This window comes from Cryptosporangium aurantiacum (genome assembly GCF_900143005.1).
Classification (GTDB): domain Bacteria; phylum Actinomycetota; class Actinomycetes; order Mycobacteriales; family Cryptosporangiaceae; genus Cryptosporangium; species Cryptosporangium aurantiacum.
The window spans coordinates 113,024-169,359 of record NZ_FRCS01000003.1 but is presented as its reverse complement, the minus strand read 5'-3'; the positions used below and the strand labels follow the sequence as shown (position 1 = coordinate 169,359).

General features: G+C 69.7%; 53 protein-coding genes and 3 pseudogenes (1 of these 56 cut by a window edge). 31 read left to right on the top strand and 25 right to left on the bottom strand.

The window, feature by feature from the left end; all coding sequences use genetic code 11:
- Positions 1–634 precede the first annotated feature (634 nt).
- Positions 635–1,897, top strand: coding sequence for an FxsB family cyclophane-forming radical SAM/SPASM peptide maturase (locus tag BUB75_RS11640; RefSeq protein ID WP_218617439.1), 1,263 nt, complete (start codon positions 635–637; stop codon positions 1,895–1,897).
- 31 nt (positions 1,898–1,928) lie between these two features.
- Here the strand turns inward: BUB75_RS11640 and BUB75_RS11635 are convergent, their stop codons facing one another.
- The 3 genes from BUB75_RS11635 to BUB75_RS11625 form a co-directional block, all read right to left on the bottom strand.
- The gene (locus BUB75_RS11635; protein WP_143175155.1) at positions 1,929–3,770 is read right to left on the bottom strand and encodes a HEAT repeat domain-containing protein; all 1,842 of its coding nucleotides are present in this window, start codon (positions 3,768–3,770) and stop codon (positions 1,929–1,931) included.
- 134 nt (positions 3,771–3,904) lie between these two features.
- Entirely contained in the window at positions 3,905–4,990 is a 1,086-nt protein-coding gene (locus BUB75_RS11630) for a tartrate dehydrogenase (protein WP_073255719.1), read from the bottom strand.
- A 98-nt stretch (positions 4,991–5,088) separates the two neighbouring features.
- Entirely contained in the window at positions 5,089–5,988 is a 900-nt protein-coding gene (locus BUB75_RS11625) for a LysR family transcriptional regulator (protein WP_073255716.1), read from the bottom strand.
- A 141-nt stretch (positions 5,989–6,129) separates the two neighbouring features.
- Here BUB75_RS11625 and dctA point away from each other — a divergent pair, with 141 nt between their 5' ends.
- On the top strand, positions 6,130–7,599 hold the full coding sequence (gene dctA / locus BUB75_RS11620; protein WP_084740867.1) for a C4-dicarboxylate transporter DctA: 1,470 nt from the start codon (positions 6,130–6,132) through the stop codon (positions 7,597–7,599).
- Between the two features lie 18 nt (positions 7,600–7,617).
- Here the strand turns inward: dctA and BUB75_RS11615 are convergent, their stop codons facing one another.
- The 5 genes from BUB75_RS11615 to BUB75_RS11590 form a co-directional block, all read right to left on the bottom strand.
- Positions 7,618–8,013: a GntR family transcriptional regulator gene (locus BUB75_RS11615; RefSeq protein ID WP_073255713.1), complete on the bottom strand. Its 396-nt coding sequence runs from the start codon at positions 8,011–8,013 to the stop codon at positions 7,618–7,620.
- 4 nt (positions 8,014–8,017) lie between these two features.
- Positions 8,018–8,809 (bottom strand): hypothetical protein, encoded by a 792-nt coding sequence (locus BUB75_RS11610; protein ID WP_073255710.1) that lies wholly within the window; start codon positions 8,807–8,809, stop codon positions 8,018–8,020.
- An 87-nt stretch (positions 8,810–8,896) separates the two neighbouring features.
- Complete coding sequence (locus BUB75_RS11605) at positions 8,897–9,667, bottom strand: SAM-dependent methyltransferase (protein ID WP_218617438.1); 771 nt, start codon at positions 9,665–9,667, stop codon at positions 8,897–8,899.
- Positions 9,668–10,593: 926 nt separating this feature from the next.
- Complete coding sequence (locus BUB75_RS11595) at positions 10,594–11,436, bottom strand: uracil-DNA glycosylase (RefSeq protein WP_073255704.1); 843 nt, start codon at positions 11,434–11,436, stop codon at positions 10,594–10,596.
- Positions 11,436–11,789 carry a hypothetical protein gene (locus BUB75_RS11590; protein ID WP_073255702.1) on the bottom strand — a complete coding sequence of 118 codons (354 nt, stop codon included), beginning with the start codon at positions 11,787–11,789 and terminating at the stop codon, positions 11,436–11,438. Before BUB75_RS11590 ends, BUB75_RS11595 begins: the two co-directional genes overlap by 1 nt.
- A gap of 60 nt (positions 11,790–11,849) precedes the next feature.
- Between BUB75_RS11590 and BUB75_RS11585 the strand changes: the two genes are divergently transcribed.
- The 3 genes from BUB75_RS11585 to BUB75_RS11575 all read left to right on the top strand — a co-directional run bounded on the left by BUB75_RS11585 (position 11,850) and on the right by BUB75_RS11575 (position 13,442).
- Positions 11,850–12,086 (top strand): hypothetical protein, encoded by a 237-nt coding sequence (locus BUB75_RS11585; protein WP_073255698.1) that lies wholly within the window; start codon positions 11,850–11,852, stop codon positions 12,084–12,086.
- Positions 12,087–12,120: 34 nt separating this feature from the next.
- Positions 12,121–12,852, top strand: coding sequence for a class I SAM-dependent methyltransferase (locus tag BUB75_RS11580; protein ID WP_073255696.1), 732 nt, complete (start codon positions 12,121–12,123; stop codon positions 12,850–12,852).
- 116 nt (positions 12,853–12,968) lie between these two features.
- Complete coding sequence (locus BUB75_RS11575) at positions 12,969–13,442, top strand: limonene-1,2-epoxide hydrolase family protein (RefSeq protein WP_143175154.1); 474 nt, start codon at positions 12,969–12,971, stop codon at positions 13,440–13,442.
- Between the two features lie 45 nt (positions 13,443–13,487).
- Here the strand turns inward: BUB75_RS11575 and BUB75_RS11570 are convergent, their stop codons facing one another.
- A complete protein-coding gene (locus BUB75_RS11570) occupies positions 13,488–15,068 on the bottom strand; it encodes a diguanylate cyclase (protein ID WP_178379838.1) in 1,581 nt (526 codons plus the stop codon).
- A 588-nt stretch (positions 15,069–15,656) separates the two neighbouring features.
- Between BUB75_RS11570 and BUB75_RS11565 the strand changes: the two genes are divergently transcribed.
- The 7 genes and pseudogenes from BUB75_RS11565 (at position 15,657) to BUB75_RS11535 (ending at position 23,327) form a co-directional block, all read left to right on the top strand.
- Positions 15,657–16,016, top strand: coding sequence for a hypothetical protein (locus BUB75_RS11565; protein ID WP_143175153.1), 360 nt, complete (start codon positions 15,657–15,659; stop codon positions 16,014–16,016).
- 93 nt (positions 16,017–16,109) lie between these two features.
- Positions 16,110–19,814, top strand: coding sequence for a WD40 repeat domain-containing serine/threonine protein kinase (locus BUB75_RS11560; RefSeq protein WP_178379837.1), 3,705 nt, complete (start codon positions 16,110–16,112; stop codon positions 19,812–19,814).
- Between the two features lie 56 nt (positions 19,815–19,870).
- Positions 19,871–20,179: an antibiotic biosynthesis monooxygenase family protein gene (locus tag BUB75_RS11555; protein ID WP_073257099.1), complete on the top strand. Its 309-nt coding sequence runs from the start codon at positions 19,871–19,873 to the stop codon at positions 20,177–20,179.
- Positions 20,180–20,260: 81 nt separating this feature from the next.
- On the top strand, positions 20,261–20,545 hold the full coding sequence (locus BUB75_RS11550) for a putative quinol monooxygenase (protein WP_073255684.1): 285 nt from the start codon (positions 20,261–20,263) through the stop codon (positions 20,543–20,545).
- A 207-nt stretch (positions 20,546–20,752) separates the two neighbouring features.
- Positions 20,753–21,253, top strand: coding sequence for a DUF4279 domain-containing protein (locus tag BUB75_RS11545; RefSeq protein WP_073255681.1), 501 nt, complete (start codon positions 20,753–20,755; stop codon positions 21,251–21,253).
- 366 nt (positions 21,254–21,619) lie between these two features.
- Complete coding sequence (locus BUB75_RS11540; protein WP_178379836.1) at positions 21,620–22,414, top strand: class I SAM-dependent methyltransferase; 795 nt, start codon at positions 21,620–21,622, stop codon at positions 22,412–22,414.
- Positions 22,415–22,530: 116 nt separating this feature from the next.
- Positions 22,531–23,327: pseudogene (locus BUB75_RS11535) on the top strand (transposase family protein).
- A gap of 153 nt (positions 23,328–23,480) precedes the next feature.
- Here BUB75_RS11535 and BUB75_RS45045 read toward each other — a convergent pair.
- From BUB75_RS45045 to BUB75_RS11515, 5 genes are all read right to left on the bottom strand, one after another.
- Positions 23,481–23,972 carry a hypothetical protein gene (locus BUB75_RS45045; RefSeq protein WP_143175151.1) on the bottom strand — a complete coding sequence of 164 codons (492 nt, stop codon included), beginning with the start codon at positions 23,970–23,972 and terminating at the stop codon, positions 23,481–23,483.
- A 231-nt stretch (positions 23,973–24,203) separates the two neighbouring features.
- Complete coding sequence (locus BUB75_RS45040) at positions 24,204–24,341, bottom strand: hypothetical protein (RefSeq protein WP_178379835.1); 138 nt, start codon at positions 24,339–24,341, stop codon at positions 24,204–24,206.
- A gap of 562 nt (positions 24,342–24,903) precedes the next feature.
- Positions 24,904–25,179, bottom strand: coding sequence for a hypothetical protein (locus BUB75_RS11525; protein WP_073255672.1), 276 nt, complete (start codon positions 25,177–25,179; stop codon positions 24,904–24,906).
- Positions 25,180–25,321: 142 nt separating this feature from the next.
- The gene (locus BUB75_RS11520; RefSeq protein ID WP_073257096.1) at positions 25,322–26,644 is read right to left on the bottom strand and encodes an MDR family MFS transporter; all 1,323 of its coding nucleotides are present in this window, start codon (positions 26,642–26,644) and stop codon (positions 25,322–25,324) included.
- Positions 26,645–26,669: 25 nt separating this feature from the next.
- Positions 26,670–27,263 (bottom strand): TetR/AcrR family transcriptional regulator, encoded by a 594-nt coding sequence (locus BUB75_RS11515; RefSeq protein WP_073255669.1) that lies wholly within the window; start codon positions 27,261–27,263, stop codon positions 26,670–26,672.
- Between the two features lie 163 nt (positions 27,264–27,426).
- On the opposite strand from BUB75_RS11515, the gene BUB75_RS11510 reads away from it, so the two are divergent.
- Positions 27,427–28,746, top strand: a complete 1,320-nt coding sequence (locus tag BUB75_RS11510) for an MFS transporter (protein ID WP_342761132.1) — start codon at positions 27,427–27,429, stop codon at positions 28,744–28,746.
- Here BUB75_RS11510 and BUB75_RS11505 read toward each other — a convergent pair.
- From BUB75_RS11505 to BUB75_RS11495, 3 genes are read right to left on the bottom strand one after another with little or no spacing between them, the layout of a single operon-like run.
- Positions 28,721–29,074, bottom strand: coding sequence for a hypothetical protein (locus BUB75_RS11505; protein WP_073255663.1), 354 nt, complete (start codon positions 29,072–29,074; stop codon positions 28,721–28,723). The genes BUB75_RS11510 and BUB75_RS11505 overlap by 26 nt on opposite strands.
- Positions 29,071–29,508 (bottom strand): MerR family transcriptional regulator, encoded by a 438-nt coding sequence (locus tag BUB75_RS11500; protein ID WP_073255660.1) that lies wholly within the window; start codon positions 29,506–29,508, stop codon positions 29,071–29,073. The genes BUB75_RS11505 and BUB75_RS11500 overlap by 4 nt, the downstream gene beginning before the upstream one ends.
- Positions 29,505–29,852: a hypothetical protein gene (locus BUB75_RS11495; RefSeq protein WP_073255655.1), complete on the bottom strand. Its 348-nt coding sequence runs from the start codon at positions 29,850–29,852 to the stop codon at positions 29,505–29,507. The genes BUB75_RS11500 and BUB75_RS11495 overlap by 4 nt, the downstream gene beginning before the upstream one ends.
- Before the next feature lie 166 nt (positions 29,853–30,018).
- Here BUB75_RS11495 and BUB75_RS11490 point away from each other — a divergent pair, with 166 nt between their 5' ends.
- The 3 genes from BUB75_RS11490 to BUB75_RS11480 are packed head-to-tail and all read left to right on the top strand — an operon-like array spanning position 30,019 to position 31,834.
- On the top strand, positions 30,019–30,348 hold the full coding sequence (locus BUB75_RS11490) for an ArsR/SmtB family transcription factor (RefSeq protein WP_073255652.1): 330 nt from the start codon (positions 30,019–30,021) through the stop codon (positions 30,346–30,348).
- The gene (locus BUB75_RS11485; RefSeq protein ID WP_084740858.1) at positions 30,348–31,190 is read left to right on the top strand and encodes a cation efflux transmembrane domain-containing protein; all 843 of its coding nucleotides are present in this window, start codon (positions 30,348–30,350) and stop codon (positions 31,188–31,190) included. The genes BUB75_RS11490 and BUB75_RS11485 overlap by 1 nt, the downstream gene beginning before the upstream one ends.
- Positions 31,187–31,834: a class I SAM-dependent methyltransferase gene (locus tag BUB75_RS11480; protein WP_073255649.1), complete on the top strand. Its 648-nt coding sequence runs from the start codon at positions 31,187–31,189 to the stop codon at positions 31,832–31,834. The genes BUB75_RS11485 and BUB75_RS11480 overlap by 4 nt, the downstream gene beginning before the upstream one ends.
- Positions 31,835–31,937: 103 nt before the next feature.
- Here BUB75_RS11480 and BUB75_RS11475 read toward each other — a convergent pair whose 3' ends face one another.
- Both BUB75_RS11475 and BUB75_RS11470 read right to left on the bottom strand, forming a co-directional pair.
- A complete protein-coding gene (locus tag BUB75_RS11475; RefSeq protein ID WP_073255646.1) occupies positions 31,938–32,327 on the bottom strand; it encodes a DUF3618 domain-containing protein in 390 nt (129 codons plus the stop codon).
- A 125-nt stretch (positions 32,328–32,452) separates the two neighbouring features.
- Positions 32,453–33,649, bottom strand: a complete 1,197-nt coding sequence (locus tag BUB75_RS11470; RefSeq protein WP_178379834.1) for a PucR family transcriptional regulator — start codon at positions 33,647–33,649, stop codon at positions 32,453–32,455.
- Between the two features lie 188 nt (positions 33,650–33,837).
- Between BUB75_RS11470 and BUB75_RS11465 the strand changes: the two genes are divergently transcribed.
- The 5 genes from BUB75_RS11465 to BUB75_RS11445 are packed head-to-tail and all read left to right on the top strand — an operon-like array spanning position 33,838 to position 38,514.
- Positions 33,838–34,611 carry an ABC transporter ATP-binding protein gene (locus BUB75_RS11465; RefSeq protein WP_218617437.1) on the top strand — a complete coding sequence of 258 codons (774 nt, stop codon included), beginning with the start codon at positions 33,838–33,840 and terminating at the stop codon, positions 34,609–34,611.
- Positions 34,608–35,372 carry an ABC transporter ATP-binding protein gene (locus BUB75_RS11460; protein ID WP_073257090.1) on the top strand — a complete coding sequence of 255 codons (765 nt, stop codon included), beginning with the start codon at positions 34,608–34,610 and terminating at the stop codon, positions 35,370–35,372. Before BUB75_RS11465 ends, BUB75_RS11460 begins: the two co-directional genes overlap by 4 nt.
- Positions 35,369–36,259, top strand: a complete 891-nt coding sequence (locus BUB75_RS11455) for a branched-chain amino acid ABC transporter permease (protein WP_073255640.1) — start codon at positions 35,369–35,371, stop codon at positions 36,257–36,259. Before BUB75_RS11460 ends, BUB75_RS11455 begins: the two co-directional genes overlap by 4 nt.
- A complete protein-coding gene (locus BUB75_RS11450; protein WP_073255637.1) occupies positions 36,252–37,358 on the top strand; it encodes a branched-chain amino acid ABC transporter permease in 1,107 nt (368 codons plus the stop codon). The genes BUB75_RS11455 and BUB75_RS11450 overlap by 8 nt, the downstream gene beginning before the upstream one ends.
- Entirely contained in the window at positions 37,282–38,514 is a 1,233-nt protein-coding gene (locus tag BUB75_RS11445; protein ID WP_073255634.1) for an ABC transporter substrate-binding protein, read from the top strand. The genes BUB75_RS11450 and BUB75_RS11445 overlap by 77 nt, the downstream gene beginning before the upstream one ends.
- Positions 38,515–38,564: 50 nt before the next feature.
- On the opposite strand, the gene BUB75_RS11440 is transcribed toward BUB75_RS11445, so the two are convergent.
- On the bottom strand, positions 38,565–39,443 hold the full coding sequence (locus BUB75_RS11440; protein ID WP_073255631.1) for an aldo/keto reductase: 879 nt from the start codon (positions 39,441–39,443) through the stop codon (positions 38,565–38,567).
- Positions 39,443–40,318, bottom strand: coding sequence for a helix-turn-helix transcriptional regulator (locus BUB75_RS11435; RefSeq protein WP_073255628.1), 876 nt, complete (start codon positions 40,316–40,318; stop codon positions 39,443–39,445). The genes BUB75_RS11440 and BUB75_RS11435 overlap by 1 nt, the downstream gene beginning before the upstream one ends.
- 80 nt (positions 40,319–40,398) lie before the next feature.
- Between BUB75_RS11435 and BUB75_RS48465 the strand changes: the two are divergent.
- Positions 40,399–41,042: pseudogene (locus tag BUB75_RS48465) on the top strand (zinc-binding dehydrogenase); the annotation flags it as partial.
- Here BUB75_RS48465 and BUB75_RS11425 read toward each other — a convergent pair.
- Together BUB75_RS11425 and BUB75_RS11420 are read right to left on the bottom strand one after the other, a co-directional pair.
- Complete coding sequence (locus tag BUB75_RS11425) at positions 41,002–41,430, bottom strand: hypothetical protein (protein WP_143175149.1); 429 nt, start codon at positions 41,428–41,430, stop codon at positions 41,002–41,004. The pseudogene BUB75_RS48465 and the gene BUB75_RS11425 sit on opposite strands and share 41 nt — an antisense overlap.
- A 116-nt stretch (positions 41,431–41,546) precedes the next feature.
- Complete coding sequence (locus BUB75_RS11420; protein ID WP_218617436.1) at positions 41,547–43,631, bottom strand: MMPL family transporter; 2,085 nt, start codon at positions 43,629–43,631, stop codon at positions 41,547–41,549.
- 153 nt (positions 43,632–43,784) lie between these two features.
- Here BUB75_RS11420 and BUB75_RS11415 point away from each other — a divergent pair, with 153 nt between their 5' ends.
- The 4 genes from BUB75_RS11415 to BUB75_RS11400 are packed head-to-tail and all read left to right on the top strand — an operon-like array spanning position 43,785 to position 46,701.
- Complete coding sequence (locus tag BUB75_RS11415; protein ID WP_178379833.1) at positions 43,785–44,474, top strand: response regulator transcription factor; 690 nt, start codon at positions 43,785–43,787, stop codon at positions 44,472–44,474.
- Positions 44,474–45,889 carry a sensor histidine kinase gene (locus BUB75_RS11410; protein ID WP_073255618.1) on the top strand — a complete coding sequence of 472 codons (1,416 nt, stop codon included), beginning with the start codon at positions 44,474–44,476 and terminating at the stop codon, positions 45,887–45,889. The genes BUB75_RS11415 and BUB75_RS11410 overlap by 1 nt, the downstream gene beginning before the upstream one ends.
- Positions 45,890–45,943: 54 nt before the next feature.
- Positions 45,944–46,249 (top strand): ArsR/SmtB family transcription factor, encoded by a 306-nt coding sequence (locus BUB75_RS11405; RefSeq protein WP_073255615.1) that lies wholly within the window; start codon positions 45,944–45,946, stop codon positions 46,247–46,249.
- Entirely contained in the window at positions 46,246–46,701 is a 456-nt protein-coding gene (locus tag BUB75_RS11400; RefSeq protein ID WP_073255612.1) for an SRPBCC domain-containing protein, read from the top strand. The genes BUB75_RS11405 and BUB75_RS11400 overlap by 4 nt, the downstream gene beginning before the upstream one ends.
- A 26-nt stretch (positions 46,702–46,727) precedes the next feature.
- On the opposite strand, the gene BUB75_RS11395 is transcribed toward BUB75_RS11400, so the two are convergent.
- Positions 46,728–48,899 carry an Hsp70 family protein gene (locus BUB75_RS11395; RefSeq protein WP_178379832.1) on the bottom strand — a complete coding sequence of 724 codons (2,172 nt, stop codon included), beginning with the start codon at positions 48,897–48,899 and terminating at the stop codon, positions 46,728–46,730.
- Between the two features lie 56 nt (positions 48,900–48,955).
- Between BUB75_RS11395 and BUB75_RS11390 the strand changes: the two genes are divergently transcribed.
- Positions 48,956–49,846, top strand: coding sequence for an SDR family NAD(P)-dependent oxidoreductase (locus tag BUB75_RS11390; protein WP_218617435.1), 891 nt, complete (start codon positions 48,956–48,958; stop codon positions 49,844–49,846).
- 390 nt (positions 49,847–50,236) lie between these two features.
- On the opposite strand, the gene BUB75_RS11385 is transcribed toward BUB75_RS11390, so the two are convergent.
- A complete protein-coding gene (locus BUB75_RS11385; protein WP_143175148.1) occupies positions 50,237–53,197 on the bottom strand; it encodes a class I SAM-dependent methyltransferase in 2,961 nt (986 codons plus the stop codon).
- A gap of 158 nt (positions 53,198–53,355) precedes the next feature.
- Here BUB75_RS11385 and BUB75_RS11380 point away from each other — a divergent pair, with 158 nt between their 5' ends.
- The 4 genes and pseudogenes from BUB75_RS11380 to BUB75_RS11370 all read left to right on the top strand — a co-directional run.
- Positions 53,356–54,960 (top strand): phage tail sheath family protein, encoded by a 1,605-nt coding sequence (locus BUB75_RS11380; RefSeq protein WP_073255599.1) that lies wholly within the window; start codon positions 53,356–53,358, stop codon positions 54,958–54,960.
- Between the two features lie 10 nt (positions 54,961–54,970).
- Positions 54,971–55,468 carry a phage tail protein gene (locus BUB75_RS11375; protein WP_073255596.1) on the top strand — a complete coding sequence of 166 codons (498 nt, stop codon included), beginning with the start codon at positions 54,971–54,973 and terminating at the stop codon, positions 55,466–55,468.
- A gap of 4 nt (positions 55,469–55,472) precedes the next feature.
- Positions 55,473–56,141, top strand: a pseudogene (locus BUB75_RS48795) (hypothetical protein); the annotation flags it as partial.
- A 67-nt stretch (positions 56,142–56,208) separates the two neighbouring features.
- Positions 56,209–56,336, top strand: the 5' portion of a protein-coding gene (locus tag BUB75_RS11370; RefSeq protein WP_073255593.1) for a hypothetical protein. It continues 52 nt past the right edge of the window; 128 of the gene's 180 nt are visible here — the first part of the coding sequence; its start codon is at positions 56,209–56,211; its stop codon lies beyond the right edge, outside the window.

Sequence of the window (56,336 nt, the reverse complement as noted above, 5' to 3'; positions counted from 1 at the left end):
TGGTGCGCAGGTATATCGCTCGTCAGCCGACACACGGTGAGCGATTCTCGGGACAAGGTCAAATGCGGCATGACCCTTGACACGCCGGTTCCGATCTGGACTTGATGTGCACGGCATTGAGAGCGTCGGAGCGATTACCGGAACGTCGACGATGCGGCCAGGGCTAAGGCACGCAGAATCGGCCACGGCACGCAAGAGGCAAGCATTCGGCTGCGGTAGGCAACACCGCACTAGACCATCGCATTGCGGCAGCTACCTATCAGGTTCGACGTACGCACATCGCAAGCTCTCGACCTAACCCAATTCGGCGAGAAGGAGCATCCACGTGCGACAAAGCTCTAATCTGGACTCTCTGCGTCGGGCGGCAGCGCTTGCTGCCGCCACAGCCGCTGCGGCGGCCGCGCTTACCGCTGCGACTGGCACGGGCTCTAGCGCCCTCGATGCGATCGTGGGAAGCGTCAACAGTCACGATAGCGGCGTGACACTGGCGGGTTCGTTCGCAAACTGATCCGACGATTGAGTAGTCATCCGGCTTCAGAACAGAACTGGTTCTGGCTGCGTGGTGACTGGCCATTGACACCACGCAGCCATCCAACGCGAGCCAAGGTTCAGGGCAAACGAGGACTACGCAAAGGTGGCCGAAGTGAAAGAGCTTCCTCTGGTGAGGTTGGAGTCGATCACATCAGCAGGCGCCAAGTGTCCCGAGTGGCCGGCCAAGGACGTCGTCGATGCCGCGCTGGCCGATCCCCAGTGGCAGCCCCGGCCGTTTATCGAGTTCGTTCTCAAAGTTCACAGCAGGTGCAACCTGTCGTGCGATTACTGCTACGTCTACGAGATGGCGGACGACAGCTGGCAGGCAAACCCGGCAACCATGTCGAAGACCACAGTGGACCAGGCGGCCATCCGGTTCGGCGAACACCTGCGGATGCACGCCGACGATATTCGCGTCGCGAAGGTTGTGCTACACGGCGGGGAACCGCTCATGGCCGGCCCCGAACTGATCACCTACCTCACCGCCCGGTTCCGCGCCGAGACCCCGCCCGGCATCGAACTCGACGTTCGCATGACCACGAACGCGGTGCTGCTGAACTGCGACAACCTGCGGCTGATGCGGGACTGCGGGATTCGCGCCTACGTCAGCCTGGATGGAGACCAAGGGGCGCACGACCGGCACCGGAAGTACGCCAACGGACGCGGCAGCTACGATTCGGTCGTCCGTGGCCTCGACGCGCTGCGCACTCCGGAGTATCGCGACCTGTTTGCCGGCATGCTGTGCACGGTCGACGTGGCGAACGATCCAATCGAGGTCTATGACGCGCTGATCGCCCACCAGCCGCCCATGCTGGACTTCCTGCTGCCACACGGCAACTGGAGCCAGCCACCGCCGGCCTGGGGCGGCAATTCAGGTGCCACCCCATACGCCGACTGGCTGATTCCGATTTTTGATCGCTGGTACGACGCCCCAGCACAGCCAATAACGGTTCGCTTGTTCGACGCGATCATCCGTCTCGTGCTGGGTGGACAGCCTCTAGTGGAGTCAGTGGGGCTGGCTCCCTTTCAATCGCTCACGATCGATACCAACGGCTCCGTCGACTTCTGCCATCAACTCAAGTCGGCCTTCAACGGAGCCGCAAGCACCGGCCACCACGTCTCCCGCGATCCGCTCGACAGCCTGCTGCTACATCCCGGTGTCGTCGCCCGCCAGATCGGCGCAGCCGCGCTCTGCGAGACCTGCAATGCCTGTCCCCTCCGCGATATCTGCGGTGGTGGGCTCTACGCGCACCGGTACAAAACTGGAGTCGGATATCGCAATCCATCCGTTTACTGCGCGGATCTCACCGTCCTGATCACCCATATCATCCACCGCGTCGCCGAGAACGTCCTCGAACACACCTGACCGCACCTGCAGTCGGGAGCGCCTTCCCGGTTCATCCGGCGATTTGATTTCGGGCGGCGAGCGTCGCGGCGAGCAGCATCTCGTCCGCGCGCATCTGGGCATCGAGGTCGGCGATGTTAAATCGGATCCGATGCCGCGAGGACACGAGTTGATCCAGCTGGTCGAGTACAGGGCGCGCATGCGGCCTCATCGCAGCCAATACCCGCAGCGCCTTGGCCGCGTACCGGTCGTCGGACAGGTACTTCGGCAAAACCTCCAGTAGTTCGGGGGCTACCGCGGGCCCTTCGTGCAGCCAGAGCGCGCGGGCCGATTCCACCTCCTCGAATCCGGGAGCCCGGAACAGACTCCGCACCTGTTTGTGCTGGCGGACGGTGAGCCCGCCGTGCTCGGCGAGCCACGTCAGCAGCTCCGATTCGAAGCGGCCACGGTGAGGTTCGTCCGGGCGGCCGGCGAGATACCGCTCGGCCACCTCCCGGTCCGAGGTCACCCGGAGAAGAGCCAACGTCGCGCCTTGGGCCCGATATTGGCGTAGCTCGGGGACTGCGGCTGCGGCGGCTGGGCCGATCCGTCCCAAGACGTAGAACGCCCAGTCCGGAGTGTCGTTCTCGGCTCCCCGGAGCCTGGCGATCAGCTCCGGCAACGCGGTGGCCGCAGCCGGGCCGAACGCGGCAAGCACTTGCATCGGCAGGTCCGGAGCGCAGGAGTCCGGATGCGCGGCCAACATTTGCCGGGCGGCGGTCACCGGCGCACCCGGATCAGCATCTGCCCGCGCAACCGCCCTGAACGCCTCGGCCAAGCGGGGCTCGTCGCTGTCGGAGAGCATCAGCCGCACGAGAGACGGCACCGCCCGGTGGTCGCCGACGCTACCCAGCGCGGTGGCGGCCACCGCCCCGAGCTCAGGGTCGTCCATCACCGTCGCGAGGTCGTCGGCGGCCAGCCGGGACGCCGTCAACGATGCCGCCAACGCGTTCAGCGCCGCAGACCGCACCTCGGACGGCCCTTCCCCCAGCGTGCCGGTCAGTATCGGCGTCACCCGGCCGGGCGCAGCCCGCCACTCACGCATCGCCGCAACCGCCAGCCGTACGCCTTCGAGCCGGACCTGCGGACCTTCGCCCGGCTTCGCCAGCCGTCGCGCCCAGGAGCAGCAGTCGTCCTCCCGGTCGAGGCGGATCAACGCCCGGGCCCAGAGCCGGCCTGCCGTCTGAAGGCGGGATCCCGGCACGTCCAGGACAGCGGCGGAGGCGTCGAGATCGGCACGGATCGCCGCGTCCAGCGCCGGCCAGGCCGCCGGGTCGTCTTCGCTGAGCGTGGCGACGTTGGCCAGCAGCCGGATAGCCGGAACGGGATCTGACTGCAGGCGTTGCAGGATGGCTTGCCGCCCGGCGACCCTGTGCCAGGGCATCGCGTCCATGAGGGCGATCCGGACGACCGGATCGGTCGAGGCGCACAACGCCGCCATGGCCCGATCCGGTTCCGCGGTGTTCACCAGCAGTGTCGCCGCGGCGCGCCGCACCACCGCGTCCACGTCGCGCAGAGCCGGCTCGGCGGCGTCCGCGACCAGGGGCCAGCCGGAGTCCCGGCCCCACAACTGGTCCAGCAACTCGAAGATCGTCCGGCGCACCGATGCGCGACGGTCGGTGGTGAAGCTCAGCAGGCGACGGGTCATCAGCCCGTCCCGGTCGGCCCGAACAAAGTGGAGGATGTGTTCGCGTGCGTCGCTACCGACGACCAGAACGTCACCCGAGACGATGCCTGCTTCCAACCACTCCGGGCCGTTCACTCCACGAGGCGCGGAGCGCCCTTCCAGTAGGCCATGAATCAAATCCTCGCCCGGGAGCGCTCCCATGCGCAACGCGATCAGGTATCCGCCCATCGGCTACTTCGGACGCGGAACCAACGACGTCCTGCACCGACTGCGCCGCATCCGCCGGGGGCCCTCGCATGATTACCTCTGCGGTGATCGCCTCGACCGCCAGAAGCGTCTCGGGCCGGGCCTGGTCACGAGAGTCAGCCCGCGAGGTTGTCGATGATCGCCGCGGTGACCTCACGCGTCGTGGCGGTACCGCCGACGTCGCGGGTGCGGATGCCGCTACCGGTAGTGGCCTCGATCGCGCGGTGGACGCGCTTGGCCTCGTCGTGCAGGCCGAAGTGATCCAGCATGAGGGCCGCGCTACCGATCGCGCCGACCGGGTTGCAGACGCCCTGGCCGGCGATGTCCGGTGCGGACCCGTGCACCGGCTCGAACATCGACGGGAAGCGGCGCTCGGGGTTGAGGTTCGCGCTGGCCGCCAGGCCGAGGCTCCCGGCCAGGGCGCTGCCGAGGTCGGAGAGGATGTCGGCGTTGAGGTTGGACGCGACGACGACCGACAGGTCCTCCGGGCGCAGCACGAACTTCGCGGACATGGCGTCGACCAGGACGCTCTCGGTCTCCACGTCGGGATAGTCGGTGGCGACGCGGGCGAAGACGTCGTCCCAGAGCACCATGCCGTACTGCTGGGCGTTGCTCTTCGTGACGCTGGAGACCTTCTTGTGGGCCCGGCCCCGGGCCAAGTCGAATGCGAACCGGATGATCCGCTCGCAGCCGGCCTCGGTGAAGACCGCGGACTGCACCGCGACCTCACCGCCAGGGCCGCGTCCCGCGAAGTTACGGCCGCCGAATCCGGCGTACTCGCCCTCGGAGTTTTCCCGCACCACGACCCAGTTGAGGTCGGTGGTGTCGGCCTTGCGCAGCGGGCTCTGGATGCCGGGGAGGAACTCGACCGGGCGGATGTTCGCCCACTGGTCGAACGACTGGCAGATCTTCAGCCGCAGCCCCCACAGGCTGACGTGGTCGGGGACCGTCGGCCACCCCACCGCACCGAAGTAGATCGCATCGAAGTCCTTCAGCTGGTCCAGGCCGTCCTCGGCCATCATGCGGCCGTGGTTCGCGTAGTACTCGCTGCCCCACGGGAAGTCCTGCCACGCGAAGGCGAAGCGGCCAGAGGCGGCGCCGGCGATCGCTTCGAGGACGGCTCGTCCGGCCTCGACGACCTCGATACCGACTCCGTCGGCGGGAACGGCTGCGATCCGGAAGGTCTGGGGTTGCTCGGTCACGGTGGCCTCCGTCGTCGGTGCTGCGTCGTCGTCCCGAGTTAACGGCGGGTGACGCGTGGCGTCCAAGACCGAAGCCCGATGCCGCCAATAGGCGAGGCCTACTGATCTCCGGGCCGGGCCCGGTCGATGTAGGTGTGGACGCAGCCGACAAAGGCGCGGGCGGCCGGGGTCAGAGGACCCTTGCGTGAGACGAGGGAGATCCGGAGCAGGGATGCGGGCTGGATGGCCCGGACCGAGGCGCCGGCCCGGCGGGCCAGCGGCGTCCAGGACGAGGGCATGACCGCGTGCCCGACGCCGGAGAGCACCATCGGCAGGATCGACGTCCGGTGCTCCACCTCGACGACGACCTGGGCCTCGACGCCACTGGCGAGGACGTCGTCGACCAGCTGGCGCATCAGGCTGCCCCGCTTGCTCGCGATCAGGCGCATACCGGCCAGCTCCGATCGCCGGATCGGCCCTGTGCCCGGGGCGAGGTCCGGTGGGGAGATCAGGACGAGTGGCTGGTCCTCGACGTGGAGCACCTCTAGCCCTTGGGTGTGCGGTGCCGAGGCGGCGCCCAGCAACCCCACCTCCGCCTTCCCGGCCTTGACGGCGTGCACGACCTCCTCCGGCCGGAACGCGGCGTCGACGGTGAGCGTCATGCCGGGGTAGTCGTCGGTGAAACGCGCGATGATCGTGGAGAGCGGCTCCATGCCGGGGCTGGGCATCGCGATGAGCTCTACCCGGCCGCGCCGTAAACCCCGGGTGGACCGGACGGCGGCCTTGGCGGTGTCCAGGTCGCGGATCACCTGCCGCGCGGGTTCGATGAGCTGTTCGCCGGCGTCGCTCAGCACGATTCCCCGTCCGACCCGGTGGAACAGCGGGACACCGAGCTCGTGCTCCAGCGTCCGGATGGCCTGGGAGAGCGAGGGCTGGGCGATGTGCAGCTGCTCGGCGGCGCGGTTGAAGTTCAGGTGCTCGACGATCGCCAGGAAGTACGTGAGTTGACGTGCGTCCACCCGTCGCCTCCAGCGGATCGATAGGCCAGGCCTACTAGTGGCCTAGCCAACGCGTCTTGGACTCCCCGGGTTCCCGCGCCCCAGTGTGGTAGGAACCACGGCTCGCTGCGCACCCCTGTTCCGACGAAGCAAAGGTGCCTCATGGACATCCCGCACACGGACACCGCACCGGTCAAGCCGAAGCGCTGGTACCGGCAGCTGTACTTCTACGTCCTGGTCGCGATCGTGCTAGGTGTTCTCGTGGGCGCCGTCTGGCCGTCCGTGGGCAAGGCAATGGAACCGATCGGGACGACGTTCGTCGATCTGATGAAGATGCTCATCGGCCCGGTGGTGTTCCTGACCATCGTGGGCGGCATCGCGAGCGTCGCCGACCTCAAGAAGGTCGGTCTGACCGGCATCAAGGCCCTCACGTACTTCCAGGTCGGCACGATCGTCGCGATGATCACCGGCCTGGTTGCGATCAACCTCTTCCGGCTCGGCGACGGGGTGAACGCCGACGCATCCACACTCGAGACTAATGACGACGTCGGCGAGCTGGTCGAGGCCGGTGAGGAGCAGCACTGGTGGGACTTCATCCTGCGGGTGTTCCCGGACAGCATCGCCGCCCCGTTCGTCGAGGGCCAGATCCTGCAGATCATCTTCATCGCGGTGATCTTCGGCGTCGCGCTCAACGCCGTGGGGCCGGTCGGCGCACCGGTGCTCAACGCCGTGCAGCGACTCACCGCGATCGTGTTCAAGGTCCTCGGCTACATCATGAAGCTCGCGCCCCTCGGTGCGTTCGGGGCGATGGCCTACGCGATCGGTGAGTACGGTCTGGACACCCTGACCAGCCTCGGCTCACTCATCGCGCTGTTCTACGTCACCTCGGCGCTGTTCGTCTTCGTCGGGCTAGGTGCCGTGATGCTTTACCTGCGCCTGAACCTCTTCCAGTTACTGCGCTACCTGCGTGAGGAACTGCTGCTCATCCTGGGCACCTCCACAGCCGAGCCGGCGCTGCCCGGGCTGATGCGCAAGATGGAGTTCGCCGGTGTCGAGAAGTCCACGGTCGGGCTCGTCGTGCCGACCGGGTACTCGTTCAACCTCGACGGTGCGGCCATCTACCTGTCCCTCGCCTCGCTCTACATCGCGCAGGCCACGAACACCGAGCTGTCGGTGGGCGAGCAGATCGGTCTGCTCGCGGTGATGCTGCTGACCTCCAAGGGAGCCGCGGGCGTGGCTGGTGGTGGCTTCATCGCGCTGACCGCGACGCTGGCCTCGGTCGGCACGGTTCCGGCAGCCGGGATCATGCTGGTCTTCGGCATCGACAAGTTCATGTCCGAGTGCCGGGCGCTGGTGAACTTCTGCGGCAACGCGGTCGCCACCCTGTTCATCGCCCGCTGGGACGGCACGCTCGACCACGAGCGCGCCCGCGCCGTCTTCCGGGGAGACACCGTCGCGGACATGGATGCTCCGAGCGACGTCGAACACACCTCAGCCGACCGCGCGCGTGCCGCCGAGGCCCCGCAGGACGACGCGGAGCCGGCGGCCGTGCCCGTCGGGACCGGAACGGCCGCCGGTACCGGCGCGGAGCCGGCCTCCGGCGGTGGAGCCCGTCCCTCGGTCGGGGTCTGACGTGCGGGTCTACCCGGATTACCCCTCGCTCGCCGGCTGACGTCCCGCGACGACCGCAGTGGCCTTGGTCAGGGCCGCGCGGACGATGTGGAGCGCCTCGTTGGTGTCGATGCCGATGCTGGCGACGACGGCGGCGTACTCAGCGGCGGCCTGCTGGGCTCGTTCGCGGGACTGCTCGCCGGCTGCGGACACGAACGAGCCGGCCGCTCCCCGGGTCTCGATCAGCCCGGCCTCTTCCAGCTCCCGGTAGGCCCGGCCGACGGTGTTGACGGCCAGGCCGAGGTCTGCGGCCAGGCGGCGGATGGTCGGCAGCCGGGAGCCGACGGCCAGTGTGTGGTCCTGGATCTGCCGGGCGAGTTGGGCCCGGAGCTGCTCGAACGGGGGGACGGGGGAGGCCGAGTCGATGACGATCATGCGTTCACCGGGCGCTGGTGGCGTGCCGGGCCGCCGCCAGCGTGCTGCGCCCGGTCCACGCGGTGATCAGGAGCAACGCGATGATGCTCAGGACGATGAAGACGAGCCAGGCCGTGTTCCACGGGTCGAGCCCGGCGCTGAACACCGACACGACCGGCAGCGACCACACCGCCGTCGGCATCGCGAGTTCGCGGGCGTCCTCGACCCTCATGTGGAGGTCGGCGGCCAGTGAACCCTCGTCGTCGGCCACGACCGGGTGCGTGAGGACGTGGCGCAGCTGAATGACCGTGCCGATCGCGACCCCGCACAGCCCGATGAGCAGGATGACCGGCGGGTACCGGTCCGTCGAGTCACGCACGATCAGGGTACCGATCGCTAGCGTCGTCGCGGCGATGTACGTCGTCACCAGCAACGCGGCCCGGGGCAGGCCGAGGACCGTGCGCCAGCCGGGCCGGATGGTGTGGGCCGCCCGCTGCGGCAATTGTTCGCTGGCCTGCCGATCGACGTGCCGCACCCACCGGTCCAGTAGCGCTTGTGCCAGCACCAACACAACCACCAGCGCCATCAGTACCAGCAGGGACCGGAGTTCGTCCGCGGGTTCGCCGGTCGGCAGGGCGGTGACGTAGATGAGTGCGACCCCGCAGAGGAACAGGGCCACCAGGGTGGAAGCGGCCAGGCGCGCTCGTCGCCGTACCGTCAGGCGCGCAGCGAGCCACGGTGTCGGCGGGACGTCGGTCAGGCCGCGCCCGGCCAACCAGAGGCGGGCTATCTCGAGGTGCGCAGAGCGCTCCGGCATGACGAGCCTCCTTGTCGCAAGTCCTGTCCCATTATGGTGAGACAAGGCTTGCGACAAGTCAAACGGCGAGGCGGTCCGCCTACCGGCTCAGGTCTTGCGCGCCAGTCCGCCGTACTGCGGCACATCCAGCTCGAGATATTCGGTCGACGCGTCAGGCCGCCACTGCGGGAGTTGCACCACGCCCGGCGAAACCACCTCCAGGCCGTCGAGGAATGCCCCGATCTGCGCGGCGGTCCGCAGGGTGATCGGAGTCGCGCCGCTGCTGTTCCACAGCTCCGCGGCCGCAGGCAACGGTCCCTCCGAGGCGCTGCTGGCGACCGCCAGATAGCTTCCCACCGACAGAGCCTCCTTGATCACCGCGAGGATCTCCGCGACCTGGTCGTCGGCGATGAACTCGAGAATCCCCAGCAGAGTCACCGCTACCGGCCGGCTGAAGTCCAAGAGACCCGAGGCGCCCTCCAGCACCTGACGGACGTTGCGGAGGTCGGCGTCGATGTAGTCGACCGTTCCCGGCGAGGCCGCTACCAACAGCGCCCGCGCGTGCGACAGCACGATGGGATCGTTGTCGACGTAAACGACCTTCGCGTCGGGAGCGATCGCCTGCGCCACCTCGTGGGTGTTTCCCGCAGTCGGGATTCCGGTGCCGATGTCGAGGAACTGCCGTACCTCGCCGACGCCGGCCAGGTACCCGACAGCGCGGCCGAGGAACTGTCGCTCGGCCCGCATGACGATGGGCAGGATCGGCGCACCGCCGACGATCTGCTCGCCCACCGCCCGGTCCGCCGCGAAATTGTCCTTCCCGCCGAGCCAGAAATCCATGACCCGCGCAGGATGTGGCACCCCGGTATCGATCGGCACAGATTTCCGGTCAGGATCGATCGGTCGGGACATGAACTCCGCCGCCCCGTCAGTGGGTGTCTCGGTAGCCATCGGACCCTTCTCGGCTTCTTCGGACATCGCGGCCCAGGTCGTCGGAGGATACCCAGGACAGAGAACGCAGACGGTACACAGAGGATCGTCGCCGACAGGCTAGTGCACGACCGAAACCGCCGCGCCTCGCGCGACCGGGAGTGCCGCGAGGAGGGTGAGGGTGCCGCTCGGCGAGTTGCTTCAGATTCAGCAACTGCCTGCGAGCCATGACCAGATCGCCAATGGACAATCCGATCGCGGCAACGGGTGTCGTTTTTATGACGACCTTGAGTAACAGGCGCGTCGTTGCGGGCGACTCGGGCACGAGAACGTAGGACATGAAGGCGCCCATGATCGTGCCCGTCAGTTGTCTCTCAGCGTCAACCGAGAGAATCCTGCCCCGTTTTCGTCCGCCGGCGGTCGTGAATGCTTCCCCAACACGGGGCTCGGGAAGACCGAGCAGACGTCGTGGTGAGCGGCGTCCGAGGTTGTCGATCCAGTCGTAGGAGTACGGCGCAAGTCTCACTTGGGCAAGCCAAGGCCACACCGCTGCGGCAGACGCTTCGACCTGCACTCCCCGCCACGCCTGCAGAGTGGGCGAAACCACGAAGTCGTCGCACGGATAGGAACGGGCTATCTCGCTGGGAGTAACGCCCCACGGTCACCGATCATGCATCCATGTTCCACCGTGCAGCGCCGGTCGGTTCGCTGTCAGATGGGTGGAGCACTCCTGAGTACCGCGGACCTCGCCGCTCAGCCGGACAGCTGGCTCACCACCAGCGATGACATCGCCGCGCACTACCTGGCGGGTACACGGTGACGTCCGTGCGGCCGTAGCCGACGGGCAGGGCAGGGCAGCGGCTACGCCGGCGAGCTCAGCGTCGTCCGCGACGGACGAGGGCGGCGGCTGCGAGCGCGATCGCAGCACCTGCGGCCGGCACGGCGGCCTTGGTGAGCGTGCCGGGCGCATCCCGCAGCCGCTCGGCGGCAGCGTCGCGCACCCGCCGTAGGCGAGTCCATCCCGCCTCTGCCTCGGCGGAGGCATCGGCTGCGTCGTGGCCGCCTACCGCGTCGCCGGCCGTGCGGAGTGCGTCGGACACCTCGCCGTACTTCGCGCGCCGGTCCTCCTCGCGGCGCTGACGCTCCGCCGGATCCGGATGCCACATCGCCTTCGGGCTGGGGTGGTACGTCGGCACGACAACAAGCCCGCGCTCCCGCACCAGTCGCGGCTCCTGCGTAACCAAGCGATCCCAGCTGTCCTGGGCGGTGTTGCCCTGAAGGAGCACGACACGCAGGTTGGGCATCAGCGCGATCAGCCGCAGCAGCGGAGGGATGCCCAGGAGGAGTTGCTCCGAGGTCGGCGTCGCGTCGATGTACCAGGGATAGGCATTCCACGGTGTGATGTCCCGCGGTGAGACACCGACCTTCGCGAACAGCTCAGCCTGACGCTTCGCGGACTCGTCGTCGTTCTCGATGCAGAGAAAGCCCGACCCGCCCTTGCGACGCGTCTTCTTTCCGGGATCGCTCAGCACCGAGAGGACCCGCGCCTCGGTACCGCCGTGCCACGGCGCGATGTACGGCACCCAGCCGCGGCCGGGCTCCGCCCGCAGCTCGTCCACGAACTCGTTCACCGCCCGCACGTGCGGGGCGTACGTCTCGCGTTCCTGCTGCCGCCGGAAGCGCGGATCGCGCATCCGCTTGTGCGCGTCCCGGCCCATCAGCCGCGCGCCGGACGCAGCAGCACGGCCTGCCAGACCGCGAACGCACTGACCTCGACCGCGACCGCCAGGAGCAGCAGCGACAGCGCGTCGAGCGGCCGGGTGAGCGCGAGCGCGGCCAGCCCCGCCGCTGCGACGACGTTCGCCACCAGCACGAACCGCACCGGGCCGCGCAGCCTGCGTCGGGAGGCAAGAACGAGCAGCACTCCCGCCCAGCCGAACGTCAGTACCGCCGCTGCGAACGGCACCCCGGCCGGGACGCCGAGCGCACCACCAACCGGCCCCGCGAACAGGCCCAGAATCAGCGCGGCGAGCGCGCAGTACGCGGCATCGGTGCGCAGGCAAGCTCCCATATGGCCACTCTACGAGTCGCGTTCCCGCGCGGCGGGCCGAGTATCACGCACCATGAATCCATGGCCGACTACACCGTCCAGATCGAAACCTCTGACTATGACTACGACTGGCGGGTCGTTAGCCGGTGGGCCCACGTGACCGACGACCGTACTCCCGCCGACCTGGGCGAATGGGTCGTGCAGACGAATTGGATCGCTGACGGCGCCGACTGGCGGGTACGGATCTGGCCGGGCCACGACGCGGATCCCGAGAGCAAGCCGGTTTACGACGCCGGATGGAATGACTACGAACCCTGACGTCGTGCGCTTCCGAGCGCCGTACCGTCGAAGCATGCCGGACCCAATCTTCGACCATCCCCGGCTGGTCGCCGTCTACGACGCCCTGGAAGGTGACCGTCCCGACCTCGACGTCTACGAGGGCCTCGTAGACGAATTGGGGGCTGAACGAATCCTGGACATCGGCTGCGGCACCGGCATTCTCGCGGTCCGGCTGGCCGCCGCCGGGAAGATCGTCACCGGCGTCGACCCGGCTCCCGGCTCGATCGACCACGCTCGGAACCGGCCCGGGGGGCAGCATGTCAACTGGATCCGCGGCGAGGTCCGGGACGTGGTCGTCGGGGACTTCGACCTCGCGACGATGACCGGCAACGTGGCTCAGGCAATCGTCGACCGCAACAAGTGGGACAAGACCCTGGCGGGCACGCGTCGGCTGTTGCGACCAGGTGGGCACCTGGTGTTCGAGACCCGCGTCCCCGAGCAGCGCGCCTGGGAGCTGTGGACCCGCGAGCTGACCGAACGCACCGTCGACGTCGACGGAATCGGCCCGGTACGGACCTGGACCGAGGTGGTCGACCTCGCGGAACCGCTGGTCACCTTTCGCGCCTCCTGGGTTTTCCCCGACGGCGCCGTTCTGTCCTCCCACTCGACCTTGCGGTTCCGGTCCCGCCGCGAGATCGAAGCGTCGCTGCGGACACACGGCTACGAGCTGCTCGAGGTTCGAGACGCTCCTGACCGGCCGGGTTTGGAGTGGGTGTTCCTCGCCAGGCGCGCGCCGAGCCGGTGAGCGTTCCATCCGAAGCACACACTCCAGAACGTGCCGCCGCCGGCGGCGGGCCTTCTACGCTGACCGTGGTATCCGAACGCTGCGACGCACCGTTCCCGCGAACCGGAGGATTTGTCATGCCGGATGAGCAGGTCCAACCCGACGCTGATCCCCAGGGGGTGGTCGTCGCGTTCCTCGCGGCGCTGGAGCGACTCGACCTGGATGCCGCGCTCCTTCTCGTCTCGGACGACATCGTCTACCAGAACGTGCCGCTACGACCCGCACGCGGACGCGCCGCCGTCGAACGGACGCTGCGGCAAATGTTGCGGTACTGCACCGGGTTCGAAGCCCGGATGCACAACATCGCGGCGAACGGACCGATCGTGCTCACCGAACGAACCGACGTTCTGCGCATCGGATCGTGGGAGGCCGCGTTCTGGGTGTGCGGAACGTTCGAGGTGCGCGCGGGCCGCGTGGTGCTCTGGCGGGACTACTTCGACTGGACGACGTTCATGGCCGCCGGCGTCCGTGGCGCCGGTAAGGCGCTGCTGGCCCGGCTCGCCCGAACCGCACGAGGGCCTGCTGGCGCGCCCCATCCTCGGCGGGGGTAGTGCTGAACGTCCGCTCATCGGCAGCGCGTGCCCGGCGTCCGAGGCTCAGACCGCGTGCACCAGCTCGGCCGCGGACGCCGTCTCGGTACGGTTCCGGCCTCCGTCCTTCGCCCGGTAGAGCGCCCGGTCGGCGCCTTCGAGCAGGGCCTCCGCGTCGAAGTGCCCGTCGCTCGCGGCGATACCCGCGCTGAACGTCACCTGCAGCGTGACGTCGTCGGCCGCGAACCGGTGCGCGGCCACCCGCTCCCGCAGCGCCTCGACCCGGGTACGGCCCTCCTCCGCGGTGGCGCCCGGAAACACCAGGACGAACTCCTCGCCGCCGTTCCGCGCCACCACGACGCTCGGCGGCTGTCCCTCGGCAAGTTCCCGGGCGACGCCCACGAGCACGTCGTCGCCGACCGCGTGGCCGTACGTGTCGTTGACGCGCTTGAAGTGGTCGATGTCCACCAACGCGAGGCAGACCGGCTCTCCCGCGGCGCCTGCGGAGCGCATGGTCAGCGCGTCGGTGAGATAGCGGCGGTTGTGCAGCCCGGTGAGCGGGTCGCGGACGGCTTGCTCGGCGAGCTCGGCCCGGAGCGCCTCGATGGTGTCGAGCTGGGTACGCAGCCGGACGTTCGCGGTCTCCAGGCTCCGCTGCTGCCGGTTGGCCGTCGTGACGTCGCGGCTGACCATCGCCCAGCCGACGCAGGAGCCCGCAGGGTCGCGAAGAACGATCAGCCGGATTTCGAGATCGATTCCGAGGACGGTGGCGTCTTCGACCAGCCAGGTGGTGTCGTGCTCCGGGTCCGGCTGCACGCCGAGCCCGAAGTCCTCGATCCGGACGTCGTGCCGCCCGGCCAGCCCGGGGCTGAGGTGCGGCAGCAGCCGCCGGGCCGCCCGATTGAAGTCCCGGACGTACCCGGCCCGGTCGACGATGCAGAAGGAGTCGGAGAGCTCGTCGATCACCTGTTCCCGCGCCACCGGCAACAGGTCGAACGAGTGCCGGTCCAGCGCGATCCGCAGCACAACGACCGTGGACGCCATCCCGATCAGCGTCAACTCGACACCGAGCGCGAACACCTCCAGCGCGAGGAGGTTCACGACGATCGGCGGCAGCGCGATCGCGAGCATCCAGCCCAGCTGCCGGTTCTTCTTCTGCGGGGCCGCGGGATCGGCCAGCCCGAAGTGCAGCGTGCTCCAGATCGTCAGGAAGTACAGGAACAGCAGGTGAGCCCAGTAGAGCGGGCCGAGCTGGACGACCCACACGCCGAGCGGGTTCAGCGCGACCTCGCCGAAGAACTGATGGTGCCATCCGTCGGTGGCTGCCAGCGCGGTGGAGACGACCGGCTCGATCGACAGCAGCACGATCCGCCGCCGAGTCGGCCAGGACGGGTTGCCGATCGTCCAGACCAGTACGGCGTACGACGCGATCAGCGCGCCTTGCGGAAGGATGCCGGCGATGGCCAGGACCCGCAGCGTCGTGACGTCGGTGGTCAGCGTCGACGCGCACGCGAGCACCGCCCACAGCCCGATGCCGGCGGCGAGACCGGCAAGGGGCAGTGCGCCTGTACGGCGTGCGTGCACGTGCCACGCCGCCACCACGGTGTGTGCGCCGATAGACGCACACACCCCATAGGCGAGCGTCATCAGCTGCGGCCACATGGTGGTCCTACCCGCTCCCCTCGAGGGCGTCGTGCCCCCCGCATCGGCAGCCGCGCATCCGAACTGAGCGCACCGGCGCTCAATCCGGGTGGCTTCGTCGGCGGTGGGCCGGTGTGACGCGACGTCGATACCGTGGGCTGACGGCACGCCGGCGATCCGCCCGGGCCCGGCTGGGGCGCCGGTTCGGGAGGGGCGGCGCCCAAACAGCCAGCTCGCGGGCGCGCTGTGCGGCTAATCCGGTCGTTCGCTGCCGCCAGCGGACCTCGAGCGCCGGTGGGAGGACGAGCGAACCCCGGAACACGATCGACTCACCGGCGCCACGGACGCCGGAGACGAGCAAGAGCATGGTGAACCCTTCGTCAGCGGTTGGTACGGCTGATCGCCGTCCCACGTCGCCGGCTGCGGGCGCTGCCTCGGAGTAGCCGGCGGTGCTAGCTGAACGGCCAGGGATTCGTGCTCGTCATGCCGGCCACGGTAGGCGATTTTGCGCGCAGCGTCTCGTCCATTTATTGACGTAGGGCACTGCAGTCTGCCTCCGCCCGATCGCTGGCAGGTGCCTGCCAGAATGCAGCGATGGATCTGTTAGGAGGGCTCGGACGTCCGGCTGGTTTGTTCGTGGAACTCCAACGTTCGGTCGGGGTGAGTCCTGAGGAGTTCGCGGCCGAGTGGGGAGCGGATCCGCGCGGACCCGACGTCGGTCAGGCTCGGGTGGAACCGGCGCCGAAAGACCCGTGGCTGGTAGCGCGCACGCTGGTAGTGATCCCGTTGCCGGCGAACGTGATGCCGGCCGTGGTCTACAACGCCGTGAGCCAGGTGGTGCGGCGAGCGGCCGGTGATCGTCCGATCCCCGAAGTGAGGGTCACCGAGTACAACCTGCAGAGCGGACGTCGGGTGATCTTGGTGGGTGGGGCAGCTCGTCCCGAGGCGAACTGATCCGACGAGACAGGCGAGCCGCGTATGCACTGGACGGTCGGGGACACGATCGCAGGGACCTACCGTGTCCTGCGGACACACGACAGCGGTGGCATGGGCCTCGTGTATCAGGTCCGGCACCTGCAGTGGGACGTTGATCTCGCGGTCAAGAGCCCGCGGACCGAGATGTTCCGATCCGCCGCCGACCGGGAGCGGTTCACCGTCGAGGCGCAGACCTGGGTGTCGCTCGGCCTGCACCCGCACGTCTGCGCGTGTCACTACGTGCGGGTGCTGGACGATGTCCCCCTGGTGTTCGCGGAGTACCTCGCCGGCGGGAGCCTCCGCGAGTGGATCGACGATCGGCGGCTGTACGACGGCACCACCGAGGACGTTCTGGCTCGGATCGTGGACATCGCGGTCCAGGTTGCCTGGGGCTTGGGGCACGCGCACGAGCACGGTCTGGTGCACCAGGACGTCAAACCGGCCAACGTGCTGCTGGACGCGGACGCCACTGCGAAGGTGACCGATTTCGGGATCGCGAAGGCGCGGGCGAGCGTGTCCGGGCACCGGCCGGCAGCGGCCGACCCGGGGGTCAGCGTCCTGGTTTCGCGTGGCGGGCTGACACCGGCCTACGCCTCCCCGGAGCAGATTGCTCGTGGACGGCTGAGCCGGCGCACCGACGTCTGGAGTCTGGCCGTATCGGTCCTGGAGCTGTTCACCGGCGGGATCTCCTGGTCCACGGGTGCGGCTGCGCCGCACGCCCTCGAGGACTATTGGCACAACGGTCCGCCGGAACCGCATCTGCCGCCCATGCCCGCGCCCCTGCACGACCTGCTGAACCGGTGCTTGCGCACCGATCCGGCCGGACGGCCGCGCACGATGACGGCGGTCGCCGAGGAACTCGTCGAGATCTACGAGCAGTGCTTCGGCCGACGCTACCCGCGGGCGGCGCCGCGGCCGGCGGAACTGCGTGCCGACGAACTCACCAACCGCGCGCTGTCGCTGCTCGACCTCGGCCGCCCGGAAGAGGCCGATCGTGCGTTGGCCGAGGCGTTGCGCATCGACCCCCGCCATCCGCAGGCCGTGTACAACGACGGCCTGCTGCGCTGGCGGCGCGCCGAGATCTCCGACACCGAGGTCGTCGCGCGACTCGAGGAAGCGCGCGTGGCCGGTGCTGGCACGGTTGTCGACGATCTGCTGGCCCAGGTCCAGCGCGAACGCGGTGATCCCGGCGCTGCCGGTGACGGTACGCGCGACGGTGACGGCAGCTTCGAGCCGTCGTCCTCGGCCACCGTCCTCCGGCCCGGTGCCGGCGGTGACTGCGTCGTCGGAATCATGCCCGTACCGGGGGCCGGCTACGACGGTGAGCATGCGGTCGTGGTCTGGGACGCCGTGCGCAGTACGACACGGTGTGAGCTGCGCGGGCACCTTTCGCGGGTGCTCGCCGCGGACGTGACCGCTGACGGCCGGCTCGTGGTTTCGGGCGGCGGACGGCTCGTGGAACGGTCTGCCTTCAAGTTCGACGGCGAGCATTGCGACGTCCGCGTCTGGGACGTCGTCCGAGGAACATGCCGGTACGTCCTGACCGGGCATTCCCGGCCGGTGTCCGCGGTGCGCGTCAGTGTCGACGGCCGCGTCGCGGTGACCGGCTCCGAGGATCGGACCGTCCGGGTGTGGGACCTCACCACTGGCGCCGCCGGACCCGTGCTCACGGGTCACGTCGAGGCCATCCAAGACGTGGCCGTCAGCGCCGACGGCCGTCTCGCGGTGTCCGGCAGTGGCCATTTCGGGGTGTCCGGCAGCGGCGGCACCGTCCGCCTCTGGGACCTGGCGTCCGGCCGGTCGCTGCGAGTGCATGATCACGCGCACATGGTGATGGTCGTTGCGCTGAGCGCGGACGGTCGCCGGGTCGCGTTCGGCGACCGAGAGGGCTGGCTGTACGTCGGAGATGTGAGCACCGGCTCGTACCGCCAGATCCGCGCGGACCCCAGCAAGGTGCTCACCCTGGCTCTCAACCGGGACGGCAGCCTGGCCGTCACCGGTGGCACCGACGGTTACCTCCGGATCTGGTCCACTTCCACCGGACGGTGCTTGCGAACGTGCGTCAGCCAGCACGGCCTCAAGCGGCCGTGGACTGATCCCGCCGACACGAGCGCCACCTTCACCGCCGACGGCCGGTCGGTGTTCTCAGCCGGCCGGAAGTCCCTGCGGCTCTGGGGGCTGCCGACCGGGAACACCGCGCCGCTCGTGCCGTGCCGCCCGCGCTCACAGCCCGAGCTCGCCCAGTCCGAGCTGCGGGTCCGCGTGCAGCTGGCCGACGCCGACCGAGCCCTGGACGAGCAGCGGTACCCGGACGCGCTCACCGTGCTCCGCGGTGCCCGGACTACCCCCGGTCACGAACGGTCCCGCCCTGTGCTCGACGCGTGGCGACGCGTTGCCGACCGGTCGGTCCGGGTCGGCCTGCGCTCGGTGTGGGAGGCAACGCCGTTGACCGGCCACGCGGGGAGGGTCAACGCGATCGCGGTCAGCGAGGAGCCGGACCGCGCGTTCTCCGCAGGTGCGGACGGCACGGTACGCCTGTGGGACCTCGACACCGGGCAGTGCCTGCAGAGCGTGTCTGGGCACGGCGAGGCCCATGAGGTCGCGGTCAGCCGGGACGGACGACGGGTCCTCTTCATCCGGGACGCTGCGCTGTACCTGTGGACCGACACGACCGTGGGGAAAGTGGCCGACGACGTCCTCGGGCCGATCCAAGCCGACGAACGGATCGGTGGCCCACTCGCGGTCAGCGCCGACGGCCGATACGCGATCACCAACAGCCCGCAAACGCGCCTCATCGTGTGGGACGTGACGGACGGCAGCCGCCGGGTCACCCTCCCCGAGCAGCAGTTCGAGTCGCTGTCACTGGTGCTCAGCCCTGACGCGCGCTTCGCCGTCGACCACGCTCTCGGCTCAGGGGTCCGCCTGTGGGACCTGGACCACGGCCGGCAGTTAGGCATGCTGTGGCCCGAGCACGACTACCACCCGGCCGCCCTCGGCCCCGACGGCCGACTGTTGCTGCTCGACGGATGGCGCCTTCACGTCGTGAACCCGTTCAGCGGGGTTGCCGCCACGGTGATGGACGGAAGCCCCTCCGCGGCGCGGTATGCCCAGTTCAGCCCGGACGCGCGCTTCGTCGTATCGGCCGGCGACGACCACACAGTACGGATCTGGGATCTGGCGACGGGCACCTGCCTGCGGACACTGCAGGCGAGCGCTCGGCTCAGCTCGGTGCAGTTCAGCGCCGACGCCAGGTTCGTGCTGGCCGGCACCGACGACGGCGCGATCCTGGTCTGGGAACTCGACTGGGAACTCCATGCACCCGACGCCGCGGACTGGCACGAGGACGCCAGTCCTCTACTGAGCAGCTTCCTCGACCAGTGCACCGGCGACCCCTCGACCTGGCGACCGCAGGACGTCGACGCCCTGCTCGGCCGACTGCGCCGGGCAGGGCTGGGATGGGTGCGGCCGGCGGGCGTCCGGGCGCAGTTGCTCCGCATGGCCGAGGCGTGGTCGGGTCCATCGGCGCTGCGCATGCTGCCGGTGGTGGATCCGGACGCCGACAGCAGCGACCCGCCGACCGCGCGGCACGCCCGGACCGAGGCCGAAGCACGACGCGACGTCGAGCTCAGCCCCTGTCCCCGATGTGGATCCGTCCCGCAGACGGCGGGCGAGTCCACCGAGCACACCGCTCCATCGAGACGGCGCTGGGTTCGAATTCCCGGGCACTGTCCAGCCTGCGCGGCCCGGTACGAACACTGGTTTGACGTCTCTGGTTGATATTTGGTCGGATTCTTACGGTGACGGCGCTCTCGGACATCGATCGGAGTCCGGATGTGATTGCACGAACCTGGCACGGCTGGGCACCCCACGCCACCGCCGGCGACTACGAGCGGCACTACGAGACCGCGGTCAGCGAGCACCTTCGCGATGTCCCCGGGTTCTGCGGAGCACGGCTACTCCGCCGGACCGATGGGGCCGACGTCGAGTTCACCTCGATCGTCTACTTCGCCGACATGGCGTCCGTTCACGCGTTCGCAGGCGACGACCCCAGTCGTGCGGTCGTCGAGCCGGCGGCTCGCCGAGCGCTGACACGCTGGGATGAGCGAGTGGATCACCATGAGGTCGCCGTCATGCTCGACTGACCGGCGCGTCGGAAGCACCGGGATAGCCCCGCGCGCGGCGGCTGTGGGTTCGCTCCGGCGGCCCTCACTGAGGGAGGCGACTTGATCATCATCGCGGGAGCGCTGTACCTCGACGCGTCCGATCGTGACCGGTACTTGGCCGGCGTATTCGACGTGGCGCGACTGGCACGCCAGGCGGTGGGCTGCCTGGATTTTGTGCAAAGTCCGGATCCGCTCGATCCCACCCGGATCAACGTGTACGAGCGGTGGGAATCCGACGACGACCTGCACCGGTTTCGTTCCAGCGGCGGGCCCGTGCCGGAGGCGCCACCGCTGCGGTCAGCCGATGTGCACAAGTACCGGATCGCCAGCGTCGAGCAGCCGTGACCTGGCTGCGCAGAGTCCACTCGACTCGCGGCGGGCGTTCTGCCGGCAGCGCCTATCGTCGAGCGACGCCGCGCTCGTGACGTGCTGGCAGCGCTCGTCGACTGCCTCGCGCGACCCATAGGGGCGGGAGCGGGGCCTCGTTGCCCGCACTTGAGCCAAACGCACCGCCTAAGCCGGTGAACAGCAACGACGCTCTACGGTAGGCCGGTGGATCAGCCGATCAACGTGACCTGGACCCAGCGCGCTTACCTGTCCTTCAGCCGCCAGGGCGACCACGGCGACCCGCCCTACACGCCGAGCCAGCTCGACGAGATGGCCTTCGACCCCGACCAGATCACCGAGCTGGTCGGGCTGATGCCCACCCGCAGCTGGCGACGCGGCGACCCATCGCCCCACCGGAATGGCGCGGCCACCCGGAACTTCGCCAACTGGAGCTACGAACTCCCACCGCAGGACACCCCCTACAGCGAGCCCGTGCTGGTCGCGCTCCTGGACGCCGTCGCGCCCGTCGCCGACGGAATCCGCAATGCCTGCCAGACGCTCGGCCTTCAAGTCCACATGACGCTGGTCATCGAGGCCCACGGCTACCGCGACGAGGGCGAATCCATCGTGTCCAGCGCCGCGATCAGCTACTCCACGCGCACGATCCAGCGGCTCGCCGAACTCGGCGCCAGCCTCGACCACGATCAGTACTACGACATCAGCTAACCGCAGCGTTCCGCGGCGACTTCGTGTTGTGATGAGGGCGGCGCAATCCAGGATGTCCGTCGAGGATGGCCGTCGAGCTGCTATTTGTCACCCGCGATCTTCGGCGATGACGATGCATCGTCACGCTACCGGCACGTGTCAGGTCCGCCACGGTAGTCACGCTCCACTCGCACGTGCGCCTCGATGCATTCCCAGGTGCGTGTAAGCCGGTATTCGACCTGCGTAGCGACGAAATCCCAGTCGGCCAGACCGAACTCCGCGAGGTAGCTCAGATATTGAGCCTTTGCCAACCTTGTGAGGGGGCTGGCCAGCGGTTGTGCGCGTGGCGTGCGGCCCGGGAGTGGATGTGCCAGCGCTGCGGCCGTCGTGGACAGCTTGGTGGGGGCGGTGGTAAAGGTGGTGCCCACCGTCCTGGGCGGACGGATCGATCGCGTCGCCTTCGCGGTTGGAGTGTCCGACACTCCTACGTCCGACCTGTTCCCTAGAGTCCGGCGGGTGAGTGAGAACGAAGCGTTGGATCGGACCCGTCGAGACTACGACGAGGTCGCCGAGTTGTACGACGACATGGTGCGACAGGGTGACCAAGTCATCGATGCGCTGTCAGCAGGGATGATCAACGCCTTCGCCGACCTCGTCCGCGCCGGTGGGTCGGTGGGTGCTGTGGTCGATGCGGGTTGCGGTCCCGGACAGTGGACCGATCACCTGGATCGAGCCGGTATCCGGGCTTACGGGATCGATCTGTCACCGGCCATGGTCGCGATCGCCCGCCGGTATCGTCCCGACCTGCGCTACGAGGTCGGTTCTATGCTCCATCTCGACGCAGGGGACGAGTCGATCGCGGGCATCCTGGCGCACTTCTCGTTGATCCACACGCCGCCGGACCTGCTTCCGCGTGTCCTGTCCGAGTTCGCCCGAGTGGTAGAGCCGGGCGGACCCCTGCTGATCGGTGTGCAGATCACCGACACCGCAGACACCAACGGTTGGGTCCCGTACGACCACAGAGCCTCACCGGCGTATCTGTGGACCCTCGACGCGCTCGCCGACCGACTGCGCGAGCACGACTTCGCCGAGCTCGGACGCCTGCGAATCGTTGCTCCGGCGCCAGGCAAGCCGCCCGCCGGATACCTGCTGGCGCGCCATGACGCCAGAAGTAACGAGTGAATTTGCCGACCTGGGCGGGCAGTCAGCGGTGTGCAGCGTGGCGTGACGTCGAATGGGTGAATCTCCTGGTAGACGGGCGATTGCCTAGATCAACACGTCCCACCAGGAGCTTCAACGTGCTGTCCTACCCGTCCGGGATGACCGTGTCCAGGCGCGCCCTCGGCGTGCTCTCCGATGCGCTGCGAGCGCAGCGCAACCAGCGCCGAACCCGGTGGCGGAAGCTCTCGCCCGGCCGGCAGGCGCTGCTCGTGGTCGCGCACGTGCGTAAGGGCGAGACCTACGCCGACCTGGCCTGCGGCTTCCGAATGGGACCTCGACGGTGTACCGGTACATCCGTGAGGCGCTCGAACTGCTCGCCGCGATGGCTCCCAACCTGGCCCAGGCGATCGAGGTCGCCCGCCGCAAGGCGTTCGTGATCCTCGACGGCACCCTGCTGCGCATCGACCGGGTAGGCATGACATCGGGCTATGACCAGGCCTTCTACTCCGGCAAGCACAAGGCCCACGGGCTGAACGTGCAGGTCGTCGCCGACCCGATCGGCCGGCTGGTGTGGATCTCGCCGCCGCTGCCCGGCGCGAGACATGACATGGGCGCTGCCCGTGAGCACGGGATCATCGACGCGCTGGCCACCCACGAGATCCCCGCGTCGGCCGACACCGCCTATCAGGGCGCCGGGCCGACGGTCGCGGTTCCGCAGCGGCGCCGTCGGAAGGATCTGGGCACCGGCCGCTACCGGCGCCTGTCCCGGAACCAGAAGGACGTCAACACCGCCCACGCCCGCCGCCGTGGACCCGGCGAGCGGGCCAACGCCGAGCTGAAGAACTGGCGGATCCTGCGGAAGATCCGCTCCAGCCCGAACACCGCCCACCGGCTCATCGCCGCAGTTCAGACCCTCATGATCGCCAGCGCATAATCAGGTTGGCAATGGCTCATTGATCAACTGATTCGCGTCCACTTTAGCTGCTCCGCACTGCGACTTTGGCGATGGCCGTCGCATCTGGCGTTCTGGGGAAGGGCACGGCGATGCGCCTACGAGGTTACATAAGGCGTTAGATGGGCTGTTGAATCACCGTTGGCGAATGACGGTGGGTCCGCCCGCGATTTCGACGCCGGCCAGGCTCGCCACAAGCGGATAGGCCCAAGGCTTGGTTTCCACCTCAGTCCGAATGGCCGGAGATCGGTCCCAAAGATCCTTGCAGTACTTCTCCCAGGCGCTTACTGGCCGCGCCCCGGGTACGGCGTACAACGCATGCAGACCAACGTGAAGTATGTCCGCGTACATTGCTGCGACCATCTGGACCTTGCCAGGATCCGCAACATCTAAGGTATTCGGCGACCCGTGTACTCGTTCGGGCGCGAAGTGAGGGATCAAAGTCGGATCCTCGACCAGATAGTGTTGGACACGGTGGAGGCCCTCTAGGGTGCTGTACAGGGTGGCGACGCCATCCATCGTGCCCTGATAGGCGACCTGCTTGGCGAGTGCTCGGGATTGCCAACCAGCAAAGAGTAGTGACCCGATAATCCCAATGGCTCCAATAGATGACAAAAGTGTCGCCATAGTTGCTCCCGGCTGGAGAGTCCTTGAGTCAATCGTCGCATTGGTCGGCAAGTCGCCGAGCGGCATGTATTTCAAGAACGCGCAAAATAGCGCTAACTGAAAGCGCTCAGTATGCGACTGCGCCCAGTCGTCCCGCCCGGTCGAAAGGCCGGACCGGGGTCAGCGAACGCGCTCAACTCGGCACGTCGCGTGTTCGCGTTATGTCCCGGAGGCCCTGTAGGCGGCGAGGATCTAGTCGGGGTGCCGGTCGAGGTTCTTGCGGGCGCGGTCATGGCGCATCGTGGTACGCGGGACGGCGTGGCGGCGATCTGGGTTGCGAAGGCCGACGCCGGCGTCGAGCGTCGTGGTGACGAAAGTGCGTCTCAGCATGTGTGCGGGTGAATTCGCGGCATCCGGATGCCGGCGAGATGCTTGAGTCGGCGTGCCGGTCCAGAACTACGCTCCGGCGGCGTGAGTCATCCCAGTGGCGCCGACCGACCGCGTACACGAGGAGATCGAGTGCTGCGACGGGTCTGCGCTGCTCGCCTTGCGGCGGACGCGTCAGAGAACGAGGACGTCGAGCGGTACTCCGCGGTAGATGTCCGCGTCGGTGGTCATGATGAGCAGCCCAGTGGTGATGGCCTGGACTGCCGCATGCAACGCTGGCCAACCTAAACCGGGGAAAGTATGGCGGACGGCATCCCATTGTGGAGTTCGCTCCACGCCGAGGATCAGCAGCGCTCCGGCAGGAGCATCGGTGACCAGAGCGGCCAGATGCCCAGCCACCGCGGGGCGCTGAGTAGCGGTCCTGCCAGGCATAGTGCCGGCACGATCAGCGGCGGACCACCGTCAACGGCAGCGTGTAACAGGCGGGAGGTCTCGCGTCGTTGGTGTTCGCTGCCGGTAGCGGCCAGGCCTGCGCTCAACGTCAGATGGTCGAGGACGTAGCCGTTCACGCTGCGCTAGAGCGCTCTTCGGCGAGGGCCTCGGCGGCAACCTGGATCATGACCGCATCCGGGTCACGGGAGTCTGACGGGTCTTTTAGCTCGTCGGCAACCTCTCGCAGACGCGCGGCGACACCGGCCGGCGCCGGATACGAACCGGTCGCCTGCCCAACCCAGGCCAACGCGGCGGCCTGGGCGCTGAGCACCTCTACCGCCCTGGTCGCGGCCGCATCAGGCTGCCCACAGATCGCGTCGATCAACGAGTGCGCGTGCTCAACCGCCATGCCCAATCATAGTGATGCCCCGCTCCGATCACGCTGCGACACTCGAACATCTGTCCACCGACGCTTTGTCCCGCCAGAGTCCAGCGAATCCGGCGTCTGCTTGCGACGATCCGAGGTGGGCCTGGAACAGCTCTCTTCGGCGCTACAAACCCTTCTCCTCGGTTCTCGTCGGCTCGGGGTGGCTCGGCACCTGGACCGGGCCGCGGGCCACCTTCCCCACGAGGAGGTAGATCGCGACGCTGATCAGGGCCAGGGATCCGAGCGTCAGGAACATGACCCGGCCGCCGTAGGTGGCCAGGAGCAGGCTGCCGAAATAGGGGCCGGTGAAGCCGCCGAGCTGAGAGAGCGTCTGCGCGCCGAAGTAGCCGCCGCGCAAGTCGGCGGGGGCGATCCGGTCGAGCAGAGCGAACTCCGACGGGACGATCAGTACCTCGCCGACGGTCAACACAACCATCGCGGCGACGTAGTGCCACAGGTCGGCCGCCAGGGCGAATCCCGCCATGCCGGCGAATGTCAGCACGCCGCCGGCGGACAGGGCGTGGATCGGGTCGAGGCGGGCGACGTATCGGGCCAGGGCGGCCTGCAGACCGATGACGACGACCGCGTTGGTCGTCATCACCACCGCGAGCAGTTGGGCGCCGTTCTCTGCCACGCCCACGAAGTGCTGGGCGAGCAGCACGGAGATCTTGTTGTGGACGGTTTCGAGCAGCAGGGCAGCGATCAGGAGCCAGAGCAGCCGCCGGTCGGTGACCAGCGCCAGGGCGGTTCGGCGCAGCGCGGCGCGCCAGCTCGGCCGCCCCGGCGTTCCGGGCGCCCGGGTGGCGGGCTCCCGGATGGCGGGCTCTCGGATGTCGGGCTCTCGGATGTCGGGCGTCCGGGTGTCGGGCGTCGCTGGTGCCGACCGTGGGGGAGCGGCGACCACGATCAGCACAGGCAGGTACAGCGCGCACACCCCGGCCGCGACGATGAAGGACACGCGGCCCGCAGTTAACCCGAGCCCCGCGCCCACGAGCGGTCCGACGGCGTAACCCGCGTTGATGGCGAGGTACTGATAGGAGAACCACCGGCCTCGGTCGGTCGGCGCGACCAGGTCGCCGAGCAGCACCTTGGCCGCCGGGCTGTAGGTGCCCGACGCGGTCATGAGCGTCGCCGCGCAGAGGGACGCGGTCACGACGTCGTTGCTGAGGAACAGGCCGGCGAACGAGCCGATGACGACGATCAGCGCCGCGACCATGACCGGACGCCGCCCCAGCGCGTCCGAGAGCGCGCCGCCGAGAAAGCTCCCGGCGATCGCGAGGAGCACCGCGCATCCCAGGAGCAGTCCCACCGCGGAGATGGAGACGTCCAGCTCGGTGCGGAGGTAGATGGCGAGGAACGGAACGGTGATCGACGTCGCGAGGCTCATGACGGCTGAGCCCGCGACGAGGACCCGCGCGCGGCGCAGTGACGATGGGGCGGCGATCATCGCCACTGCAGGGTCGTCAGCACGGTCAGACGCCGGCCCGCGGGCCCGCGTATGCGGCGAGGACGGTTTCGGCGAGGTAGCGCGGTGCGTCCGCCGGGTCGAGGCGATTGCGGACGACGTCGGCTGCTGCCCCCTTCATCAGGTGGAAGAGGACGCCGGCCAGCCACTCGACCGGAAGGTCGTCGCGGAACGCGCCCTCGGCCTGGCCGCGGCGGATGAGGTCGTGCACGCGCAGCTCCGGCTTGGCATGGAGTTCGCGAATCCGCTCGGGCGGCAAGGTGGCCTGCGCGGCCTCGAGGACGGCGCTCGCCTGGGCGATCAATAGCCAGCTCGACTCGATGAGCGCTCGCAGCGCCGCGGGTGGATCGCCGTCGAGGTCCAAGTCTTCGAGGACGGCGTCACCGTCCTCCAGCACTCTGCGGAGCGCCGCCTCGACGAGCGCCTCCCGGGTGGCGAAGTGGCCGTAGAGGGTCATCCGTCCCACGCCGGCTGCCTGGGCGATCTCGTTGACGCTGGCATCCGGCTTGCGCCCGAGGCAGGCCACTGCGGCGCCCAGGATCTTCTCGATGTTCTGCCGGGCGTCAGCCCGACGGGCGGGTGTGACCTCTGCGCGGGCCATGAATCTCCGTAAGTCGAGCAGCGATGTACGAGCTACAGTAGCGCCATTAACTCAAGCATCGATGTACGACTTAGCGTCTGGGAGGCGTAACGCCGTGGCTGACCCCTTCACCTCCACCAGCCCCACCCGCACACCCGATCCGCGACGCTGGCGCATTCTCTGGATGGTCGGCATCGCCCAACTCATGCTGATCCTGGACGTGACCGTGGTCGCGATCGCGCTGCCCCACATCGGCGCTGACCTGGGCCTGGAACGCGAAACCCTGACCTGGGTGGTGAGCGGCTACACGCTCACGTTCGGCGGTCTCCTCCTGCTCGGTGGCCGCGCCGCTGACCTTTTCGGCGCCCGTCGTCTGGTCCTGGCCGGGCTGCTGCTCTTCGCCGCGGCGTCCCTCGTCGCCGGGCTGGCGACCTCCGGCCCGATGCTGCTCGGTGGCCGCGTCGCCCAGGGCCTGGCCGCCGCGCTGCTCTCGCCGGCGGCACTCTCGCTCGTCGTCACGATCTTCGACGGGGAGGAGCGCAACAAGGCGCTCGGGATCTGGTCGGCGCTCGGCGGCGGCGGAGCCGCCCTCGGTGTTCTTCTCGGCGGACTACTCACCGCCGGACCTGGCTGGCCCTGGGTGTTCTACGTCAACGTTCCCGTCGGCCTCGCCCTGCTGCTGGCGCTGCGTCTGCAGCTGCCCGCCGAACCCTCCGCGCCAGAGCGGGGACGCCTGGATGTGCTCGGCGCTGCCCTGGTCACCGCAGCGACCGGCGTCCTGATCTACGCGCTCATCCGGGCCGGCGACCACGGCTGGCTCACCGCGACCACGGCGGCACTCGTGGGCGTCGCCGTCGTGCTCTACGCCGCGTTCGTGGTTCGCCAGCGCACCGCCGCCCACCCGCTGATGGATCTGCGGCTGTTGATCCGGCGGCCGGTCGCGACCGGAACGCTGCTCATTCTCGTGGCGACCGCGCTGATGATCATGGTGTTCTTCCTCGGCACGTTCTACCTGCAGGACTACCGCGGCTACGGGCCCCTGACGACCGGCCTGCTGTTCCTGCCCGTCGCGATCGCCACGATGGTCGGGGCGGACGCGTCGGGCCGTGTCCTCGGGCGGATCGGGCCGCGCGTGCTGGGCGTGGCGGGTCTGCTCGTCGCCGCCGCGGGCATGGCCGTTCCGGCCCTGTGGGAGGGCACCACGGCCCTGGTGGTCGGGGTCGGCGTCGCCGCCGCCGGGACCGGCTCGCTCTTCGTGGTGGCGTCGGCGACCGCGCTCGGGCAGGTCGCGCCGCAGGAAGCCGGGCTCGCCTCCGGCATCGTCAGCACCTTCCACGAGTTCGGCGCGTCCCTCGGCGCGGCCGTCGTGTCCAGTGTGGCGGCAGCCGGCATCGCAGGCACCAGCGCGGCCGGCTTCTCCCGGGGCTTCACGACCGGCGCGATCGTGGCGCTGGCCGCTGCGCTCGTGACGGTCGTCCTTACGCCGGTCCCGGCCCGCACGTAGGCCGGCCCGACGCTGCGGCTTTCTCGGAGTCGGCGCCGCACCCGCACCCGCAACCGGCGCCGGTGGCTGCGGAGCGGCGCCGGTGCAGCCACCACATGCCCAGCGCCGCGGTCGCGAGGACGGCGGCGATCGCGAGCAGGGTCTGCTCGACGATCGCCGCGCCGGCTCCGGTGAGTGCGCCGGCCCCGATGAGTACCGGTAGCGCGCAGCAGGCCGCGCACGCTGCTGCGGCCAGGCCGCCGGTGACGATGCTGTGTCGCGGCGGCGCGTTCTGGATCACCGGTTCCTGGTGCCGAGCTCGGGTGGGCGTGGGCAGCGGCTGACTCATGCCGGGTCTCCGGAGGGGTGCTCGGCGGTGCCGATGGTGAGGAACGGGATCGGGCAGTCGGCGCAGGTGCAGTGGGTGAGGCTGTCGCAGCGGGCGTTGACGACCTCGGTGAGCGAGGTGCGAATGGTGGCGAGGTCGGCGATCTTCTGGTCGATCTCGGCGATCTTGTCGATGGCCCGCTGCCGCAGGTCCGCGGTGGGGTGGCGGCGCCGGCCGGCGTCGAGGAGTTCGGCTACCTCGTCAAGGGTGAACCCGAGGCGCTGCGCGGCCTTGATGACGTGGAGCAGGGCGACGGTGTCGGCGGGGTAAAGGCGGTGGCCGCCGTTGGAGCGGCGCGGTTCGGCCAGCAGCCCGCGCCGCTCGTAGTAGCGCAGGGTCTGGATGTTGACCCCGGCCCGTTCGGCGACCTCACCGGTACGCAGCCCGGCGGTCACGGCGTCGCACCCGCGGAGACGGCGCCCGCGCGCTGAGCCAAGGAAGCGAGCACGTCGGCGTGGGCCGCCGGTACCTCGACGTCCACGAGCACGCCCTCGCCGTCGGTCGCCGGCTGCGGGGTGATGACGAAGGTGAAGAACGAGCAGCACGCCGACTCCCGCGCAGCCAGATCCCGCACCGTCGCCGCTAACCCGGCCGGGCCGGTCAGATGCAGCCGTGCGTGGGTGGCGCTGACCGGCTCGACCCGCCGCAGGGCCGTGGCGAACAGGTCGTCGAACTCGGCTAGCCGCCCGGGGTGTTCGGCCGCGGGCAGTGTGCACGCATCGGGGACATCGAACGACATCGCAGGCTCCTTCGAGCGGCGGGTTCCGGCACCGGCGCGGCGCCGTCCACTCGACGGTAAGCCTGTACCCAGGTACCGAATGCAAGGCTGGTGAGCCGCGAGTTTCACCCACCCGGCGACGGTACAGCGTTTCGTTTATTCAGCCTTCTCTGTACTGTTCTGGTCCATGGAGACGTTGACGCACGGCGCGGTCTTGGCCCGCTTCGGCCACGCGCTGTCCGACCCGACGCGCGCGCGGTTGCTGCTGGCACTCCGGGAGGCTCCCGGTTACCCGGCCGAGCTCGCCGACCTGCTCGGGGTCAGCAGGCAGAAGCTGTCCAACCACCTCGCGTGTCTGCGTGGGTGCGGGCTGGTGGTCGCGGTGCCGGAGGGGCGTCGCTCCCGGTACGAGCTGGCCGATGCCCGCCTGCGGCACGCGCTGGGGGATCTGCTGGGGCTGGTGCTGGCGGTGGATCCGGCCGCGTGCCCCGACTCGGCGGAGAAGGGCTGCTGTTGATGTCGCTGCCCTTGGTGAGTCTGGGACCCTCACCCGTCCGACGGGCCGTGCTCGCGCGGCGGGTCCGGCTGCTGGTGGCTGCGACGATCACCTACAACGTGATCGAGGCGGTCATCGCGATCACCGCGGGCAGCCTCGCTTCCTCCACCGCGTTGATCGGCTTCGGCTTGGACTCGGTGATCGAGGTGTCCTCGGCCGCGGCGGTGGCCTGGCAGTTCGCCGGTCCGGATCCGGAGACGCGGGAGAAGGTGGCGCTGCGGATCATCGCGGTGTCGTTCTTCGGCCTGGCCGCCTACGTCGCCGTGGAGTCGGTGCGCGCGCTGGTCAGCGGGGAGCGGGCGGACCATTCCGCGGTCGGGCTGGTGCTGGCGGCGGTGTCGCTGGCGGTCATGCCCGTGCTCTCCGCAGCGCAACGCCGGGCGGGCCGCGAGTTGGGATCGGCGTCGGCGGTCGCGGACTCCAAGCAGACGCTGCTGTGCACGTACCTCTCCGGCGTGCTGCTGGTCGGGCTGGCGGTGAACTCGGCGTTCGGCTGGTGGTGGGCCGACCCGGTCGCTGCCTTGGTCATCGCCGCAGTCGCGGTCAAGGAAGGCCGGGAGGCCTGGCGCGGCGACGCCTGCTGCGGCCCGGCCGGTGCGCTCAGCGCCGGCAGCGGCACGGCGCAGGCTACGCCGGACGAGGGATGCGCGGACGAGGGATGCGCGGACGAGGGATGCGCGGACGGTTGCTGCGCGCCACCGCGGGCTCGGGCGACCGGGGTTGAACAGGACCTCCACCATGGAGTCGCCGTTCCATCAACGCGAGGTCCACAAACACCTGCACCGCGGAGAGAGCACCGATGACGACGACGTCACATCCGATCTTCGCCCGCCTCTACGAACGCTACAGCGCAGCGGTCGAACGCTCCGGTTACGCCGAGCACCGCCGCGACCTGCTGGCCGGCCTCCACGGACGAGTGATCGAAGTCGGCGCGGGCAACGGCCTGAACTTCGCGCACTACCCCGGCACCGTCACGGAGGTCATCGCCGTCGAACCCGAGCCCCGCCTGCGCGCCACCGCACAAAAAGCCGCCTCCAGCGCCTCGGTACCGATCACGGTTCTCGACGGCAGCGCAGAAGCACTTCCCGCCGACGACAACACGTTCGACGTCGCCGTGGCGTCGCTGGTCCTCTGCACCGTTCCCGACCAGGCCACGGCGTTGTCCGAGATTCACCGCGTGCTGCGGCCCGGCGGCCGGCTGCGGTTCCTCGAGCACGTCGCCGCGCGCCACGGCCGGCGGCTGCTGCGCATCCAGCGCCTCACCGACGCCACCCTCGGACCGCGGCTCATGGGCGGCTGCCACACCAGCCGGGACACCGCTACCGCCATCGCGGCCGCGGGTTTCCGCATCGAGAAGATGGACCGATTCCGTTTCCCGGCCACCGGTCTGGCCACGCCCTACGCGCCGCACATCCGCGGCACGGCCCTCCGTGAGCGGAATCGCTGAGCCCGCCGAGAAGGTCCGGCATGGCATCGCCGATCAACCGTAGTGCACCCGGTCGGGCGGGCGCCCTGGTCGCCCGCCTGTCCGGGGCAGCATGCGTGGAACCTCAGCGCCGGTACCAGGGGGTGCGTACCGCGCGCCGCCGACGGCGGACACCGACCAGGACCAGTACGAGGACGGCGGCAGCGCTCGCCGCGGAGATCGCCCGGGTGCGGGGGCTGGTGTTTGTGGCTGCCTGCCTGGCCTTGGCGGTGTAGACGCGGGTGTGTTCGAGGGCTGGTCCGGCTTTGCCGCGTGCGGTGATCGTGGCGCGCGCGGTTGCCTGCCGGGCTTGGACACGGGTGTCGGCGAGGCGGGCCTGGACGCGGCCGCGGATGTCGGTCTTCGCGGCGAGCGCGTCGACGGTGGCGCCGAGGTCGGCGCGGGTCTCGTCGATCTCGGCACGGATGGTGTCCGGATCGGTCGGCGCGGGGCTGGCGGTGGGGGAATTGGTCATCGGTGTGCGTGCTCCTCGGTGGTCGGGGCGTCGGAGCCACGCCGGCGCCGTCCCCGGGGGTGGTACCCAGCCGTTGTCGTCTCAATCGATTCGGGAGCCGGGCTGCGCCCGGTGAGGCGCTGCGGTCAGCTGATCGGGCCGGAGGTGGCGAACCGGCCGGTGGCGTCCATCCGGACGGCCAGCACCGCGAGATACAGCTCCAGCAGCGCGCGGGTGCTGGTCAGCCGTCTGCCGGTCAACGCCTCGATGCGGTGCGCACGCTTGAGCACGGTGTTGCGGTGGCAGTACAGCTTGCGGGCCGCAGCGGCGAACGAGCCGTCGGCGTCCACCAGCGCCTCGAGCGTGGCGAGGTAGACCTCGAGTTCCCCGGCGCGCACCGTGAGCAGGCCGCCGAGCGTGTGCCGAACCAGGACGTCGGAGACCTCCGGCACCGCGGCGATCATCGTGTGCGGGAGCCGGTCGGTGACCTGGGTGATGCCCTGGTAGCCGGAGGGCAGCGTCCGAAGGGCGAGCGCCGTCAATCGGTACGCGGTGGCGACGTCCTCGAAGCCGTGGATCAGTGGTGAGACGGTCACCGATCCGGGCAGGCAGTTTCCCAGGATCGCCGCGAGCTCCGGCAGGTCGTCGGCCGCCCCCCAGGCGATCAGCCCGACGTCCCGGGGGCCCTGGGTGACCCACGCCGAGGTGTAGCCGGCCGACCGCAGGGCGGTCGTCGGATGGCCGGAGCCGACCGACGACACGACGACGACGCGCGGCCCGCGCGGCGGGATCCCCAGCACGTCGGCGGCCTCCTCCTCGGCGCCCTGCGCGGTGGGCGCCCGTTCCAGCAGCGCGGAGAGCACCTGTTCACGGCGGCGCTGCGCGGTGCGTCGCAGACGGTTCCGCTCGACGCGGTAGGCCTTGGTCACGACCGTCGACACCCGGTCGAGCGCGTCCCAGACGACGGCCGCCTCCTCCAGCAGCCGGTGGGCGCCGCCGTCGCCGGAGCAGCCGGCCTCCCTGACCAGCCCGTGCCAGATCGTGCGCGCGCACAGCCGGAAGTTGTGCAGTAGCCACTCCACCGGCACACGCTGCTGCGCGCGGCGGCGGCCGGTATCGGTCAGCGAGATCCGCTGGCCCTCACCGCTCAGCTCGCAGAGCATCTGCTCGATGCTCACCGCGCACGCCTCACGCATCTCGGCGACGGTGACGACCTCGGAGCCGGGCAGGTCGGGTAACGCGGCGAGGACCTGCTGAGACACCTCCGCCGTGAGGGTCGTGAGATGTCGCTCCCGGAGACGGACGGCCAGCGCCGACACGCTCGGGCCCGCAGGCGCTGCCATAACGGCGCACGATACGCGTCGCCGATCGGCGCGACAGCGATTCGCCTGTCCGGCGGAGCGACAGGTGTGCACTCCGCACACCGAGCTGGAGAACACAGGGTGCTGTCGATACCCATCACGGTCCATGCGACGAGCGACGAGCGATACCCGCGCACACACTGTCGCCACCCCGCACTCAGGAGGTTTCCGTGGCACTGACCGTTGACGACCTCCATGTCTCCTATGGCGGGGCGGTGCGGGCACTCCGTGGGATCTCGCTCGCGGTGCCCGACGGCGCCATCGCGGCGGTGCTGGGCAGCAACGGCGCGGGGAAGAGCACGCTGTTGCGAGCCGTCTCAGGCGCGCTGCGCAGCCGCGGCGGGCGAATCGACCGCGGCACCGTCCGCCTCGACGACGCCGACCTGAGCAGGCTCGACCCCGCGGCCATCGTCCGCAGGGGAGTTGCGCACGTCCCGGAGGGACGGAAGATCTTCGGCCGGCTGACCGTCGAGGAGAACCTTCGCGCCGGCGGGCTGGGCAACCCCAGCCGGGCCGCCCGCGCCGCCGCCCGCGAGCGCGTCCACGAGCTGTTTCCCATCCTCGCCCAGCGGCGGACGCAACGGGGCGGACTGCTGTCGGGCGGCGAGCAGCAGATGCTCGCGATCGGCCGCGCGCTGATGGCCGGACCGCGGCTGCTGCTGCTCGACGAACCATCGCTGGGCCTGGCACCGAAGGTCATCGGACAGATCGGAGAGGTCATCACCGAGATCAACCGGCAGGGCACGTCGGTCCTGCTGATCGAACAGAACGCGACGATGGCGCTGCGCGTGGCGTCGGAAGCGTTCGTCCTGGACGTCGGGACCGTGTCGCTGTCGGGTAGCGCCGACGAACTGTCCCGCAACGACGACGTCAAACGGCTCTACCTCGGCGTCCGGCCGGAGAGCACCGAGGAACGTCCGGTCCTCTCCCGGTGGTCGGAATGATCGACCGCCTCGAGGTCGACGACGTCAGCGTGCGGTTCGGCGCGGTCGCCGCGCTGTCGGAGGTCTCGTTCACGGTCGAGCCCGGCACCATCCACGCGGTCATCGGCCCGAACGGCGCGGGCAAGTCCACGCTGTTCAACGTGTTGTCCGGGGTCTACCGCGCGGCCGCCGGGCAAGTGCGGTTCGGCGAGGTGCGCCTGGACCGCATGCGCCCCTTCCAGGTCGCCGGCGCAGGCGTCGCCCGGACGTTCCAGAACATCGCGCTCTCGGCGCACCAGACCGTGGCGCAGAACCTGATGCTCGGCCGGCACCACCTCACCCGGACGGGGTTCCTCGCCGGTGGTCTCGGCCTGCCCCGCGAAGGCCGGGAGCGCCGCAAGCACGCGGCCCGGGTCGCCGAGATCGCCGAGTTCCTGGAGCTGGGCGACGTGCTCACCACACCGGTCGGGGTGCTGCCCTACGGCGTGCAGAAGCGGGTCGAGGCCGCCCGGGCGCTCTGCGCCGAGCCGCGTCTGCTGCTGCTCGACGAGCCGGTGGCCGGCATGAACGCCGACGAGACCCGCCGGATGGCCGACACGGTCCGATCCATCCGCGCGGCGCTGGACATCACGATCGTGCTGGTCGAGCACGACATGGGGATGGTCATGGCACTGGCTGACCGAGTCACCGTGCTCGACTTCGGCCGTCGGATCGCCGATGGCACCCCGGACGAAGTGCAGTCCGACCCGGACGTGATCCGGGCCTACCTGGGGGCGACATGACGCAGTTCCTCTCGCTACTGCTGAACGGCGTCTCGCTCGGCGCCATGTACGCGCTGATCGCGCTGGGCTTCGTGATCATCTTCAAGTCGAGCGGCGTGGTGAACTTCGCCCACGGATCGTTCCTGCTGCTCGGCGCCTACGCGGTGGTCCGGCTCTCAGAGCCACTCGGGTTCTGGGCGGGCGCTCTCGCCGGGGTGGCGCTCACCGCCGCGGCGGCATGGCTCATCGAGCGGCTCGTGCTCGCCCGCCTGCGGGGATCCTCCGACATCAGCCTCGCCGTGGTCACGATCGGCATCGACATCCTGCTGCTCACCGACCTGGTCCGACGGATCGGCTCGGACATCCTCAACGTCCCGCACCCCTGGGGCGGGGACGTCGTCCGGCTCGGTGACGTCGGCATCAGCACGAACCGTGCGCTGGCGATCGGCATGGCCGCGCTGCTGATCGGTGGGTTCTTCGCCGCGTTCAAGTACTCCAGCTGGGGCGTGGCGATGCGCGCGGTGGCCGAGGACGGCGACACCGCCGCGCTGATGGGCATCCGGCAGGGCCGGGTCTCGGCGATCGCCTGGCTGGTCGCCGGTTTGCTCGCCGCGGTGGCGGCACTGTTCCTGGTCGGCTCGCCGACGCCTGGTGTCAGCCCGGCCGTCTACACGGTCGCGCTCGGCGCGATCCCGGCCGCGGTCCTCGGCGGTCTGGACTCGACCGGCGGCGCGCTCGCCGGCGGACTGCTGATCGGTGTCGCCGAGGCGCTCGCCGCCGGCTACCAGGACCAGCTGCTCTTCCTCGGCCGCGGCTTCGGTGCGGTGGTGCCGTACCTGGTGATGATCGTCGTCCTGCTGGTCCGCCCGTCGGGGCTGTTCGGCACCCGGGAGATGACCCGTGTCTAGGCTGCGCTGGATCCTGCCGGCGATCGCGCTGCTGATCCTCCCGTTCTACGTGGACGAGTTCTGGCTCCGGACCGGTTTCGCGATCTGCGGCGCCGCGATCGGTGCGCTCGGGCTCAACCTGCTGCTGGGGACCACCGGTCAGCTGTCGCTCGCGCACTCGTTCTTCCTGGCGGTCGGCGCGATCGGCTACACGTATTTCGCCGACAGCCTCGGCTGGCCACCGGCGCTCGCGATGCTCATCGCCGTCGGCCTGGCCGGGCTCGCCGGGCTGGCGTTCAGCCCGCTGGCCGCCCGTCTCCGGGGCATCTACCTCGGTGTCGCGTCGCTGGCGCTGGTGTTCGGAGGCCAGCACGTCCTCAACAGCTGGACGTCGGTGACCGGCGGCTTCAACGGACGTTCGGTGCCGGACTTCTCGCTGTTCGGCTTTCCGTTCGCGGACACCCCGCGGGTGGTCCTGCTCGGCGTCCCGTTCGCTGAGTCCGAACGCCTCTGGTACCTCGGCCTCGCGTTGCTCCTCGGCGCCTTTCTGTTCGCCCGCAACCTCGTCCGCAGCCGCCCCGGCACCGCGCTGCAGGCCGTCCGCGACAGCGAGATCGCCGCGTCGGTCATGGGCGTCAACGTCCAGCGTTACAAGGCCGGGGTCTTCCTGGTCAGCTCCGCCTTCGCCGGGCTCTCCGGCGTTCTGTACGCGCTGTCGATCGGCAGCGTCGCACCCGAGTCCTTCGGACTCTTCGTCTCCATCCAATACCTCGCGATGGTCATCCTGGGCGGCCTCGGGTCGCTGGGTGGCGCGGTTCTCGGCGCTGCGTTCGTGACCGCTCTGCCACTGGTTCTCCAGCGTTATGCGGACGAACTGCCGCTGGTCACCGGCGCCGGTGGGGACGGTCTGGCTGCCGGAGAGGCCGCTCGCTACCTCTACGGACTCGCGATCGTCCTGGTCGTCCTGTTCCAGCCGGCGGGCCTGGCCGGACTCGCCCGCCGCTTCCGATTCCGTACCGCTCACGTGCGAAGGGGCACACCTGATGAGAACACCAGCGTTGATCCGGGTAGCGGCGATCGCGGCCGCGCTCTCGATGATCGTGACCGGGTGCAGCAGTAAGGCCGAGAACGGCTCGGACGGAGGGTCCGGGGACGTCGCCACCGACGTCGGCGTCGAGGGCGACACGATCACGCTCGGTGTGCTCACCGACCTGACCGGCGTCTTCGCCTCGATCGGCAAGGACATGACCAACGGCAACTCGCTGTACTGGAAGACCGCGAAGGTCTGCGACAAGTACACGGTGAAGCTCGACGTGCAGGACACCCAGTACGTGCCCCAGCAGGGCGTCCAGCTCTACAGCTCGATGAAGTCGGACGTCCTGGCCATGCAGCAGACGATCGGCTCCCCGATCAACGCGGCGCTGGCCAAGGACTTCGTGGCCGACAAGATCGTGAACTTCCCGTCCGCGCTGGGTGAGGTGCTCACCGACATCCCCGGCACCGCGGTGCTCGGCCCGACCTACGACGTCGAGATGTCCAACGGCCTCGACTACCTCTTCCGGCAGAAGATGCTGAAGGAGGGTGACACGGTCGGCCACATCTACTTCGAGGGCGAGTACGGCGAGACCGGCCTGGAGGGCACCCGCCACGTCGCCAAGGCGAAGAAGCTGCAGGTCGTCGAAGCCCAGATCAAGCCCACTGACCAGGACATGAGCGCCCAGGTCAGCCAGTTCAAGGCCCGCGGCGTCGACGCGATCGCGCTGACCGTCGCGCCGCCCCAGCTCGCGTCCGTCGCGGCGGCGTCCCAGGCCCAGGGCCTCGACGTGCCGATCGTCTCCAGCGCGCCGGTGTTCGCGCCGGGGCTGCTCGCCGGGCCGACCGCCCCCTGGCTGAAGTCGCACCTCTACGTGGCGGCGCAGACGTCCACCTTCGAGGCTCACCCCGATCTCTACGAGCAGTACACCAAGGCCTACCCCAAGGAGAAGAGCGCCAGCGCCGGCGTGATCTTCGGCTACGGCATGGGGGAGGTCATGAAGCAGGTGCTCGACGCGGCCTGCGAGAAGGGTGACCTGACCCGGCAGGGCGTGCTCGACGCGTTCAACGGGCTGAAGAAGATCGACACTGGTGGGCTGCTGGTGCCGATCGACGGCTTCACGCTGGGCCGGTCGCCCAGCCTGTACAGCTTCATCTATCGCCCGGCCGACGTGCCCGGTGGCGCGACGATCGTCCAGGACGCGTTCCAGGGTCAGTTCGCCGAGGCGCTCGCCGGGAGCTGACAGACCGGCGGGACGCGGGCCGCCGGCCCGCGTCCCGCCGATCGTGGCGCTCAGTTCTCCGGGATCGGCCTCCCGAAGGTCGCGAGCGTGACGTCGGCCGGCTCCGGTCCGCCGCGCTTTCCGGTGTCGAGTGCGTCGATCGCGGCGAGGTCGGCGTCGGTGAGCTCGAAGTCGAACACCGCGAAGTTCTCGGCGATGCGCTCCGGGCGGACGGACTTCGGGATCACCGAGCGGCCCTGCTGCAGCCCCCAGCGCAACATGACTTGCGCGGGCGTCTTGCCGTGCGCGGCGGCGATCCGGCCGATCACCGGGTCGTCGAGGGTGCTGGTGTGGCCGCTGTCGCGGTAGAAGGTGATGCCGCCGATCGGTGCCCAGGCCTGGGTGAGGATGCCGTGCTCGGCGTCGAACTTCTGCACTTCGCGCTGGGCGAAGTACGGGTGGACCTCGATCTGATTGACCGCCGGGACCGTGCTCGCTTCGTCGAGCAGCGCCACCAGGTGGTCGACCATGAAGTTGCTGACGCCGATGGCGCGGACCTTGCCGTCGGCGAGCAGCGTTTCGAGGGCGCGGTAGGCCTCGCGGGTCTTGTCGAAGCCCGACGGGAGGGCCTGGTGGAGGATGAGCAGGTCGATCTGGTCGACGCCGAGTTTGCGAGCGCTCTTCTCGAACCCGTGCAGGGTCTGGTCGTAGCCGTAGTCGCTGATCCAGATCTTGGTCTCGAGGAAGACCTCGTGACGGGGGAGTCCGGACTCGCGGATCGCCTCGCCGACCTGGCGTTCGTTGCCGTACGCGGCGGCGGTGTCGATGTGCCGGTAGCCGGTGCTCAGAGCCGCTGTGACCGCGGCGCGGGTCTCGTCCGGCGGAGTCTGGAAGACGCCCAGGCCGAGGGCCGGCATCGGAACGCCGTTGTTGAGCGTGAGGGTGTGCATCAAACGTCCTCTGCGATCGTGAGGTCTCGAGTGGCGGCCCAGCTGGCGAGCAGCTTCAGGCCGTCGGCCGCGGGTGTGCCGGCGGCGGCGGTGTAGACGTTCAGGCATAGTCCGGGTTCGGACGGCAGTTCCATCGACTCGAAGTCCAGGTCGAGCTGCCCCACGATCGGGTGGCGGAGCCGTTTCTGGCCACTGCGGTGGTACCGCACGTCGTGGGACGCCCAGCGCGTGCGGAAGACCTCGCTCTGGGTGGAGAGCTCGCCGATCAGTTCGATCAGCGCGCGGTCGTGCGGGTTCTGGCCGGCTTCGAGCCGGAGCATCGCGGCGGCGTCGTTGGCGATGCGGTCCCAGTCGACGAAAAAGTCGCGGGCGGCCGGGTCGAGGTAGACGAACCGTGCGGTGTTGGCCGGCCGGCGTGGATCGGCGAGCACGGGGGCGTAGAGGGCTCGGGCGAGGCGATTCATCGCGACGATGTCGTGGCGGCCGTTGCGCACCCAGGCGGGCGCGTCGCCGATCGCATCGAGGACCTGCTGGATGACGGGGCGGACGCCGGACGGCGTAGCGCGGCGGGGACGCGATGCCGGGCCCGCCGCCCGGGCCAGCGCGAAGAGGTGATCGCGCTCGGCGTCGTCGAGCTGCAGTGCCCTGGCGATGGCATCGAGCACGCTCTCGGAGGCACCGGCGAGGTTCCCGCGCTCCATGCGGACGTAGTAGTCGATGGAGACCCCGGCGAGCAGCGCGACCTCTTCCCGGCGGAGCCCCTTGACGCGCCGGTGTCCGCCGTAGGCAGGCAGCCCCGCCTGCTCGGGGGTGAGTCGCGCCCGCCGCGAAGACAGGAACTCGCGAATCTCGGCGCGGTGGTCGATCTGGCCCATAACTCCAGGCTAGGCCGCCTTTGAGAAGGAGGGAGGGTCTGTCAGTACCCCCGAAGACTGGGCCCGCGCCGAGGGGGTACCGCGAGGGCCTGCACACTTCCTGCCGCCACGGCGGTTTCTGGGCCGCCGGCGGCATCGGCGGTGGGCAGGCCGAGGCAGTCCGCGTGCCGTTCGCCGACGGCGCGGTCGGTCTCCTCGCGGTGCTCTCGGCCAAGCAACTCGGCGCCGAGCGGATCATCCTCATGGGCAGGCACAAGACCCGCACCGACCTCGGCCGCGAAGTTCGGCGCCACCGACGTCGTCGCCGAGCGCGGCGAGGAAGGCATCGAGCAGGGCCGCGAGCTGACCGGCGGCGAGGGCACCCACGTCGTCATCGAAGCCGTCGGCCACCGCCCCGCCTACGATCAAGCCCTCGGCGTCGTCCGGCCGGGCGGCATCATCAGCCGGGTCGGCGTCCCCAGTACGAGAACGCCCCCGTCGGGTTCGGCAGCCTCTTCCGCCACAACATCACGCTCACCGGCGGACCGGCCCGGGTGCGCGCCTACCTCGAGACCCTGCTCCCGGCCGTCCTCGACGGGACCGTCGAGCCCGGCAAGGTCTTCGACCACATGGTCAGCATCGAGGAGACATCCGAGGCTACCGGGCGATGGACCAGCGCGACGCGCTCAAGGTTCTGATCCGGCCTACAGCTGGTAGTACCCCGCACACGTCGGCGCGTCGATGATCCGGATCGCGGTCACGGTGCCCATGGGGTTGAGATCGTGGCTCCACCCACGATTCGTCGGTAGGCAGGCCACGAACTCGCCGAACTTGAGCAGCGCGACGTCGTCGTTGCGGGTGTTGTAGACGACCAGGGCTCCCCGGCTCCGCGAGCCCAAGGTCTGGAAGTAGTTCGTCTTGTCCTGGTAGGCCGCCGAGGGCCTGCTGGCGAAGTAGTCGCTCGTGGTCCGGTAGAAGCAGACCCGCGGGTAAATGCAGCCGGCGAACGAGTCCGCCTGTGCCGGCGAGGCCGACGCGAAGGCGCCCGTGAGCACCGCCGAGGCGAGCACGGCAAGCGTGAGCACGGCCCGCCGGCCCACCCCGCGGCTGCGTCGTAAAGGACTCGAGGACATCGTCGTACCTCCGGTCGCCGACAAACACTCGGGCTCAGCGCCCCGCCGAGGTGGGCCAGCCTGGCCCATCCCCGGCGGCTACAGCAACCGGATTGCGCGAATTCGCTCTGATTTGCTCACGGCCGGTCCGGGGCCAGCGGGGACGGCGGCACCCGGAGGATCCGGGCGGCCCAGGCCGGCAGCCACCAGTTCCACCGGCCCATCATCGCCACGGTCGCCGGCACCAGCACCGACCGGATCAGCGTGGCGTCGATCAGGATGCCGAGCGCGAGGCCGGTGGCGAACACCGACACGTCGAGCTCGCCGCCCATGGCCATCGAGGCGAACGAGAAGAACAGGATCAACGCGGCCGCGGTCACCAGGCGTCCGGTGCGTCCCACGCCGTTGATCACGGCGCGCCCGGTGGAGCCGGTCCGGTCGTACTCCTCCCGCATCCGGGACAGGATGAAGACCTCGTAGTCCATCGACAGCCCGTAGAGGAACGCGAAGATCGTCACCGGGACGAACGAACCGATCGAACCGTCCGGTCGGATGCCGAGGAGAGCCTCGGTGCCCCAGCCCCACTGCCACAGGACGACCATCGCGCCGAGGACCGCACCCAGCGACAGCAGGTTCAGCACGATCGCCTTGATCGGGATGAGCAGCGAGCGGAACGCCCGCGCCAGCACGACGAACGTCACCAGCGCGACCAGCGCCAGCATCCACGGGATCATCGCGTAGGTCGCGTCCAGGTACTCGACCTGCTGGGTGATGTTCCCGCCGACCAGCACATCGTCCGGAACGGCCGCCACCACCTGCGAGATCGTCACCCGACCGGCCGGATCGCCACCTTCGTGAACCGGGAGGACGGTGAGGAGCGACGGATCGGCGGGGGAGGCGGCGACGGCGTGGATGTCGGCGAGGTCCGTGATCGAGTCGGCCACCGTCGCGGTGTTCTGTCCGGGTGGGACATACACCTCGAACGACGTCAGGACGCCGCGCGGCACGCCGGCCCGGTCCAAGGTGAGCAGGGCGTCGTGGCCGGGCCCCGACGTACGGAGGTGGTCGGTGGTCGGGACGTTGAGGTTGATCGTGGTGGCGACCAGGCACAGACCGCCCAGGAACGCGGCGGTCACCAGCGCGGCGGGCCGGCGGAACCGAACGGCCAGCCGAGCCCAGCCGGTCCAGGTCCGGCTCGCGGCTTCCTCCCGCTCGTCCAGGCCCTGCCTGCGCCGCAGCCGACGGCCGTACCGCTCGAGCAGAACCGGGAGCAGCACCAGCGTCACCAGCGCACTGGACGCCGTGACCAGCATGCCGCCGATGCCGAGGCTGCGGAGCAGCGGAATCGGGAGCACGAGCATAGTCACCAGGCCGAACGCCACCGCGAGGCTGCTGAAGACGACGGCGTGCCCGGCGGTGCCCATGGCGCGGTGCACCGCTTCGGCGTCGTCGTTCCCGCGGGCACGTTCCTCCCGCCACCGGGTCACGAGGATCAACGCGTAATCGATCGCGATGCCGATGCCGAACAGCGGCAGCATGATCACCGTGGTCTCGTGGATCGTTACGAACGGGCTCACGACGAGCAGGCCGAGGAACGAGATCGGAACGGCCACGAACGCGACGAGGAGCGGCACGAGGGCGAGCGAGGACCGGAAGATCCACAGCAGCACGGCCAGCGCCGCGACGATCGTGATCGCCAGCTTGATCGGGACGTTCAGCCCACCGGCGTCGGTGCCGGTTGCGAGCGAGTCGAGCCCGGTGACCTGCACGCGACTGCCCGGCGGCAGCTCCGCAGCCATCGCGGAGGTGAGCGCCTCGTGGATCAGGGCGCCTTCGCCGAGCGCGCTCCCCGGTAGACCGCCCACCTCGGCGGTCGGTGGGTAGACGAGCCCGAACGTCACCCGGCCGTCGGCGCCGACGAAGCCCGGATCGCCCGCATCGGCGTAGGAGACGGAGCGACCGTCGGCGAGGGCCGCGGCACGGTCGAACGCCGCGCCGAGTGCGGCGCGGACGCCGGGGGAGTCGACGGTCGTGTCGCCGGCCAGCGTCACCACCGGGACCAGCGGTCGTTCGTACCCGCCGGCGGCGGCCACCTGCTCGATCTTCTGGTTGGCCCGGTAACTGTCCAGCCCCGGGTACTCGTTCCGCTCCGAAACGGACGGAAGGACGAGCGCGATCGACGCTCCACCGACCGCGAGGAGCAGCACGATCGTCGCGGTCATCAGGCGCCGGTGTCCCAGCACGAATCTCGAGAAAGCTTCCATGTCCACCAGCGGACCAGCCGGCTCTTCAACCGCTCTGGGACCGCTCTGGGGAAACTCTGTGGACCTGGGGGCTCGACGGTCAAACTGGTCGGTGGCGGCCAGACTGAGGACGTGAAGACAGGCCCTCGCATCCTGGTCGTGGACGACGAACGTTATCTCGCCGATCTGGTGGCGACGGCGTTGCGCTACGAGAGCTTCCGCACCGAGGTCGCCTACAGCGGGCGTGACGCGGTCGCCGCGGTCGGCGGCTTCGATCCGCACCTCATCGTGCTCGACGTCGTCCTGCCGGACTTCTCCGGCATCGAGGTGTGTCGTCAGCTGAGGCGGCGCGGGTGTAGCGCGCCGGTGGTCTTCCTGACCGCACGGGACGCGACCGAGGACAAGGTCAACGGGCTGACCGTCGGCGGCGACGACTACGTCACGAAGCCGTTCAGCATCGAAGAACTCGTGGCGCGGATCCGGGCGGTGCTCCGCCGCGCGCAGCAGGTCCGGAGCGACGCCGTCCTGACCTTCGCCGACCTGGAGATCGACGACGGCGCCCACGTCGTGCGTCGCCAGGGCCGGGTGATCGACCTGACCCCGACCGAGTTCCGGCTGCTGCACCTGCTGGTCGCGAACGCCGGTCGGGTGCTGTCCAAGGGCCAGATCCGGGAGCACGTCTGGGAGTACGACTTCGGCGGCAACGACGCCAACGTGCAGACGTACATCTCCTACCTTCGTCGCAAGGTCGACGCCTTCGACCCGCCGCTGATCCATACGGTGCCGAGGGTCGGCTACGTGGTGCGGATTCCGGGCGCCTGATGTCGCTGCGGGCACGCCTGGTCCTCACCGTGATGACGATGGTGACGCTGGGCCTCTTCGTGATGGTCGGTGCGATCTTCGGTGCGCTGCAGGACCTCCGCGGTGATCGGACCGACGACGTTCTGGCCGCGGTCGCCCGCGAGGCGGACCGCGCCACCGGGGAGACCGACGCCCGGCTGCTGGAGCACCTCGTGCCGGGGGAGGGCGCCGGGCCGGTTTGGCGGCGGCTGGCCGAGGCCGGTGACCTCCCGTCGTTCTACCAGTTGCGCGACGCCGAGGGGCGGGTCCTCGACACCGTCGCGTTCGGACCTCGGCCGGACCTGGGTGACGAGTTGCCCGGCGAACTGCGCCCGGCCGACGGGCCAGACGGCGTCCGGCTGGCTGAACGAGGCTCGCACTGGCGGCTGATGGCCACCCGAGTCGACGGACGGGACACCGTCCTGGTGCTCGGCATGCGCACCGACGTCGCTGACGAGTTCAGCGCGCGGGTCCGTAACACCGCGCTGATCACCGGCGCCGCGGTGCTGCTCGGGCTCGGTTTGCTCTCGCTGCGGACGGTACGCGTGGCACTGCGTCCGCTCGACGAGATCGCGACGACCGCCGCGGCGATCGGCGCGGGTGACTTGTCGTCCCGGGTGGCCACCGCCGACGCCCGGACGGAGGTCGGGAGGCTGGGGCGTGCGCTGAACGCGATGCTCGGACAGATCGAGGCGGCGTTCGCGGCGCGGAGGCGTTCGGAGGATCGGCTCCGGCGGTTCGTCGCGGACGCTTCGCACGAGCTCCGGACGCCGATCGCGACCGTGCGCGGTTACGCGGAGCTGTTCCGCCGGGGCGCGTCGAGCCGCCCGGACGACCTGGCCGACGTGCTGCTCCGGATCGAGTCGGAAGCGACCAGGATGGGGCATCTGGTCGACGAACTCCTGCTCCTGGCCCGGCTCGACCAGGGCCGGCCGCTCAGCAGTGAGCCCGTGGACCTGGTAGCGCTGGTCGATCGTGCGGTCGCCGACGCCGGCGCGGTGGACGCCGACCGGCAGATCACCGTCGAGACGGACGGCGCGGTGCTGGTGAACGGAGACCCGGAGCGGCTGCGTCAGGTGCTCGACAACCTGTTGGCGAACGTCCGGCTGCACACACCGCCCGGCACGCCGGCCATCGTCCGAGTGGTCACGGAGCGCGCCGCAGCGGTGGTCGAGGTGTCCGACGCCGGCCCCGGTATCCCCGCCGACCTGCGTGAGCGGGTGTTCGAACGGTTCTTCCGGGGTGCCGACGCGGTTCGTTCGGCTTCCGATGGAGGGTCGGGGCTGGGGCTCTCGATCGTCGTCGCCGTCGTCGAGGCGCACGGCGGGCGGGTGAGTGCCGAGACCGCGTCGGCCGGTGGTGCCCGAATCCGGATCGAGCTGCCGCGCTCCCCGTGAACTAGCCCGACGCGCGGGTTGACACGGCCGCGCCGAAGCGTAACAGTAAACCAAATGGTTCACCGTCAGTTTGCAGCCCTGGGCGACCCGACCCGCCTGGCGATCGTCGAACGGCTCGTGCGCGGGCCGACGTCCGCCGGTGACCTCGCAGCGCCGACGTCGATGTCGCTGCCCGCCGTCCTCAAGCACGTCCGCGTGCTCGAGGAGGCCGGCCTGGTGACGACGGTCAAACGCGGCCGCGTACGCGAGTGCCGGTTGCGTGACGACGCGCTCGTCGCCGTGGCGACGTGGACCGCACAGCAGCAGGCGCTCTGGTCGACCCGGCTGGACGCTCTCGGCACCCTCCTGGAGGACACATGACCAACGCCCCGCTCCTGTCGTTCGACCTCGACCGCACCTACCCCGCGCCACCCGAGCGGGTGTGGGCCGCCTTCACCCGCGCTGACCTGCTGGAGCGCTGGGTCCTTCCCGACCCGGAGTGGCGCCTGGCGAAGTGCGAGGTCGACGCCCGCGAGGGTGGGGGCTACCGGCTGCGGTTCGGCCCCCGCCCGGACGGCGACGCGTACAGCGAGGTGGCGACCTTCGCGGTTTTCGAACCCGTGGAGCGGCTCGTGTTCGACGTGCTCACCGAGGGGGAGGGCACCTCGGAGCGCTCCCGCTGCACGGTGCTGCTCCTGCCGGTCGAGGGTGGGACCCGGCTGGAGCTCACGGTCGAGGGCCTGTCGGGTCCGCAGGCGGCCGAGCACCTGCGCACGGGTTGGCAGTGGTGCCTGGAGGGCATCGCCGCGCAGCTCGATGCCGCAGCGCTGTGATCCCCACCACCCTGGCGCGGAGCCTCTCAGTCGGGGACGGACCAGAGGTTGACTCCGCGCCCACTGGTTGACGCCAGGAGCGCACCGTCCGGGCTGAACGCGACGGCCGGGGTCGCCTCGCCGTCCTTCGTACTGGAGTCCAGGGGCTCGCCGATCTGCTTCCCGGTGCCGGTGTCCCACAGCCGAACAGCCCCGACGTCCTCTGCCGAAGCCGCCCGGTTCCCGTCGCGGCTGAACGTGACCGCGACGACCTCGTCCTGGTGACCGGAGAGCGGGTTCCCGATCCGTTCTCCGGTCTCCGGATTCCACCGGAGCACGTTCTTGTCGGTGCCGCCGGTCAACAGCTGTTCGGCTGCCGGGCTGAACGCGACGCAGGTGCCCCGGATTTCGTCGCCGAGAATCGTTCGGCTCTCGGCGTCGTAGAGCCGCACCTTGCCGTCCGGACCGACCGCCGCCACGGTCTTACCGTCCCGGCTGAAGGCGAGCCCCCGGACACTGTCGACCTTGGTCTCGATCGGCCCGCCGCCGTCGCCGGCTCGCTTGGCAACGTCCCAGACGTACACCGTGCCCCCACCGCCGCCGGAGACGAGCTTCCGAGAGTCGGGGCTGAACGCCAGCTCGCTGACGTAGTCCTGGTGGAGTCTCAGCAGGATTTGAGCCTCGCCCGGCCCGGTCAGATCCCACAGCCAGATGTTGCCCTCGCTGTCACCGGCCACGACCCGCTTACCGTCCGGACTGATCACTGCGCCGTACAGGCCGGCCTGGCGGGTCCCGTACGCGGTGGTCAACTGCTTCAGCAGCCTGCCGGTGGAGGTCTCCCAGACCCAGATCTGCTGATATCCGGCGGTGAGGACCTGCTTCCCGTCCGGGCTGAACACGACCGAGTCGTACACCTGGGGGTTCGCGTCTTCGGCACCGGTCAGCGTGCGGAGCAGGGACGGCGAGTCCGCCTCGCTCAGGATGCGGTACAGGCCAAAACCGCCTGCGAGGACGACGACCGTGGCGATCGCCGTGACGACCAGCCACTTCCGGCGGGCTGACCGGGCGTTCGGAGCCGGCGGCGGCGGCGGCGGAGCCGGGGCCGGGGTGGGAAACGGCGGCGGGGGCGGGGCACTGGCCCGGTGGACGTGGAGGCTACCCGTGGCCACCACCAGCTCCGGCTGATCCAGCACCGTGGGCGGGTGCCCCAGCGAGCGATGAAGGCCTCGGGTCAGGCCGGGCAGGCGCGTCGAGCCGCCGACCAGGAACACGGCGTGCAGGGTCTCCGGTCGCAGGCCAGTCTGCCGGAGCACTTCGTGACAGGCGGCGAGCGTCCGCTCGATCAACGGCCGGGTCAGCTCGTCGAGTTGCTCGCGTCCCAGCACGATCTCGTCGTCGAGATGGGGCACGTGGACGAACGTGGTGGCGCTGGTCGCCAGGATCTCCTTGGCGGTGCGGACCTGCTCGAGGAACGTCCAGCGAGCGCGCCGGTCGGCGGTCGTCGCCGGGTTGAGCAGGCGGGCCCACGTCGATTCGTGCGCCGGATACGCCGCCGCGAACGAGGCCACGATCGCGTGATCAACATCCGCGCCACCCACGTCCGGGATGCCGCCGGTCGCCAGCACCGTGTACCCACGATCGGGCTCGGCTCGCACCACGGTGGCGTCGAACGTGCCGGCGCCCAGGTCGTACACCAACGCGATCGCGCCCGGCGGTAACCGGTCCGGGTGGTCGTGAACGAACGCGGCGGCCGCGGCCAGCGGCTCGGCCACCAGCCGGACACGGTGCCATCCGACCCGGGCGGCGGCGTCGAGCAGTACCTGACGACGGGGCCCGCCCCACACCGCGGGATGGGTGAGCACGACCTCGTCGAGCCCACTGTCCGTCGTCGGGATGCCGGTGACCCGGTCCACCTCGTCCGCGATCCGCCGGAACACCGACGTGACCACCTCGACAGGCAGCCACTCCCGTTCGCCGAGCAGCACGCCGCCGTCGATCAGATGTCGCTTGGGGTGCGGCTCGAACGCCGCCGGATGACGCTGGGCAGTGTGCTGGGCCGCCTTGCCGACCAGCAGCCCGCCGTCGACCGCGCACACGGCGGACGGTAGCTGTTGCTGGCCGTCGAACAGCAGCGGCCGGAATCGGCGGTCCGGTCCGGCGAGCACCGCCACCGTGTTCGAGGTTCCGAAGTCCACGCCCAGCCGGTAACCCGCTGCCACCCGCACAGACTAGTGAGCGGTCCAGGTGACGCCGCCCTCGGGAAGGTGTTACGAAGGTGCCGTTGGGGTTCCTGATCGGAAGAGAGGCCTTGACGATGCCCGGTGACCTCGCCGGTAAGACGATCGTGATCACCGGTGCTACGTCGGGTATCGGGGCGTCCGCCGCGCGCACCCTGGCCGGTCGGGGCGCGACCGTGGTCCCCACCGGACGCTCACCGGAGCGCGCCGCCGCCCTGTCGGCCGAACTCGGCACCGAGGTGCCGATCGCCGACTTCGCCCGGTTCTCCGACGTCCGGGCGTTAGCCGCGCAGGTGCTGGATCGCTGTCCGCGGATCGACGTCCTCGTGCACAACGCCGGCGGCATGGTGCCGGAGCGCTCGGACACCGAGGACGGGCACGAGACGACCCTCCAGACGAACTACCTCGCGCCGTTCCTGCTGCAGTCGCTGGTGCACGAGCGCTTGGCCGAGTCTCGTGCTCTCGTGATCGTCACCAGCAGCGTCGCGCACCGGGCCGGGCAAATCCGGCTGGACGATCTGGAGTACCGGAAGCGCCGGTACTCCGCCGGCGTCGCCTACGGCACCGCGAAGCTCGCCGATCTGCTGTTCAGCCGCGAGCTCGCACGCCGGGCGGAGCAGACCGGCATCACGTCGGTCGCGTTCCATCCCGGTGCGGTGGCGTCCGACTTCGGCCGGGGTACGACCGGTGCCGCCGGCCTGGTCTACAACACCGCGCTCGGGCGACGCTTGTTCACGATCGACAACGACGAAGGCGCGCGCCCGCTGGTCCACCTGGCCGCCGACGTGGTTCCCCAGGCGGTCAACGGCCAGTACTACAACAAGCTCAAGCCGGACGCCTCGACGTCGGCGCAGGCGCGGGATGCCGACCTCGCTCAGCGGCTCTGGGAAGCCACCGAGGAGCTTCTCGCTTCGTCGGAGAAGTCCTGACGCGGGCAGGCCGCGTCCGGAGCCGACCCGGGCAGGACGCTGTGGCGTCCTGCCCGGGCTGTCGTGGCATGTCGGGCCGCGGCTGGCATCGGCGCCAGCCGAGAACCCGTCATCCGGCGGGCCGCACGTTTCCTGCTGACCGGCAACTATCACCTCGCCGCTGACATGCTTCAGGAAGGCCTGATGCGGGTCCATCGGCTTTCGCCGGTTATTCGTTCCGGGATCCGGTGCCGCAGACCGTGCGGGTAGGCGACCGGACGATCGTCCGGCAGGAGTGTCATCAGACGTTCTCGGACAGCGCGGTGGTGCGGTACGCCAACGGGCAGTTCGCGGTGGTGCTCGTGCCGAAGTCCATGAGCGACACCGAGCCGATGACGTTCGCCTTCGGCATCACACCGGGTGCGGATTTCCGGCCGTCCCTTCGGTGAGCACGGCCGTGTTTTCCGCAGCGGGTGCGTAGAGCGACCAGTCGGCGCCCATCAGTGCGGTGATCGCGCTGAGGGGTTGCGGGCGCCACCGGGCATCGGTGGCGCCCGCCCGGCCGGGACGGACGATCCCGACGTAGAACGACGGATCGGCCAGCACGCGGACGCGCTTCGCGCCGTCCCGCCGCAGGTAGTGGGTGTCGAGGTCGCCGCTCCGGTCCGGAAACGGTTCGGACGCCCACAGCTCGCGGCGATAGCAGAACGTCGCGTCCGCCACCCAGGGGCGTCGCGAGGACGGATAGGTGTACTGCCATCCCCGGGCGCTCGACGGATCGCAGAAGTAGAGCGTGCTCAAACCGCAGATATCGACGTCGTGAGCCAGCATCTCGGCGGCTTGATACCGGAGCCGCCGGCCGGCCATCCAGTCCTCGTCGTCCCAGTGGACGACGAGCTCGCCGCGTGCCTGCTCGCACCCGATGTTGCGTTTGGCGCCGACCGTGTGGCGACCGGTCAGCCGCAGATACCGGATGCGCGGGTCATCGGGGATCAGATCGGCGACCGAATCCGTTCCGTCGTCCACGACGATCAACTCGCGGTGGGGGTAGTCCTGGCGCAGGAAGTACCCGATCGCCCGCGGCACCGAGGCCCGCCGGTCGCGCGTCGTCATCAGGCACGAGATCAGCGGCCGGCCGTCCGAGAGCGCCACGGCGGGCGCATCGGTCAGCGCGCGCAGGACGACGAGGCTCCCGACCTGCGCCACCTGCTCGAACGTGTCGCCCCGCAGGAGTTCAGCGACGACCGCCTGAACCCCCGGGTAGTAGGCGGCGTGGTCGTGGAACGCGAGGAAGCCGCCCCGGAGCAGATAGGGCGCGAACCGCCGGACGTCGCTCGCCACCGACGCCTGGTCGTGCAGCCCGTCGACGACGAGCAGCGCGATCGGTTCGTCCCACGGAATGTCTCCCGACCGGCCCGGACGGGGAAGGACGACGTCGGCCAGACCGGCGGCCTCGATCGCCGACGTGAACTCCGCCAGGGTCGGGCCGGTCTCGGCCAGGTCTGCTCCGACCGCGCCGACCACGCCGTCGAACGGGTCGACGGCGTGCACCCGGGCCGGTCCGCCGATCGCCGCGGCGACGCCGCCGAGCACGACGGTGCCGCGGCCGCAGTAGCTGCCGACCTCGACGATCGCCCCCGGATCGGGAAGCCGGAGCGCCCAGGCCGTGCACAGGGCCAGGAGCGCCGCCTCGTCGGGTGCGAGCCAACCGCGGACCGGCGCCATGTTTTCCAGGTGCGGACCGATCGGGACGAGCCCGGCGGTGGTCGTCTTGCGGAGGAGGGCCAGCGTGCCGACCCGCTGCACCGGCCGATAGCCGCCGGCGGCCACGAGATGGTCGACGAGGTCGCGGCCTCCGGTGCGCTCGGCGTACCCGTGGACCGCGACCAGGCCACCGGGCGCCACTCTGGCCTCGACCGCACTGACGTTGCCGACGGTCGCCGCGTAACCTGCCTCGCTCCCGGCGACCAGCAGGTCGATCGGGCTGTCTCCGCCGGGGTCACCGTCGGAGAACTCGGCCTGCGGCGTCGCACGCCGGGCCGCCGCACGGAGCAGCACGGCGATCCGAGCTTCGACGCCGACCGCCACGATCCGGCGCGGACCGTCCGGACCGTCCGGGCCGTCCGGGCCGTCCGGGCCGTCCGGGCCCGGCTGAGTGGCGCGGTCGGGCTGGGCGGCGCGGTCGGGCTGGGTGGTGTGGTTGGGCTGGGTGGTGTGGTTGGGCTGGGTGGTGTGGTTGGGCTGGGTGGTGTGGTTGGGCTGGGTGGTGTGGTTGGGCTGGGTGGTGTGGTTGGGCTGGGTGGTGTGGTTGGGCTGGGTGGTGTGGTTGGGCTGGGTGGTGTGGTTGGGCTGGGCGGCGCGGTTGGGCTGGGCGGCGCGGTCGGGCTGGGCGGCGCGGTCGGGCTGGGCGGCGCGGTCGGGCTGGGCCGCCTCGGTGGCTGCGGCCAGGAGGAGGTCGGCCTCGTCGTGGGTCAGCCGCCCGGGCACGGCGTCCAGCCGCCGCAGCAGGGGGAGCAGCAACGGGAGCGGCCGCGACGGTGTGGTGTCGAACGGTCCGACGTGGCGGCGCCGGGTGGCTGCCGCGTACTGCCCGAACCGCCGGCGGATGTGCGTCCGCACCGGATCGGCGAGCCGGCGGGCGACCGGGTGGACCCAGTACACATCGGACCGGTTCGCAGCCGCATCGATCTGCCGCGGGTGGTACGCGACGCGAAACCGGACCAGGTCGTACGAGCACGGATTGCGGACGACATCGTGACCCGACAGCGCGACCAGCGTCGGCAGGAGCACCTCCTCGGTCGCCACGATCGACGTCCGGGCCAGCAGCGAGCGCAGCTCGTCGTCCGCCCAGAGCCGCAGGAGGTCATCAGTCGCGCGCCGGGTGAACACCGTCGACGGCCAGAACGTCCAGTGCGGGAACTTCTCCTCGCCGGCCGGGAAGCGCCGGACGAAGTGCCGCCAGGCTTCGGCTTCCTTCCAGGCCGCACGCGCCGGCGCGATCATGCTGCGCCGCGGTTGTGGGCCCGGCGCGCTGACCAGGCAACCCGCCGCCGGATGGGCGTCCAGGAACGATGCGAGGTACTGCGAGTACCCGGGGCGGACCGCGAGCTGATCCGAGTCGACGATCGTCAGCGCGTCGGCGTTCAGCTCGTCGCGGGCGAACCGCAGGCAATCGATCGCGAAGTCGTGCAGCGCCCCCCACGCCATCGGCCGCGGCGCCGGATGGACGATCACGCCGTCACGCGCGGCCAGCCCCGTGCCGTGCAGCAGCGCTCCGCTGCGGCTTCCGTCGTAGAGCAGAACGTCCGAAGCGGGGTCGAGGAATCGAAGGTTGTCGACCAAATCGTCCACACATTCCGGCGCTTCGTGCACGAGGCACGCGAAAACGTTATGTGCCCGAGTCATGATCAATGGCCTTCCATCATTCCGGGTGCCCCTTTCGCGCTACGCCCTGCGCCACCGCGAAACTGGTTCGTCTCTTTTTACTAGCCCTAGCCAGCGGGCAGTTGCGAGGCCTACCATGACGATTCATGGCGACCTTGCTGCATCCGGGCGTTTATGTGCAGGAGGTGCCGTCCGGCGCGCGTTCGATCGAGGGTGCGGCGACGAGCACCACTATTTTTGTCGGCGAAACCGAACGTGGTCCCTTGGTTCCCACCAGAATCAAGAGTCGCGCTGATTACCAACGACTGTTCGGTGGATATTTCCGCACTCGTGACGGAGATCCGCCGGGCGCCCCGAGCCGGGTATTGACCGCGTACGCCATCGACGCTTTTTACCAGAACGGTGGATCGTCGGCGTACGTTTTGCGGGCCGCCGATCCCGACGAGGACGAAGGAATCGCGGTCGCGAGCCAAGGCAGCGTGCTGGCGAGTTCGCCCGGCCGCTGGGGCGGATCGGTCTCGGTGGCGTTCCTCGCCGCGAGTGGAGCAGCGCCCGATGCCGCGAGCGGATCGACGCCGCAGCGTTTCCGGATCGCGGTCGTGTACGAGTCTCCCGAGCCGGGCGGAGAGCGCCGGCTGGTCGAGACCTGGGATCGCTTGTCGCTCGACCCCGGTGACGAGAACTACGTGGTCGACGTCCTGCGTCGCAGCCTGTTCATCCGCTGGGACGAGACGCTGCCGCTCGAGGCTCCGCAGCTCGACGCGCTCGGCTCGACACCGTCCAACCCGACGCAGCGGGACATCGTCGACGGCGCGACGGAATTGACGGGGGGTTTCGGCGGCGGCGGCGAGCTCGGGCCGGTGGACTACGGCCAGCTGCTGGCCGACCGCCTGGCCGACGTCGACGACGCCGCACTCCTCGTCGCGACGTGCGACGCGCTGCTGGCCGACGACGCCGACTACGGGCAGTACGTCGACCAGTTCATCGGCTTCGCGGAGAACCGCCCGCGTCGCGACCTGTTCTTCATCGGTGATCTTCCGCGCCAGAGCGACGCCGTCGATCCGACCAGCGCGACGCAGGGGGCCCTGGCCGGCCTCACCGAGCTGAACGCGAGCAACTTCACCGCGCTGTACTGGCCGCACGTCGTCGCCGGCGACATCGTCGGCGCCGGACGGAATCCGACGATCACGCTGCCTCCGTCCGCGTTCGTCGCCGGTCTGTACGCCCGGACCGACGGACGGCGGGGGGTCTGGAAAGCCCCGGCGGGCACCGAGGCCACCCTCAACGGGACGATCGCGCTCGAACATCGCCTCAACGACCTGCACAGCGACGACCTCAACCCGGTGGGCATCAACGCGCTACGGCTCATTCCCGGCGCGGGCCGGGTGGTCTGGGGCACGCGCACGATGGTTCCCGCGAGTGAATGGCGGTACGTGCCGGTCCGGCGGATGGCGATTTTCCTGCGAACCAGTATCTACAACGGGATCCAATGGGCGGTCTTCGAGCCCAACGACGAGCCGCTCTGGAGTAGCCTCCGCGCCTCGATCAATGCCTTCCTGGAATCCCAGTTCCGTAATGGCGCCTTCGCCGGCCGCACCAGCGATGAGGCATATGGCGTCAAAGTTGATGCCGATACCACGACCGAACTCGATCAGGCCGCGGGTGTCGTCAACATTCTGGTGAGTTTCGCGCCGCTACGCCCGGCGGAATTTGTCGTCGTCCATCTGAGCCAGAAGACGCAGAGCGCGTAAGGAGGATGCTGTGGCGCAATTTTCGGTGAACACGCATCGCATCGATCCGTACGCGAACTTCAAATTCCGCGTCAAGTGGGACAACCTCTACGTCGCCGGGCTGTCGAAGATGTCCGCGATCAAACGATCGACGGAGACCGTCGAGTGGCGCGAGGCGGGTGGCGATTCGATCGTCCGGAAACTGCCGGGCCGCACCAAATTCGAGCCGATCACGCTGGAAGCAGGCCTCAGCCACGACCAGCAGCTGATCGAGTGGGCGAACCAGGTCAACTCGCCGCGCGGCGACGGGGCGGCGTCGCTCAAGCTCTATCGCAAGGAAGTCACGGTCGAGGTGCTCAACCTCCAGGCCACCGCCGTGATGGCGTTCGTCCTGCACCGGGCTTGGGTCTCCGAATTCCAGGTGCTCCCGGAGATGGACGCCAACGCCAACGCGGTCGCGATCCAGACGCTCAAGTTCGAGTACGAGGGGTTCTCGGTCGAACCCCTGCCCGAGCCGGCCGAGACGTAAGTCCGTGCCGGCCACCGAACGCGTCCGAAGCCCGCTCAGCACGGCCGCTCCGCAGACGCCGTCTTCGCCTTCGCCACCGACGACCGAGGCTCCGGCGGCGCTGCCGCTCCGCGAGTTGTCGGGTTGGGAGGAGGAGTACCTGGAGCGGCACCAGACTGAGGCCAACACCGCTCGGTTGTGCAACGAGATCCTGGCGCGGTGTCTCGTCGCGCCCGGCGCCGAGCCGGGTGAGGCCCGCGAGCAGGTGCGGGCGTTGCTCGTCGCCGAACGTGATCGGGAACTCGTACGGCTGCGCCGTATGTCGCTCGGTCCGGACGTGAGCGCCGAGGTGCTCTGCCCCTCGTGCGACCGCACAAGTGGTGCGACGTTCTCGCTCGACGCGTTGCCGCTCGACTTCGAGGTGCCGGATCGGCTGGTCACGCTGGACCTGCCGGACGTCGGCCCGGCGGAGTTGTCGCTGCCCACTGCGGGAGCGCAGGAGGATCTGTTCGACGCCGGGCCGATCGGCGCCGCCGAGCGGCGCACCTGGCTGCTGGCCCGATGCTTACGCCGCTACGGCGAGCGCGTGGACGGGCTGGATGAGGACTTCGTCCGGGGCCTACCGATGCGGCACCGCGCAGTGTTGGAGACCGCGATCGAATCCCGGCTGCCCGCGCTCGACCTCGAGATGACGCTGGAGTGCTCGCACTGCCGGGAGCCCATCCAGGCGCCGTTCGACGTGACGAGCTTTTTTTTTCGAAATGATCGGGCGAGCGCAGCGACTCCTGCGCGACGTGCACCAGATCGCGCAGGCGTATCACTGGTCCGAACGCGACATCTTCGGTCTGTCGCTGTCCCGGCGGCTCGCCTATCTGCTGCTGCTCGAGCG

Excerpts from the sequence above, each read along its gene's own strand:
- BUB75_RS11400 (WP_073255612.1), top strand. The coding sequence starts at position 46,246 with ATGACCAACGCCCCGCTCCTGTCGTTCGACCTCGACCGCACCTACCCC.
- BUB75_RS11575 (WP_143175154.1), top strand. The coding sequence starts at position 12,969 with ATGCCGGATGAGCAGGTCCAACCCGACGCTGATCCCCAGGGGGTGGTC.
- BUB75_RS11425 (WP_143175149.1), bottom strand. The coding sequence starts at position 41,430 with ATGTCCTCGAGTCCTTTACGACGCAGCCGCGGGGTGGGCCGGCGGGCC.
- BUB75_RS11380 (WP_073255599.1), top strand. The coding sequence starts at position 53,356 with ATGGCGACCTTGCTGCATCCGGGCGTTTATGTGCAGGAGGTGCCGTCC.
- BUB75_RS11410 (WP_073255618.1), top strand. The coding sequence starts at position 44,474 with ATGTCGCTGCGGGCACGCCTGGTCCTCACCGTGATGACGATGGTGACG.
- BUB75_RS11485 (WP_084740858.1), top strand. The coding sequence starts at position 30,348 with ATGTCGCTGCCCTTGGTGAGTCTGGGACCCTCACCCGTCCGACGGGCC.
- BUB75_RS11615 (WP_073255713.1), bottom strand. The coding sequence starts at position 8,013 with ATGATCGTCATCGACTCGGCCTCCCCCGTCCCCCCGTTCGAGCAGCTC.
- BUB75_RS11495 (WP_073255655.1), bottom strand. The coding sequence starts at position 29,852 with ATGTCGTTCGATGTCCCCGATGCGTGCACACTGCCCGCGGCCGAACAC.
- BUB75_RS11475 (WP_073255646.1), bottom strand. The coding sequence starts at position 32,327 with ATGACCAATTCCCCCACCGCCAGCCCCGCGCCGACCGATCCGGACACC.
- BUB75_RS11470 (WP_178379834.1), bottom strand. The coding sequence starts at position 33,649 with ATGGCAGCGCCTGCGGGCCCGAGCGTGTCGGCGCTGGCCGTCCGTCTC.
- BUB75_RS11525 (WP_073255672.1), bottom strand. The coding sequence starts at position 25,179 with ATGGCGGTTGAGCACGCGCACTCGTTGATCGACGCGATCTGTGGGCAG.
- BUB75_RS11460 (WP_073257090.1), top strand. The coding sequence starts at position 34,608 with ATGATCGACCGCCTCGAGGTCGACGACGTCAGCGTGCGGTTCGGCGCG.
- BUB75_RS11560 (WP_178379837.1), top strand. The coding sequence starts at position 16,110 with ATGGGCCTCGTGTATCAGGTCCGGCACCTGCAGTGGGACGTTGATCTC.
- BUB75_RS11440 (WP_073255631.1), bottom strand. The coding sequence starts at position 39,443 with ATGCACACCCTCACGCTCAACAACGGCGTTCCGATGCCGGCCCTCGGC.
- BUB75_RS11520 (WP_073257096.1), bottom strand. The coding sequence starts at position 26,644 with ATGATCGCCGCCCCATCGTCACTGCGCCGCGCGCGGGTCCTCGTCGCG.
- BUB75_RS11515 (WP_073255669.1), bottom strand. The coding sequence starts at position 27,263 with ATGGCCCGCGCAGAGGTCACACCCGCCCGTCGGGCTGACGCCCGGCAG.
- BUB75_RS11455 (WP_073255640.1), top strand. The coding sequence starts at position 35,369 with ATGACGCAGTTCCTCTCGCTACTGCTGAACGGCGTCTCGCTCGGCGCC.
- BUB75_RS11490 (WP_073255652.1), top strand. The coding sequence starts at position 30,019 with ATGGAGACGTTGACGCACGGCGCGGTCTTGGCCCGCTTCGGCCACGCG.
- BUB75_RS11435 (WP_073255628.1), bottom strand. The coding sequence starts at position 40,318 with ATGGGCCAGATCGACCACCGCGCCGAGATTCGCGAGTTCCTGTCTTCG.
- BUB75_RS11510 (WP_342761132.1), top strand. The coding sequence starts at position 27,427 with ATGGTCGGCATCGCCCAACTCATGCTGATCCTGGACGTGACCGTGGTC.
- BUB75_RS11405 (WP_073255615.1), top strand. The coding sequence starts at position 45,944 with ATGGTTCACCGTCAGTTTGCAGCCCTGGGCGACCCGACCCGCCTGGCG.
- BUB75_RS11570 (WP_178379838.1), bottom strand. The coding sequence starts at position 15,068 with ATGACGCTCGCCTATGGGGTGTGTGCGTCTATCGGCGCACACACCGTG.
- BUB75_RS11445 (WP_073255634.1), top strand. The coding sequence starts at position 37,282 with ATGAGAACACCAGCGTTGATCCGGGTAGCGGCGATCGCGGCCGCGCTC.
- BUB75_RS45040 (WP_178379835.1), bottom strand. The coding sequence starts at position 24,341 with ATGCTGAGACGCACTTTCGTCACCACGACGCTCGACGCCGGCGTCGGC.
- BUB75_RS11590 (WP_073255702.1), bottom strand. The coding sequence starts at position 11,789 with ATGGGAGCTTGCCTGCGCACCGATGCCGCGTACTGCGCGCTCGCCGCG.
- BUB75_RS11420 (WP_218617436.1), bottom strand. The coding sequence starts at position 43,631 with ATGACCGCGACGATCGTGCTGCTCCTCGCGGTCGGTGGAGCGTCGATC.
- BUB75_RS11505 (WP_073255663.1), bottom strand. The coding sequence starts at position 29,074 with ATGAGTCAGCCGCTGCCCACGCCCACCCGAGCTCGGCACCAGGAACCG.
- BUB75_RS11585 (WP_073255698.1), top strand. The coding sequence starts at position 11,850 with ATGGCCGACTACACCGTCCAGATCGAAACCTCTGACTATGACTACGAC.
- BUB75_RS11565 (WP_143175153.1), top strand. The coding sequence starts at position 15,657 with ATGGATCTGTTAGGAGGGCTCGGACGTCCGGCTGGTTTGTTCGTGGAA.
- BUB75_RS11595 (WP_073255704.1), bottom strand. The coding sequence starts at position 11,436 with ATGGGCCGGGACGCGCACAAGCGGATGCGCGATCCGCGCTTCCGGCGG.
- BUB75_RS11580 (WP_073255696.1), top strand. The coding sequence starts at position 12,121 with ATGCCGGACCCAATCTTCGACCATCCCCGGCTGGTCGCCGTCTACGAC.
- BUB75_RS11610 (WP_073255710.1), bottom strand. The coding sequence starts at position 8,809 with ATGCCGGAGCGCTCTGCGCACCTCGAGATAGCCCGCCTCTGGTTGGCC.
- dctA (WP_084740867.1), top strand. The coding sequence starts at position 6,130 with ATGGACATCCCGCACACGGACACCGCACCGGTCAAGCCGAAGCGCTGG.
- BUB75_RS45045 (WP_143175151.1), bottom strand. The coding sequence starts at position 23,972 with ATGGCGACACTTTTGTCATCTATTGGAGCCATTGGGATTATCGGGTCA.
- BUB75_RS11480 (WP_073255649.1), top strand. The coding sequence starts at position 31,187 with ATGACGACGACGTCACATCCGATCTTCGCCCGCCTCTACGAACGCTAC.
- BUB75_RS11635 (WP_143175155.1), bottom strand. The coding sequence starts at position 3,770 with ATGGGCGGATACCTGATCGCGTTGCGCATGGGAGCGCTCCCGGGCGAG.